This is a genomic window from Tabrizicola sp. (assembly GCF_041913445.1).
Lineage (GTDB): Bacteria > Pseudomonadota > Alphaproteobacteria > Rhodobacterales > Rhodobacteraceae > Tabrizicola.
The window spans coordinates 1-54566 of the sequence record NZ_JAYSFG010000020.1 but is presented as its reverse complement, the minus strand read 5'-3'; the positions used below and the strand labels follow the sequence as shown (position 1 = coordinate 54566).

Sequence of the window (54566 nt, the reverse complement as noted above, 5' to 3'; positions counted from 1 at the left end):
CGGCTGGCCTGCCAGGCGGCCATCAGCCCCGCTGCGGCGATCAGCGCCATGCCGGTAAAGCCCAGCGCGTCAGGAAGTTGCTGGAAGACCAGCCAGCCCAGCAGCGTGGCGAAGGCGATATGGGTGTAGTTCACCGGTGCCAGGGTCGAGGCTGGGGCTTCGCGGTAGGCCGTGGTGAGAAGCAGATGGCCTAATGTGGCACAGGTGCCATAGGCGAGGATCAGCCCGATGTCGGGCAGGGTCGGCATCGGCTCGGCTCCGATGGCGAGAGTTGCGCCGATGGACAGGACCGAGCCTACCAGTGCGGTGTGGAAGAGGAGCGACATCGTCGTCTCGGTCCGCGTCAGCACCCGGGTCAGCAGGTGATAGCCCGTGCCGAGAACGGCGTTCAGGAGGCAGAGCAAAACGCCCCAGCTGTCGAGCCCGCTGCCCGGCCGCGCAATGAGAAGGACCCCGGCGAAGCCGAGGGCGACGCAGACCCAGCCAAGCACGCTGACCTTCTCGCCCAGGACCGGGCCGGACGCGAGCATGAGGAGCACGGGGGTGATGTAGATGATCGCTACCGTTTCGGCCACGGGCATCACCCGGAGCGCGAGGAGCATGGTCACGGTCGCCACGGCGAGAAGAAGGCCACGCAGGATGACGAGGCCGGTCCGCTGCGTCGCCCAGACAGCGCTGCGGTGGCGCGGCCACATGGTGACCAGGACGAGGATAAGGTTGATGAGGTAGCGGGCCGACAGGACCATCGTGGCCGCATAGAGCATCGACAGATGCTTGCCGAGCGTATCGCCCACCGCGAAGAGAAAGGTCGCGGCGACGACCAGCGCCACGCCTTTCAGGGGATTGCCTTGGGGATGCATCGGGACCTCGTCTGGGGCGGACCCTAGAGGGGTGGGCGGGCGAGGGAAAGGGTGGTTGTCGATGGCTTCGCCTCTCCTGGCGGGGAGGCGGTCTTGCGTGGACGGCGGGTGGGCGCGGCAAGCCTGGATGCATCAGCGCGGCCTGGCGTCTGCAGTCCGGCCCGATCTGTGGTCGCGCGCACCGGATCCCGATCGGCCTGGGCTGGGCAACTGATTTGCCCGCAGTCCCGAATGGGTCCCGGGTGGTCCGAGCGCCCGTGGCAGCAGGCGGAGCGAAAGGGTCAGGAACCCCGGGACAGGCAGGGCTGCAGAGCGTGCGGCATGGCGGCGGGCGGGGAGGGTCGAGAGTGGCGGGTCGGATGCGGAGGCACGGGGCTGGCGCCGTCCGGGGACGTGGTCAATCCATGCGTTTCAGGGTCGTTGGGCACGACCTTGCGAGGCGACTCGTCTATGACGCGGGACCGGCGGGCGAAGCGCCGCCAACGTGACCGCGACGCCCCAGACCCGAGCTGCGGCAAAGGAGAACGGCCCGCGGGCGGAGGTCCCGCGGGCCGTCTGGTCTGGTGGCGGGCCGGGAGGAGGAGGGCCCGCCGCCGGTCGTCCGCTTACGAGTGGTAGGCCTGCTCGCCGTGGGTGGTCAGGTCGAGGCCCTGGCGTTCCGTGTCGTTGTCGACGCGGAGGCCGATGGTCATGTCCACCAGCTTGAAGGCGATGAAGGACACGATGCCGGACCAGACGATGGTGATCAGCACGCCCTCGATCTGGATCCAGAGCTGGGACATCATCGCGTAGTCGTCGCCCTTGACCCCGCCGAAGGCCGCCGCGGAGAAGACCCCGGTCAGGACCGCGCCGACGATGCCGGCGACGCCGTGGATGCCGAAGACGTCCAGGCTGTCGTCGTACTTCATCTTCAGCTTCACCACGGTGACGAAGAAGTAGCTGGCGAGCGTGGCGAGGACGCCGAGCGCGATGGAGCCCATCGGACCGACGGTGCCGCAGGCCGGGGTGATGGCGACGAGGCCGGTCACCATGCCCGAGGCTGCGCCCAGCATCGAGGCCTTGCCGCGCTGCAGGCCTTCGATCGCGCACCAGGCCAGCGTTGCGGACGCGGTGCAGATGAAGGTGTTGATCATCGCCAGCGTCGCGCCGCCGTTTGCCTCGAGGTTGGAGCCGACGTTGAAGCCGAACCAGCCGACCCAGAGCATCGAGGCGCCGATCATGGTCATGACCATCGAATGCGGGGCCATGTTGTCCTTGCCGTAGCCGATGCGCGGGCCGATCACGAGGGCTCCGACCAGGGCCGCGATACCGGCGTTGATGTGGACCACGGTGCCGCCGGCGAAGTCGATGGCGCCCTTGCCGAAGAGATAGCCATTCGCGTCCCAGACCATGTGGGCGATCGGGAAGTAGGAGAAGGTGGCCCAGAGGACCGAGAAGACCAGGACGGCCTTAAACTTCACCCGTTCGGCGAAGGCACCGATGATCAGCGCCGGCGTGATGGCCGCGAAGGTCATCTGGAAGGCGATGAACAGGTATTCCGGGATCACGTAGCCGGCCGAGAAGGTCGCCGACATGCTGTCCACGGTGACGCCCGACAGGAAGAGCTTGGCCGTGCCGCCCCACCAGGGCGAGGTCGATCCGCCGAAGGCGAAGGAATAGCCGTAGATCACCCAGACGATCATCATCACGCAGGCGATGACGGTGGTCTGCATCAGGATCGACAGCATGTTCTTCGCGCGGACGAGGCCGCCGTAGAACAGCGCGAGGCCGGGAATGGTCATGAAGAGGACGAGGACCGTCGAGATCATCATCCAGCTCACGTCGCCCTTGTCCATCACGGGGACGACTTCCTCGACCACCTCGGCGGCGGCTTCGGTCGCCTCGGTCGTCGCTTCCTGCGCCCAGGCGGGCAGGCTGGCGAAGAGCGTCGCGGCCAGCGCGCCAAGGCCAAGTTTCGTTTGCATGCTCATGTCAGGTTTTCCCTTTTCCCCCACCGCGTCAGAGCGCGTCGTCATCGGTTTCGCCGGTGCGCACCCGCACGGCGTGTTCTACGTCCAGGACAAAGATCTTCCCGTCGCCGATCTTGTCGGTCTTGGCCGTCTTCTGGATGGTCGCCACGACCTGGTCGGACAGGGCGTCAGAGACGACGATCTCCAGCCGGACCTTCGGCACGAAGTTCACGGCATATTCGGCACCGCGGTAGATCTCGGTGTGACCGGACTGGCTGCCGAACCCCTTGATCTCGGTCACCATCATCCCGCGCACGCCGATGGCGGTCAGCGCCTCGCGGACCTCCTCGAGCTTGAACGGCTTGATTGCTGCAATGATGAGCTTCACGTGCTTCCCCTCTCTTGTGCGGCATCCAGGGCGTGGACCCCTCATGCGGCATGGGGCGGGGAATGCTGCGGCCGCACAAGGAACCGGGCGGCGCTGGGGGTGTTGTCCGGGGGTATAAGTGCACAATTTTTGCACTCGTGAGTGCATGTGCCCAATTCTTGGGCGGCGAAGCGACGCGAATCGTCGTGGGGCCGACTTCGCTTTCCCGCAAATCCGGGATAAGGTCGCGGATTAAAGGGGGCCGGAACGGCCCGGTTCCGAGTGGCAGAGCAGGCATGGCAGCGAAAGATCGGGGGCGTCGCCCCCTTGTTGCAGACAAGCGGTATGCGTCCTCGCGCGCGGCCCCCTCGGGCGGCGGGCCGAAGAAGCCTGCGCCACCGCCACGCCAGCCCCGCAAGCGCGTTCGCGCCGCCCGGCCACGTCGGCAGCACGGCTTTCTGGTCGGCCTCGTCCTTGCCATCTGGCGGGTGCTCTGGGGCATCGCCTGGCGCGGCACGGCGATCGGCGCGCTAATCCTGGGCGGGTTCGTCTGGTATTACTACGCTCAGCTCCCGGAACTGGAGGCCGTGGTCGACGGCCGCGCGCGCGGGTCGGTCACCATGCTCGACCGCGAGGGCGAGGTCTTCGCCTGGCGGGGCGAGACCTTCGGGGGCATGGTGACGGCAGAAAGCGTGTCACCCTACCTGCACGACGCGGTGGTGGCGACCGAAGACCGGCGCTTCTACTGGCACTTCGGAATCAGCCCGCGCGGCATCGCCAGCGCCATCCGGATCAACCTGTCCGAAGGACGGGGGCCGTTCGAGGGGAACGGCGGCTCGACCATCACGCAGCAGACGGCCAAGCTTCTGTGCCTGGGAGTCCAGTGGGACCCGACCCAGTGGAAATCCGAGGCGGATTACGAGAAGGACTGCCGCACCGGGGGCATCTGGCGCAAGCTGAAGGAAGTGCCCTTCGCGATGGCGATGGAGGCGAAGTATTCCAAGGAAGAGATCCTGACGATCTACCTGAACCGCGCCTACCTTGGCGCGGGGGCACGGGGCTTCGAGGCCGCGGCGCAGCGCTATTTCGGGAAGTCGGCCAAGGACGTGAGCGCGGCCGAGGCGGCGATGCTGGCGGGCTTGCTGAAGGCTCCGTCCACTTTCGCGCCGACGTCCAGCCTGGAGCGGGCGCAGAACCGGGCGGCGGTGGTCATCGGGCTGATGGAGGAGCAGGGCTACCTCACGAAGGCCGAGGCGGACGAGGCGCGGGCCAATCCGGCCACCCTTTCGAAGGCCGCCAAGCAGAAGTCGGGCGGCTACTTCGCCGACTGGGTGATGGAGACGACGCCCGACTACCTGGCGCGGGACACGACCGAGGACGTGGTGATCCAGACGACCCTGGACCAGGACATGCAGCGCAAGGCCGAAGAGGCGCTGGCCTACATCTTCGAGAACAAGGTCAAGGAAGGGTCCGAGGCGCAGGCCGCGATCGTGGTGATGAGCTCGGACGGCGCGGTGCGCGCGATGGTGGGCGGGCGGAACACGCCCAACGCGGGCGACTTCAACCGGGCGACCCAGGCGCTGCGGCAGACGGGGTCGACCTTCAAGCCGTTCATCTATGCCGTGGCGATGGACCTTGGCTACAGCCCGATGGACTATGTCGAGGACACGCCGATGTGCATCTACACGGCCGGGTCGGGCGACTGGTGTCCGCAGAACTATGACAAGGAGTTCAAGGGCCAGATCACCCTGACCCAGGCCCTGGCGGAAAGCCGGAACATCCCGGCGGTGCGGGTGTCCGAGGCGGTGGGGCGGGACCTGGTGAAGCAGGTGGCGACCGACTTCGGCCTGGCGCAGAACTTCGCGGACGGTCCGGCGCTGGCTCTGGGGGTGTCGGAATCGACGCTGATCGACATGACGGGGGCCTTCGCGGGCATCCTGAACGGCGGCTCCTCGGTCACGCCCTATGGGTTCGACGCGCTGACGCTGAAGGGGATGGACGAGCCGCTCTTCGGCGCGGGCGGCGGCATCGGCGAGCGGGTGATCAGCGAAAAGGCAGCCCATGCGCTGACCTACATGATGACCGAGGTGCTGAATTCCGGCACCGGCGGCCGCGCCCGGCTGGACGACCGCGAGGCGGCGGGCAAGACCGGCACGACGCAAAGCGCGCGGGATGCCTGGTTCGTGGGCTTCACCGCGGATTACGTGGTGGGCGTCTGGATGGGCTATGACGACAACCGCCCGCTTTCCGGCGTCACCGGCGGGGGCCTGCCGGCCGAGATCTGGCACGAGGTCATGGTGCGGATCAACGAGGGCGTCGAGCCGAAGCCGCTGGTCAAGGACATTCCCGAATCCACCTATGCTCCCATCGATCCCGGCACGACCGAGGGGGCCGTGATGGCCGAAGACGTGCCCTATTTCGACGACCCGAACGCGCCGCAGTTCGACGAGGTCTATGTCGATCCCGAGACGGGCGAGAACATTCCGGTCTATGACGGCGCGCCGCCCGAGGGGGCGGTTCAGGAAGGTCCGGTCGAGGGCACGCGCGGAGATCTGGTGGATCAGTTGCTGGACGGTGTCCTGAGCGGCAACTGAAAATTCCCTAACACAAAATTTACGGAACACTGGAACCAGTTGCGCCCGTCTGGCGTTCAGGTGGCGTCATGCAGCGCGCCACTGCCATTTGAACGAGTAATCGGGGACACTCATGGTGGCGTCTAATGTCGATCTATCCGTCATTCGCGAACTGCCCGCCTCGATCATGGTGCTGGACCGCGACCTGCGGTTCGTGACGGCAAGTGAGATGTATCTGCAGACCACGGGCCGGAAACTGGACGATCTTGTCGGCCGCTATCTTTTTGACGCCTTTCCCGAAAGCGAAGCCCGGCGGAAGCCGCTGGAAGACTCGATGCGGCGCGCGCTGGCGGGGGAAGGCAATGCGATCGAGAAACTCTTCTACAGCATCCCGGACCCGCAGGACCTGTCACGGATGACCGAAGCCTGGTGGCGCTGTCGGCACAACCCTCTGGTCGGACCGGACGGCAGCATCGGCCATGTCGTGCAGATCACCGAGAACATCACCGCGCAAGTGCAGGCGGAACTGCAGAAGGACGCCATCGCGCATGAACTGCAGCATCGGGTCGGCAACCTGCTGGGCCTGGTGCAGGCGATCGCGCGGCGGACCGCCGGATCGACCGAGGACCTGCAAGATTTCCTGCACCGCTTCGACGACCGGATGCAGTCGATGGCGCGCACGCACTCTTATCTCATCGGCACCAACTGGAACCGCATGTCGGTGGACGAGGTCGTCTCGCGCCAGCTTCTGCACGGGCACGGCGACCTTGCGGCGCAGATGACGATCCAGGGCGACGAGGTGGTGCTGAAGGCCAGCGAGGCGCAGATGCTGTCGATGGCAATTCACGAGCTGACCACCAATTCGCTGAAATACGGGGCGCTGAGGGACTCGCGGGGGCGGCTTGCGGTCTCGTGGTCGCCTCTGGGCGGAGAGGGACTTCGTTTCAGCTGGATCGAAAGCGGTGTCGGGCCCGTGGCGCCTTCGGGGCGGAACGGCTTCGGCTCGATGATCCTGGATACGATCCTGCCGTCGCAGTTGGGCGGCAGGGCCAGTCGCACCTTCGGTCCCGACGGCCTGCACTATGCCCTGACGGTCGAGCGTGGAGCCGCGCCCCCGCCCTAGAGCGTCTTGAGATCCGCGATCAGCCGGTCGAGGTCGCCGCCGCGCTGGTCCAGAAGCGCGCCCATCTCGGTGCGTTCCGAGGCGAGCATGTTCACGCCCTCGATGATGATGTTGAAGAAGAGGTCCTTGCCCGACTTGTCGCTGACGTGCCAGCGCACCTCGAACGGGGCTTCGCCCTTCAGGCGGGCGGTCGAGATCACCTCGTAGTAGCTTTTCACGGCCCGCGCCTCGGCCACGTCGATCTGCCCGCCCTGGAATTCGCGGAACCGGCGGCCGTACTTGCGGCTGATGTAGCCCTGGAAGGCCTTGGTATAGGCCGAAAGCTGGCCCTTGGAGGCCGAGCGCGCCGCCGTGCCCAGGACCGAGCGGGCGATGGTCGGCACGTCGGCATAGGTGACGAAAAGCTTTTCGAAGTCTTTCAGCATGGCGGCTTCGGACTTGCCGGAATTGATGATCGAGTTGACCGTCGCCACCGTCTTGTCGACCAGCGCCTTCGCGGCATCGGCGCTAAGAGCCAAGGCGGGCCGGGGCAGAGCCGACAGCGCTGCGGCGGTGGCGAGGCCTACCGCAAAGGCGCGGCGGTTCAGGATCATGTCACTCGGCATAGGGGTCCTCGTAGGGGTCGATGAAGCCGTCGTCCGCAGGGGCGGCGGCAGGAGTGTCCGTGGCCGTGTCGGCGTAGGGATCGATGAAACCGTCGTCACTCGTTCCGGCCGCGGCGCCGCTCGCCTGCCCCAGTTCGAACCGCCGGTTCTGCAGGTAGAGAAGCCGCGCCTGAGCGTAGCTGTCCGCGCTGTCATATAGAAGCGAATCCACCGTGTTCGAGAACCGGTCGCGATCACCAAGGCGTGAGAAGACCTTCAGGACCGTGGCGGCCATGGCTTCTTTCTCGGGCAGCGCCAACCGGACGGGGTTCAGCGCCAGGTCAACCACCGAGCCCACGGTGTCGCGCACGGTCGAGGGGCCGGACAGCGGCACCTCGAGGTAGGGTCCTTCGCCCACGCCCCAGACATGCAGCGTCTCGCCGAAATCGGTGGGGTTCTCCGGGAGGCCCAGTTCCGAGGCGACGTCGATCGTCCCGCCGAGGCCGAAAGTCAGGTTGGTCGCCAGCCGCAAGGTGTTCTCGGCCGCCTTGACCAGCCGAAGCTGCAGAAGGTTGTTGGCGATGTCGCCTGGCAGGTCGAGCGTGTCAGCCACGTTCCCCACGGCGCGCTTCACGGGCTCGGGCACGACGCCATAGCCCTTGGAGGCCGGGCTGAGCAGCGCACTGTCGACGCCCTTGTTGAACGCATGGACCTTGCGGTTCGCAGGCTCGAACGGGTCGTTGATATCCCCCGAGGGCGCGGCACCGCAGCCCGCAAGACCCGCGACCACAAGAACCACCAGCGACCTGCGCAGGTTCTGTCCGGAAATAAAGGAAATGTTCAGATCCATGATCCTACTGTGCGGCCAATACGCCGCTAAGCATAGTCCTGCGCCGGCGTTGGCAAGCCATAAGGCCGTGAAGTGTCCAACACAACGGCGAAGCGTGGCAGGGACAACGCGGCTGGCAGGAACACGCCAAGTTCAAGGGGGACATGGCCCGTGACGACAGTGCCCGATCTTGCGCCCGGACTGGACGAGCTCGCCGCCGCCCGCGCCGTGTCGCGCCGGGCGGTCTGGATCGCCTTCCTCTTCTCGGCGCTGGTCAACCTTCTGATGCTGACGGCGCCGCTCTACATGCTGCAGGTCTATGACCGGGTGCTCGTCTCGCGCTCCGAAGAGACGCTTCTTGCCCTGTCGCTGCTGATGGCCTTCCTGTTCCTGCTGATGGGCCTTCTGGACCATGCGCGGGGCCGGATCATGGCGCGGGTTGGGGCCCGGCTGCAGGCGCAGCTTGACGCGCGCGTCGGCGCGGCGGCGGTCCGCAGGCTGGCGGTTGCCCCCGACGATCCCGCAGCCCGCAACGCCCGGCATGACCTCGACGCGCTGGCGCGGTTCTGGGCCTCGCCGGTGGTGCTGGCGATGTTCGATGCGCCCTGGGCCCCCGTCTTCGCGGCGGCGATCTTCGTCTTCCACCCCTGGCTCGGCTGGCTCGCCCTGGCCGGCGGCCTGGTGATCGTCGGTCTCAGCTGGCTCAACCAACGTGCGACCGAACGGCCGGTGCAGACCTCGGGGCTGGCCGCGCAGTCGGCCGACCGCCAGACCGAGAGGCTTGCTGCCGAGGCCGAGGTCATCCAGGCGCTCGGCATGACCCGGGCCGCGCTTCTGCGGGTGGCAGCGTGGCGCGACTGGGCGCTGGCGGCAGGGCTGCAGGCCTCGGACGCGGCGGGGCGCTACACGGTGCTGATCAGGACCTTCCGGCTTTTCCTGCAGTCCGCCATGCTGGGGCTCGCCGCCTGGCTTGTCCTGCGGCAGGAGCTTTCGGCGGGCGCGATGATCGCGGCTTCGATCCTGATGGGGCGGGCCCTGCAGCCCGTCGAACAGGCGGTCGCCCAGTGGTCGGTCCTGACCCGGGCGCGACAGGCGCGGCCGCGGCTTGCCGCACTTCTCTCTGCCGTGCCGGAAAAGCTTGCCGCCACGCCCCTGCCCCGACCGCCCGCGATGGTCGAGGTGCGCGGTCTGACCCTGCTCCCGCCCGGGGGGGACAGTCCGATCCTCCGCGACATCGGCTTCAGGCTGGGGCCCGGGCAGGCGCTGGGGGTGATCGGGCCTTCGGGGTCCGGCAAGTCCTCGCTGGCGCGCGCGCTGGTCGGGGCCTGGCACCCCTCGGCCGGGCAGGTCCGCCTGGGGGGTGCAACACTTGACCAGTACGACCCCGAGATGCTCGGCGCCCTGGTGGGCTATCTGCCGCAGCGCGTGGCCCTTTTCGACGGCACGGTCGCCGAGAACATCGCCCGGTTGCAGCCTGACGCCGACCCCGCCCGCGTCATTGCGGCGGCCGAGGCGGCGGCGGCGCACGCGATGATCCTGCAGCTTGACCAGGGCTACGATACGATGCTGTCGGCGCAGGGGGGCAGGCTTTCCGGCGGGCAGATCCAGCGCATCGGGCTGGCACGGGCAGTCTACGGCGACCCCGTGCTTCTGATCCTGGACGAGCCGAACGCCCACCTCGACAACGAGGGGGCTGAAGCTCTCGCCCAGGCGATCCGCCAGGCGAAGGCGAAGGGGGCGGCCGTCGTGGTCATGGCGCACCGGCCCGCCGCACTGCAGGACTGCGACCTCCTTCTGGTGCTGAACGGAGGCGCGGCGGCCGCGTTCGGTCCGCGCGACGCGGTCCTGCGGCAACTGGTCAGGAACGCCGGCGACATCGCGCGCGCGCCCGCCGCTGCGGGGGTCGCATGAGGGCGGATCTCTCGATCCGCGGCCCGGTGATCCTGGGGCTCGCCGCCAGCCTTGCGCTGGTCCTGGGCTTCGGGCTCTGGGCCACCACCGCGCGGCTTGCGGGGGCGGTCGTCGCCCAGGGCAGGGTGGAGGTGGAGCGCCACCATCAGGTCGTCCAGCATCCCGACGGCGGCGTGGTGGCCGAGATCCTGGTGGCCGAAGGCGCCAGCGTCCGGGCCGGAGATCCGCTTCTGCGCCTGGACGTGGCGGCGCTGCGGTCGGACCTCGCCATCGTCGAGGGGCGGCTGGCCGGGCTGCAGGGCCAGGCCGCCCGGCTTGAGGCCGAGCGGGATGCGGCCGGGGCGGTCCGCTTTCCGCCCGATCTTCTGGCCAGGGCCGCAGGGCAACCGGCGCTGGCGGCACAGCTGCAGGGACAGACCCGCCTGTTCCAGGCGCGGCGCGCGGCCTTCGAGGAAACGCAGGCGCTGCTACACCAGCGGCTGGACCAGATCGTCGCACAGGCCCAGGGACTTTCGACGCAAGTGGCCGCGTTGCGGGACCAGTTGGAGCTCGTTGAGGCAGAGCTTTTGGTGCAGCGCGACCTCCGCGCCAAGGGCTTGGCGCCGGCCGGACCGCTTCTGGCGCTGGAACGCGAACGGGCGCGGCTTGCCGGGCAGCTGGGGGCGCTTGATACCGATGCCGCCCGCAGCGATGTCCAGATCACCGAGACCGAACTGCAGATCGCCGAGCTTGCGAATGCGCGGCGCGAGGCCGCCCTGGCCGAGCTGCGCGAGATCGAGGCGGCCGAGCTGGAACTGACCGAAAGGCGCAAGGCGCTTCTGGACCGCATCGACCGGCTGGAGATCCGGGCCCCGGTGTCCGGCATCGTCCTCGGCCTTCAGGTGACCACACCCCGCGCCGTGCTGCGTCCGGCCGAACCGGTGCTGCAGCTGGTGCCGCAGGACCGGCCACTGGTGATCACGACCCGCATCGAACCGATCCACATCGATGAAGTGAAGGTGGGCCAGCCCGCGGAGCTGGTCCTGTCCGCCCTGCCCTCCCGCGTGACGCCCCATCTGCGGGGCACGGTGGTCCGGTTGTCGGCCGATGCCCTGCAGGACCCGACGACCGGGGCAGTCCAGTATCTGGCAGAGCTCGAGCTCGACGCGGGCGAGCTGCAGCGGTTGGACGACGGGGTGCTTTTGCCGGGAATGCCAGTCGAGGTCCACCTTCAGACCGGGACACGCACGCCCCTGGCCTACCTGGTCCAGCCCTTCACCGCCTATTTCAACCGCGCCTTCCGCGAAAGTTGAACCCGCGCCACACCGGAAAAGATTGTGCGGCGAAACTGCACGACTTCGGCCATTCGACCTAGACTGACCCTGAAATGGCCACAAAGCTTGGTGTAGATGCGCAGGAACCAGGGCGAGTCGGCTGAGGGCGATTGGAATTGGGCGGAATTGTGGCAAACGGCACCGCATTGATCGAGGGGTTGCGCAGCAAGTTGCGCCTGACCGCGGTCGTTTCGACCGACGGCTGGGCGCGGACCTGGCTCTCGCGGGCCATGGCAGCCGCCGTTCGCGCCTTCCTGGTGATGATCCTCATCGTGGTGCCCTCGGTCATCCTGCCGGGTATCGGGACCGACACCAAGCAGATCGTGGCGCTGGTTGCGCTCTTCGGCGGGGCGCTCGTCTTCTTCGAATACAACGCCGTCTACCCCAGCCTGATCGAGTTCCGCGACGGCGCGCCCTACAACCGCATCCGCTATCTGATGATGCTGACCATCGTGGTCATCCTGTCGGCCATCGTCGCGGATCTTGAACATTCGACCACGGTGTCGCGCTTCTTCCACGCGGTCGGCCTTCTGATCGGCACCTCGCTCGACTTCCCCTATTCGCCGGTCCGGCTGGTCAGCTACATGCTGGACGCCAATGCCACCCCGGCGCAGATCGCCCAGGTCAAGATCGCCGCCGCGACGGCCTATCTGATCTCGCTCTTCTCGCTGGCGCTGTTCGTCATCGTGCTGAAGCTGGTCGGCTGGCCCTCGACGAAGGCCGCGTTCAACGTCTGGGTCAACCTGCCGACGTTCGAGCCGACAGCGGGCGGCGATGTGGTCGACCGGCTGGTGCGCGACTCGCACATGAACCTGGCGGTGGGCTTCCTGCTGCCCTTTGTGATCCCGGCCATCGTCGCGCTCCTCACTGCGGGCATTCCGGCCGAGACGCTGACCTCGCCGCAGACGCTGATCTGGGCGATGGCGCTGTGGGCCTACCTGCCGGCGGCGCTGATCATGCGCGCGGTCGCAATGGCGCGGATCGCCGACATGATCCGGATCAAGCGCGCCGCCAAGCTGGCCGTCCTTGGCGCGATCGAGCCGTCGAGGCTGGACCGCGATGCCGATGACGAGGACGACGATCTCTAGCCGTCTGGGTCTTCTGCTCGCGCTTTTCGCCGCGCCCGCGGCCGGCGAGACGTTGCGGGTGGCCACCTGGAACGTGGGGCTTGACCGGGCCGGTCCCGGGCTTCTGGTCAAGGATCTGGTCGAAGGCGAAGCGCAGGTCGAGGCCGTGGTGCGTGTGCTGGCGGCATTGCAGGCGGACGTGGTGCTGCTCACGTCGGTCGACTACGACCGGGCCGGCGTGGCGCTGGGGCTCCTCGCCGAGCGGTTGGCCGACGCCGGGAGGGACTATCCGTACCGCCTGGCCTTCCGGCCGAACACCGGGATGCAGACCGGGTTCGACCTGGATGGCAACGGTCGGATCGGGGACCCCCGCGACGCCCAGGGCTTTGGCCTGTTTTCGGGCAACGCCGGCATGGCGGTGCTGTCGCGCCTGCCCATCGACGGCGAAGGGGCGCGGGACTTTTCGGATTTCCTCTGGCGCGATCTGCCCGGCGGGCTGTCCGGCGACCCGGCTGACCTGGCCGCCGTGCAGCGGCTGGCAACCACAGGCTTCTGGGACGTGCCGGTGACGACCGCCTCGGGTTCCCTGCACCTTCTGGCATGGCACGCGACGCCGCCAGTTTTCGACGGACCCGAGGACCGCAACGGCCGCCGCAACCATGACGAGGCGGCGTTCTGGCGGCTGTTCCTGGAGGGCGCGTTGCCGATGCCTCCTCCCGATGCGCCGTTCCTGCTGTTGGGGGACGGCAACCTGGACCCCGCCGACGGCGACGGGCGGCGCGAGGGGATCGCGGGGCTTCTGGCCCATCCGGCGCTGCAGGACCCGCAGCCAAGGGGTAGTCATGGCCGGGTCGAGCCTGCGCATGTGGGCGACCCGGCGCTGGATACCACGCTTTACGACGACCTTGGCGGGTTGCGGCTGGATTATGTACTGCCCTCGGCGGATCTGACGGTCAGCGATGCGGGCGTGCTCTGGCCGGCGCCGGACGATCCCTTGTGGCCCGACCTTGAGGCCGCCTCGCATCACTTCCCGGTCTGGGTGGAGATAACCCTGCCCTGAAGGTGGCGGGCGATCACCGTGTCGAGGTCGGTGTCCTGCCAGTCGGGCAACCAGCGCCGTAACGGCTCGGGGTCCAGCCGGTGGGGATGGTCGTAGAGATAGAGCATCTCGCGCAGTTCGCGCGCCAGTTCCCAGAAAGGGCTGGCCAGGGTGAAGATCCAGCGCGGGAAGGATTTGATGCGCATCGGACGGCCCGTCAGGCGGGAAATGCGGGAGGCGAGGTCGGAAATGGTAAAGGCGTGGCCCGCGAAGGGGATGTCGGCGTAGGCCGGAAGGGCATCGCCCATGGCGACCAGGGCCACCGCCGAGCGGGCCATGTCGGGGAGGTAGGCATAGGCGTGAAGCGCCTCGGGGTCGCCCAGTGTCGTGACCTTGCCCTTCGCCACCTCGCCCAGGATCAGGCGGTTCATCACCATCTGCGGCGCCTCGGGCAAAAGGAAGTCGCCACCGCGCAGGAGGATCGTCCGCTGGCCCTGGTCCGCCGCGGCGCGATACTGCGCCTCCATCTCGGCGCGGATGCGGCCCTTGCGGGCGACTGGGCGATGGGGCGTGTCGGCGTTCCAGGGGCCGGGTTCCATGCCGTAGGGGTAGACGTTGCCGGGCACCAGAATCGTCGCGCCAGAGGCCTTTCCGGCGGTAAGGACCTGGGTGGTGATCTGGGGGATGAGTGTGTCCCAGTCGTGGTAGGCAGGCGGGTTCAACCCGTTGACGATGAGGGCTGCGCCTTTCGCTGCGGCAATCATGTCCGTCCCGCGCTGATAGCGGCGGACGGTCCAGCCGGCGCTCTCCAGCGCTTTCGCCACTTGCCCGCCGAAGCCTCCGGATGCGCCAAGGATCAGTGCTGTCTGTATCATCGTGATCTCCTTTTCCACGGATATGCCGGGCAGGTGGCGCAAATGGAATTGCATGAAATCGCCCATCCGGTTTTCATTTTTGAATGGAAATGCCCGACTGGACCCTGATCCGTTCGTTCCTGGCCGTGGCCGAGGCCGGGTCGCTGTCGGCTGCTGCCCGCGCGACGGGGATCAGTCAGCCGACGCTGGGCCGTCATATCCAGGCCATCGAGGCGGCGCTGGACGTCGCCCTCTTCACCCGCACCGCGCAGGGGCAGGCGCTGACCGAGGCGGGGCAGGCGCTGCTTCCTGCCGCCCGTGCAATGCAGGCGGCGGCAGAGCTGACGCTGACGGCCAAGGGCCACGCGGCGGGGATCGAGGGCACGGTGCGGATCACGGCCAGCCGGGTGGTCAGCCATGTGATCCTGCCGAAGGTCCTGGCCCGGATCCGGGCCGAGGAGCCGGGGATCCAGATCGACCTTGTCCCCTCGGACACGACCGAGAACCTCCTCTTCGGCGAGGCCGACATCGCGCTGCGCATGTACCGCCCGACGCAGCCCGACCTGGTGGCCCGGCAGATCGGAGAGCTGCCGCTGGGGCTTTACGCGGCGAAATCCTACCTTGACCGGAAGGGACGACCCGCCAGCGTGGACGATCTTCTGCAGCATGACTTCATCGGACAGGACCGGCTGGACCAGATCATCCGGGTGATGCGGCAGATGGGGATGGACGTCGGGCGAAGCTTCTACCCCGTCCGCTGCGACGACCCGTTGACCTATGTGGAACTCGTGCGCGCGGGCTGCGGGCTGGGGGGCATCCTGCGGGTCATCGGCGATGGGGATCCGGGCCTTGAAAGGATCGACGTGATCCCCGACCTGCCGAGCCTGCCCGTCTGGCTGACCGCTGCTCCGCGCCTACGCCAGTCGCCCCGTTTGCGGAGGGTGTGGGACATCCTTGCCACCGCCTTCCCCGCTTGAAGTTTTCGGGCCGAAGGGCTAGGGCCACGGCGACCCAATTCCAGCGGAGCATGTCATGGCCAACCCGTCCCTCTTGATCCTCGCCGGCGACGGCATCGGCCCCGAAGTCATGGCCGAGGTGAAGAAGATCATCGGCTGGATGGGAGCCAAGCGCGGCGTCCAGTTCGACGTATCGGAAGACCTGGTCGGCGGCTGCGCCTATGACGCGCATGGCACGCCCCTGACCGACGCCACGATGGCCAAGGCGCAGGAAGTGGACGCGGTGTTGCTGGGCGCCGTGGGCGGGCCGAAGTACGACAAGTTGGACTTTTCCGTCAAACCCGAGCGCGGCCTGCTGCGTCTGCGCAAGGAGATGGACCTGTTTTCGAACCTGCGCCCCGCGCAGTGCTTTGACGCCCTGGCGGATTTCTCCTCGCTGAAGAAGGAAGTGGTCGCGGGCCTGGACATCGTCATCGTGCGCGAGCTGACCAGCGGCGTCTACTTCGGCGAGCCGCGGGGGATCTTCAAGGAAGGCAACGAGCGGGTGGGCATCAATACCCAGCGCTACACCGAAAGCGAAATCGCCCGCGTGGCGAAGTCGGCCTTCGAGCTGGCGCGGAAGCGCAACAACAAGGTCTGCTCGATGGAGAAGGCCAACGTGATGGAGTCGGGCATCCTGTGGCGCGAGGTGGTGCAGGAAGTGCACGACCGCGACTACCCGGATGTGGAGCTGTCGCACATGTACGCTGACGCGGGCGCGATGCAGCTTTGCCGCTGGCCCAAGCAGTTCGACGTGATCGTGACCGACAACCTGTTCGGCGACCTTCTGTCCGATGCGGCGGCCATGCTGACGGGATCGCTGGGGATGCTGCCGTCCGCGTCCTTGGGCGCGCCGATGGCCAACGGCCGCCCGAAGGCGCTGTATGAACCCGTCCACGGCTCGGCCCCCGACATCGCGGGTCAGGGCAAGGCCAACCCCATCGCCTGCATCCTGAGCTTCGCGATGGCGCTGCGCTATTCCTTCGACATGGGCGAGGAAGCCACCCGCGTCGAGAAGGCCGTGGAGAAGGTCCTGGCCGACGGCGTCCGCACCGCCGACCTGATGGGGCCCGAGGGCGGCACGCCGGTCTCGACCAGCCAGATGGGCGACGCGATCCTCGCCGCGCTGGACGCGAGCCTTTAAGACGCGACGCCGGGGCGCTGCTGCCCCGGCCTCTCCCGGAGTCCGAGATGTCCTCACCCCTCAAAGGCGCGCTTCTCGGACTTGCGGGGTTTGGGTTGTTCTCGGTGGCGGATGCCACGATCAAGTTCCTGGGCGACAGCTACCACGCCTTCCAGATCGTGGCCTTCGCAAGCCTTTTCACCCTGCCGCTGATCGGGCTTCTCTGGCTGCGCAACCCGGTGAGCCTGCGCCCGGTGCATCCCTGGCTCATGGCCATCCGGACCGTCGCACTGATCGGCAACGCGCTTCTGGTGACCTACACCTTCACCGTGCTGCCGCTGGCGCAGGCCTATGCGATCTTCTTCACCCTGCCGCTGGTCCTGACCCTGCTGGCCTGGCCGCTTCTGGGCGACCGGGTGGACGCGGTGGACGGCGTGGCGGTGGTGCTGGGTCTTATTGGCGTCATCGTTGCGCTGAACCCTGGGCGGGTGGAGTTCGGGTTCGGCCATGTCACGGCGATCCTCGGGATGCTGCTGGCGGCGGTGCACTACCTGATCGTGCGCCGGACGGGCGGCGTGGAATCCTCGGTCGCCATGCTGCTCTACCCGGTCGCGGGGCAGGCCCTTGCCGCGTTCCTGATCCTGCCGGGGCGCTATACCCCCATGCCGCTTGCGGATCTGGCCACGGTGGCCAGCATCTCGGTCACCGGGATGGCGGGGACGATGCTGATGTTCGCGGCCTACCGGGCCGCGCCCCCCGTCATCGTGGCGCCGACGCAGTATTCGCAGATCGCCTGGGCGGCGCTGTTCGGAGCTCTGTTTTTCGCCGAACCGCTGCCGCCGTCGACCGCGATCGGCGTGGCGATCATCGCGGCGGCGGGGATGCTGGTAATCAGCCGGCAGGACCGGCAAAAGTTGCCCACCTGAGCTCTGCGCGGCCTTGCAACCGGCCCGCGAAAGGCGCAACAGTGTTGCCGCTAACGTGGCGTCTGCGACACGCCCAGCCCGGAAATTTTGTCCATGTCCCCTACGCTTCGCGGTGCGCTTCTGTCGCTGGCCGCCTTTGCCGCCTATGCCACCCACGATGTCGTGGTGAAGTACCTTGGCGGGACCTATTCCGCCTTCCAGACGATGTTCTTCGCCGGGCTGATGGGCTTTCCGCTGGTCACCGTCCTGCTTTTGTCGGACCGCAAGGACGGCACGCTGATCCCGCGCCACCCGTGGTGGACGGCAATCCGAACCGTCAGCGCGGTGGTGACGGGGGTGATGGGGTTCTACGCCTTCTCGGTGCTGCCGATGGCGACCTGCTATGCGATCTTCTTCGCCATGCCGCTGCTGATCACGCTGATGGCGATCCCCATGCTGGGAGAGAAGGTCGGCATCCGCCGCGGCATCGCGGTGATCGTGGGGCTTCTTGGTGTCCTCATCGTGCTGCGGCCGGGCAGCGGTGACGGCTTCTCGCTGGGCCACCTCGCGGCGCTGGGGGCTGCGACGACGGGCTCGCTGAGTTCGATCATCGTGCGCAAGATCGGTCGGGATGAACGGTCCGTTGTCCTGATGCTTTACCCGATGGTGCTGACCTTCGTGGCCACCGGCGCGACCATGCCTTTCGTCTACCAGCCCATGCCGGTCGAGGACCTGGCGCTGACCGCCGTGATGGCCTTCCTGGGCATGATAGGGGCCTTGGCCAGCATCGCCGCCTACCGCATCGCGGCCGCGGTGATCGTGGCGCCGATGCAGTATTCCCAGATCATCTGGGCGGCGCTTTACGGCTGGCTTTTCTTCAACGAAACCGTGGACTTCTACACCGCCGTCGGGTCTGCCGTGATCATCGCCTCGGGCATCTACATCGTGTTGCGCGAAAGCACGCCCTCGATCAGCCAGAACCGCCCCGTGCTGGAGAACCGCAGCCGCTGGGAGATCGGCACCCTGCCCCGGATTTCCAGCTGGCTGAAGCGTTTCGATAGAGGCGGGGATCAGGCGTGACTCCTCTTGCCAAAGCCGGCGGGACGGGGTAACCCCCCGCCCACGGTCGGAGCGTAGCGCAGTCTGGTAGCGCACCTGCTTCGGGAGCAGGGGGTCGGAGGTTCGAATCCTCTCGCTCCGACCATCAGCAAAATTCCCGAGATCACACATACCTTCCCGGTGCGCATGTCGCGCCGCAAACTGCCGCCGGGCTATCGGATTGCAGTTTTCCAGGGCGCGCCGAGCGGCCAGCCCGGCTTGTCCGAAGCCTCAGCGGCCTCCCGGCGCTTCAGAGTCGACCAGCGCGACCGCGCAGCTTCCATCCATTCCGCGCCAGGGCGAGATCGCAAATGCGAGGGTTGCCCCTCGGTTAGGCATTGACTCCCGCCATCCGCTTTCATCCAATCGCCCCAGAGTCTGGCGCGTGGCGCCTCCTCAGCTACCGAACACAGGGAGAAACACGATGTACCTGAAGCATGGATTTGGCCGTGCAGCAGTCCTTGCCGCGCTTATGGCCGGCACTGCACCCATGGCGCTCATGGCCGAAACCCCGGCGGACACGCTGGTGGTGGCCGATGCCATCGACGACATCGTGTCGATCGACCCGCATGAAGCCTTCGAATTCTCGGGCGTGGACCTGAACAACAACGTCTACGACACCCTGATCGAGCTCGATCCGACCAAGCCGGGCGAACTGGTTCCGGGTCTGGCCGAAAGCTGGTCGGTGTCCGAAGACGGGATGACCTATACCTTCAAGATCAAGTCGGGCATCACCTTCTCGTCCGGCAACCCGCTGACGGCCGAGGACGCCGCCGGGTCGCTGCGCCGGGTGGTCAAGCTGAACAAGACCCCGGCCTTCATCCTGACCCAGTTCGGCCTGACGCCGGAAAACGTCGACCAGATGATCACCTTCGAGGGCGACACCGTCACCTTGAAGACCGACAAGGCCTACGCGCCGTCTTTCGTCTACAACTGCCTCACCGCCGGGGTGGCGAACATCGTCGACATGAAGACCGTCATGGCCAACGAGGTCGAGGGCGATATGGGCAATGCCTGGCTCAAGGCCAATAGCGCCGGGACCGGGGCCTATGTGCTGCGGTCGTTCAAGCCGAACGAGGGCTACGTGCTCGAGGCGCGCCAGGGCCATTGGCGCGGTGACGCCAAGATCAAGAACGTCTTCATGCAGCATGTCCCGGAAGGCGCAACCCAGCGTCTCCTGCTGGAGAAGGGCGACATCGACATCGGCCGCGAGCTGACACCGACGGACATCGCCGGGCTGGAGGGCAATCCCGACATCAAGATCCAGAACGACGTGGGCGGCCAGGTCTACTATCTGGCGTTGAACCAGAAGAAGGCCGAGCTGGCCAATCCCAAGGTCCAGGAAGCGATGCGCTGGGCGGTCGACTATGTCGGCATGACCGACAGCATCCTGAAGGGCCAGTGGGTCGTCCACCAGGCCTTCCTGCCGCAGGGCTTCCTCGGCGCTCTGACCGAGACGCCCTACAGCCTGGACATCGAGAAGGCCAAGGCGCTGATGGCGGAATCGGGCGTGACCCTGCCCCTGGACGTGAAGTTCACGGTCCGCAACAACCAGGAGCGCCTGGACATCGCCACCTCGCTGCAGAACACCTTCGCGCAGATCGGGATCAATCTCGTCCTGGACGTGGGCGACGGCGCGCAAGGGCTGGAAGTCTATCGCGGACGCCTGCACGAGATCACGCTGCAGACCTGGGGCCCGGACTATCCCGACCCGCACACCAACGCCTCGACCTTCGCGATGAACCCCGACAACAGCGACGAGGCCGGCAACACCGGCTACCTCGCCTGGCGGACCGCCTGGGATCCGGGTGAGCTGCACGCGATGACCGAGGCGGCCGTGGTCGAGAAGGACACCGCAAAGCGCACGGCGATGTACGAGGAAATCCAGCGCAAGCACCGCGACAACTCGGCCTTCGTGATGATGTTCCAGCAGGCGCGGCAGGATGCGATGCGCGCCAACGTGTCGGGCTTCTATGCCGGTGGGGCGACCGACTCGGCGTCCTACTGGACCGTCACCAAGTAAGCGACCGGGCCGCCGCTGGACAGGCGGCGGCCCGAACCCCGCATGACCGCACTTCCCGCACCGACACGGCAAGGCCGTCTGCTTCCCGTCCTGGGACAGATCGCCCTTGGACTTGGCACCCTGGCGATCACGCTGCTGGGACTGCTGCTGATCACCTTCATCATCGCCCGCGTCGTGCCCACGGACCCGGTGCTGTCGATCGTCGGCGAACGCGCCACTCCGGCCCAGATCGCCGCCATCCGCGAGAAGCTGGGGCTGGACCTGCCGATGTGGCAGCAGTTCCTGATCTATGTCCGCGACGCGCTGCAGGGCGACCTCGGCACCTCGATCAAGACGGGTGCACCCGTCGCGTCGGAGATCGCGCGTTATTTCCCCGCCACGCTGGAGCTGGCCACGCTGGGCACCATCTTCGGGACGCTGGTGGGCATTCCCGCAGGGGTGCTGGCCGCGACCCGGCCCGGCAGCATTGCCGACCAGATCGTCCGTGTCGTCGGCCTCATGGGCTATTCGATGCCGGTGTTCTGGCTGGGGCTGATCGGGCTTCTGGTCTTCTACGGCCAGCTCGACTGGGTCGCGGGACCAGGGCGGCTGGACCCGACCTATGACATGATGATGGAATTCACCCTCACCTCCTACACCGGCATGATCCTGGTCGATTCCGCGCTGAACGGCGCCTGGGACGTCTTCGGCAACGCCGTCAGCCACATCATCCTGCCCGCGGGCCTTCTGGGCTATGTCTCGATGGCCTACATCAGCCGGATGACCCGCAGCTTCATGATGAACGAGCTTGGGCAGGAATACATCACCACGGCCCGCGTGAAGGGGATGCCGGAATGGCGGGTGATCTGGGTCCACGCGATGAAGAACGTCGCCGTGCCGCTGATCACGGTCATCGCGCTTTCCTACGCCTACCTGCTGGAGGGGTCGGTCCTGACCGAGACGATCTTCGCCTGGCCCGGCCTTGGCAGCTATATCACCGATGCGCTCTTTTCGGCCGACATGCCGGCGGTCCTGGGCGGGACGGTGGTCGTGGGGGTGGCCTTCGTCACGCTGAACATGGCGTCTGACATCCTCTACCGGCTGGTCGATCCGAGGGCGCGGGAATGACCACGTTGCGCGCCTGGCTTTCAGACCCGAACCCCGCCTCGCGGAGGCAGGCCCGGCTGGGGCAGGCCTGGCTTGCCTGGCAGCGGATCCGCCGCAACCGGCTGGCGATGGCCGGGCTGGTGATCGTCGGGATCCTGCTTCTGGTTGCGATCTTCGCACCCTGGATCGCGCCGCACGATCCCTTGGCCCAGGACCTGTCGCGCCGGCTTCTGCCGCCCGGCACGCCGGGAAACATCCTGGGCACCGATGATTTTGGCCGGGACATCCTGTCGCGCATCATCCACGGCGCGCGGATCACGCTTTACATCATCGCGCTGGTCGCCGTGACGGCCCCGGTCCTTGGCTTGCTGATCGGCACCGTGGCGGGCTATTTCGGCGGCTGGATCGACGCTGTCCTGATGCGGCTCACCGACATCTTCCTGGCCTTCCCGCGCCTGATCCTGGCGCTGGCCCTGGTCGCCGTCCTTGGCCCCGGCATCGAGAACGCCGTCCTTGCCATCGCGCTGACCGCCTGGCCGCCCTATGCCCGTGTGGCGCGGGCCGAGACGCTGACCGTCCGCTCCTCGGACTACATCGCGGCGATCCGGCTGCAGGGCGCCTCTGCCCCAAGGATCATCGCGGGCCACGTGGTGCCGATGTGCCTGCCTTCGGTCATCATCCGGGTCACGCTGGACATGGCCGGCGTGATCCTCATCGCGGCGGGCCTTGGCTTCCTTGGCCTCGGCGTCCTGCCGCCCACGCCCGAATGGGGGCTGATGATCTCTTCCGGCCGCAAGTTCCTGTTCGAGCAATGGTGGGTTGCGACCATGCCCGGCCTTGCGATCTTCATCGTCAGCCTCGGCTTCAACCTTCTGGGCGACGGTCTGCGCGATGTCCTTGACCCGCGGAGTGCGTCGCGATGAGCCTTCTGGAGGTCAGGAACCTGCGCGTCTCCTTCGCGACTGAAACCGGCCGGGTCGAAGCCGTCCGCGGCGTGTCCTTCTCCCTGGGCCATGAGCGGCTGGGGATCGTGGGCGAATCCGGATCAGGCAAGACGATGACGGGCCGGTCGGTCCTGCGGCTGATCCGCCCGCCGGGCCGGATCGAGGCCGACGCGATGACCTTCGACGGAAAGGACATCCTGAACGCGTCCGAACGCGAGATGCGGGCGCTGCGGGGCAAGCGCATCGGCATGGTGATGCAGGATCCGAAATACAGCCTGAACCCCGTGATGACCGTGGGTCGCCAGCTGACCGAGGGCCTGCGCCTGCGCGACGGACTGGGCCGGGCGGATGCCACCGCCAAGGCCATCGCCGCGCTGGAAGCCGTGCAGATCCGCGATCCGGCCCGGGTGATGGAGGCCTATCCACATGAGCTGTCCGGCGGCATGGGCCAGCGGGTGATGATCGCGATGATGCTGATCCCGGAACCCGAGCTTCTGATCGCCGACGAGCCGACCTCTGCTCTGGACGTGACCGTGCAGGCCGAAGTGCTGTCGATCCTCGACCGGCTGGTGCGCGACCGGGGCATGGGCCTGATCTTCATCAGCCACGACCTTCGCCTCGTCGCGCGGTTCTGCGACCGGGTTCTGGTGATGCACAAGGGGCTGGTCGTGGAGGAAATCGAAGCGGCGCATCTGATGGAGGCCCGCCATCCCTACACGCGCGGGCTTCTGAACTGCCTGCCCCGCATCGGAGGGCCGCGCGCGCCCTTGCCGGTGCTGGACCGGACGGGGTTCTGACCGATGGCGCTGATCGAGATCGAGAACCTGACGGTGACCTTCCGCTCGAAAGGACGCGAGGTGCGCGCGGTCGAGGGCGTCAGCCTCGCGGTCGCGGCGCAGGAAAGCTATGGCCTCGTGGGCGAAAGCGGGTCCGGCAAGTCGACGATCCTGCGCGCGATCTGCGGCATGGCTCCGGTCACCGGGGGCTCGATCCGGATCGGCGGCAAGCCCGTGCCCACGCCGCGCGGCCGGGCATTCTCGACCGAAGTGCAGATGGTCTTCCAGGACCCCTACGCAAGCCTTCATCCCCGCCACACCATCGACCGCACCCTGTCCGAACCGCTGGCGATCCACGGCATGCCCGACCGCGACGCCCGCGTGGTGCAGGCGCTGACCGACGTGGGCCTGCCGCCCGCCTTCCGCTTCCGCTATCCGCACCAGCTCTCGGGCGGCCAGCGCCAGCGCGTCGCCATCGCCCGCGCCCTGATGCTGCGGCCGAAGATCCTTTTGCTGGACGAACCGACCAGCGCGCTTGACGCCTCGGTCCAGGCAGAGGTGCTGAACCTTCTGAACCGCCTGCGCGCCGAACAGGGGCTGACCTTCCTGATGGTGTCGCATGACCTGGCCGTGATCGACCACATGTGCGACCGGATCATGGTCCTGCAACATGGCCGCACGGTGGAAGAGATGAGCCGCGACGACCTCGCCGGGGCAAGGATGACGACCGACTATGCCCGCAGCCTCTTCAACGCCAGCGCCGACCGGATGCTGGATGCGACGGGAGAGGCCTCGCCATGATCCCGGTGTTCGATGGCCATAACGACCTGCTGCTGCGGCTGCTTCTGGACCCCGGGCGGCGGGAGGAGATCTTCCTGACCGGCGAAGGCCAGGGCCATCTCGACCTGCCGCGGATGCGGGCCTCGGGCTTCGCGGGCGGGTTCTTCGCGATCTACCTGCCCTCGCCCGTGGCGCATGACGATCCGGACTACCGGGCCCAGATGCAGAACCCACCCTATGCGCTGCCTTTGCCCGACCCGATCCCCTTTGCAGACGCGCTCGCCCCTGCCATCGCCGCCGCCGGGCACCTTATGTGGATGGAGCGCGCATCGGATGGTGCGCTGAAACTCTGCCGCACGGGCGCAGAGGTCCGGGCCTGCCTGGCGCAAGGCAGCATCGCCGCGATCATGCACATGGAAGGCGCCGAGGCGATCGACGACAGCCTCGACGCGCTGCACCTTTTCCACGCGATGGGCCTGCGGTCGCTGGGGCCGGTCTGGTCGCGCCCGACGATCTTCGGCCATGGCGTTCCCTTTGCCTTCCCCTCCAGCCCCGACACCGGGCCGGGGTTGACCGAGGCGGGTAAGCGGCTGGTCACGGAATGCAACCGGCTGAAGATCATGCTGGACCTCAGCCACATGAACGAGGCTGGGTTCAACGACGTCGCCCGTCTGTCCGACGCGCCGCTGGTCGCCACCCATTCGAACGCTCACGCGCTTTGCCCCTCGACCCGCAACCTGACCGACCGGCAGCTGGCGATGATCCGCGACAGCGGCGGGATGGTGGGCCTGAACTTCTCGGTCTCCTTCCTGCGCCCGGACGGCCGCCAGCTGGCCGAGACCGGCTGGGACCCGATCCTGCGGCAGATGGACTACCTGCTTGGCCAGCTTGGCGAAGACCATCTCGGCTTCGGCTCGGACTATGACGGCTGCACGACCCCGGACGTCATCGACGACGTGACGGGACTTCCCAGGCTGATCCAGGCGCTGTCCGACCACGGGTATGACCAGGCGCTTCTGGAAAAGCTGGCCCATGCCAACTGGCTGGCCCTGCTGGACCGCACGCTCTGAAGGACGCCCTGATCGAAGGAGAGCCGGCCTCTCTCGGCCTCAGGCCTCGCGCTTGCGCCAGCAGTCGGCGATGTAGGTCGCCGTCATCAGGTCCAGATGTGCCCCGCCGCCGTTCTTGGCGATGGTGATCTCGTCGTCCGACCGGCGGGCGTAAAGTGCTGCGTCGTCGTAGAAATCCGCGACGATGTCGGCCTCGGTGATCGCGCCCGAAGCGATGGGGTCCATGATCTCGCCGATGTGGTGGATCGTGGTCTGTCGGCTGTCGACGAAGATCCGCGCGCGTTGCATGGCGCGGTCGTCCACCTCGCGCATCCCGGGCTTGTAGGCCCCGATCAGGTCGATGTGCTGGCCCGGCTGCAGCCAGTCGCCCCGGATCAGCGGGCTGGTCGCCATCGTGGCCGAGCAGATCACGTCGGCCTTGCGCACCGCCCCCTCAAGGTCGTCGGCCACGGGAAGGCCCATCGCCGCGGCACTTTCGCGAGTGCGGCTCCAGACGGTGAAGCGGGCGTCGGGGAAGATCGCGGAATAGGCCTCGACCATGCTGCGCGCGACGGCCCCCGCGCCCACAAGCAGGAAGTTCCGCGCATCCTTCCGCGCCAGGCGCGAAGCCGACAGAAGGCTGTCCCCCGCCGTCTTCCACTTGGTCACCAGGTGGAAATCGACCAGCGCGGACAAATCGCCCGTCGCGTCGTCGAAAAGGCTTACGACGCCATAGATCGTCGGCAGACCCTTCGCCGCATTGCCCGGGAAGATCGTCGCCACCTTCACCAGCGCGCCGAGGCCGTCGATCCACGCCCCGCGGTCCAGGATCGTGTCCTGCCCGCGATAAAGGAACATGTCCTTCAGATCGGCCAGGGGCAGTTTGTGCCCCGCCTCGAAAGCGTCCAGCAAACCACGCCAGGACAACAGCGTCTCGGCCTCTCTTGGAACCATCAGGGTCACAGGCCCGCCTCCCTTCGTGTCAGAAGCCCTTCCGCCACCAGCCGCTCGGCCCAGCCCTGCCAGCTTTCGAACTGGTGCGTGCGCCAGCCGCGACGGGCGGCGGCGGTGATGTTGTCGGCCCGGTCATCGGTGAAGATCAGCCGGTCGGGTGGCAGGCCGCAGTCGTCCTCGACCGCCTGGTAGATGCGCGGGTCGGGCTTCGAGATCCGCAGACGGCCCGAGACATATTCGCGGTCGAACTCGCTCAGGAAATCCAGCTTTTCGCGGGCTTCCTCGTAGGAATAGCTGCCGAAGTTGGTCAGGCAGAAGACCGGAACGCCCTTCCTGCGCAGCGCGCGGAGAAGCGCGATGGAGCCTTCGATCGGGGGCGAGGCCAACTCGATCCAGCGGTCATACCACATCCGGATCTCGGGCGCCCAGTCGGGGTGCCGGTCGGCCCAGTCATAGATCGTCTCGCGGAACAGGTCCCCGTCGTCGATCAGCGCGTTCATCCCGTGCAGGTCCACGGCGGCGAACAGGGCGCGCCGCCGGTCCTCGCCCAGGACGCGGTCGTAGAAGGCCTCGGGCTGCCAGCGCGCCAGCACGTTGCCGATGTCGAAGATCACTGCCTCAGGCTGCATCGCCTTCCCGTTTGCGCACCGTTTCCCGCCAGATCACATAAAGGCCGGAGCCGCAGATAAGCGCAATCCCCACCCAGGAGACCGCGTCGGGGAAGGTGCCGAAGACCACAAGTCCCCAAAGGATCGCAAGCGGCATCCCCACGTATTCGAAGGGCGCGATCAGTCCGGCCTCGGTGGTGCGGTAGGCCTGCGTCACCATCATCCCGCCGATGCCCACCGACAGGCCCGTGGCCAGGAAGACCGGCCAATCATGCAGGGGCGGCCAGATCCAGGGGCGGAAGAGGAAGGCCCAAAGCCCCTCGTCCGACGCCAGGTGCCCGTCCCCGACCCAGAGGCCCATGCCAAGGCTGACGACGATGAACCCCGCCTGCACGTAGAAGGACAGCGTCATCGCGCTTTCGGTGCCCCCCATGTGCCGGACGAGGAGGTTCCCGCTGGCATACATCACCGCCGAGATCAGCACGAGCAGGGCCGCTGGCTGGATCACCCCCGCCCCCGGCCGCAGCATGACCACGACGCCGACCATTCCGATGATGACGGCGGCCCAGCGGCGAGGGCCGACCTTTTCGCCCAGGAAGACGATGGACAGAAGGGTGATGATGATCGGACTGACATATGCCACCGCCACGGCATCGGCCAAGGGCATTGTGGCCAGGCCCACGAAGTAGGTGACGTTCGAGATCATCACGATCATCACCCGCAACAGGTGCATCCGGGGCCTGGCGGTGACCAGCTGGGCGAACCCGCGCTCGGTCCGGCTGATGACGAACAGGATGAAGGCCATCGCGACGAAGGCGCGGATCAGGATCACCTGGTGCAGCGCATAGCCGTCCGACAGGAACTTGATCGACACGTCGTTGACCGAAAAGATCAGCGTGCCGCCGATGGCGAAAAGGATGCCGGTCAGGGCTTGCGAACGTGCCATGTCGGCAGATGACCGGGGCTTCCCGGTTGCGTCTGTCCTGCCCGCGACATGGGGTGGCGCGGGCAGGCGAGGCTCAGGGGTTGGTGGCCGGGGCCGCCGCCGCCGTCGCTGCATCGACCTGCGCCTGCAGCGCGGCCTTCTCGGCCTCAAGCGCCGCAACCTTGTCGGTCAGCGCCGCCAGCTCTGCCCTTGCGGCTTCGGCGGCCTGGGCGGCCTCGGCTTCCAGCGCCGCGACCCTGGCTGCAAGGTCCGCCTTCTCGGTCTCGAGCCCGCTCAGCTTTTCCAGCATCGCCTGCCCCTCGGCCTCGATTGCCGCCGTCGCATCGGCTGCGGCCTTCACCGCGGCCTCGCCCTCGGCCTTCAGGGCGGCAAGCTCCTCGGCAAGCTTGGTCTTCTCGGCCTCCAGCGCAATGGTCGCCTCGGTCTTCGCGGCAAGGTCCGACTGCAAGGCATTGCTCTTCTGGCTGGCCTGATAGGCATAGAACCCCAGGATCGCCGCCACCACCACCAGGACGGCCGTGAACAGGTTGCGCATCGTCATCCTCCCCGCGTTTGGTGCAAGGCTAGCCGGAACGGGCCGGATCGTTCAACAGCGATGAAGAACGGGGGTGCGCTGGGGAAAGTGGTTACGCAAAGCTGAATGCCCGCGGCCAAGTCCTTGATCTTGTTCACTCGCCCGAACTGTCCACGCTGGACAGCTTTCAGCCGGGGGCGGCGAAGACCTGCACCCAATAATAGCGCAGCGGGGCCGAGTTCCCCCGGATCGGCCTGTCGTCCGCCTGGTAGACCACCGCGATCCCGGTCTCTCTCATCCGGCAGTCCAGCATGTTCCGCCGGTGGCCCGCGCTTTTCAGCCAGCCCGAGACCACCTGCCCCGCCGACCGATACCCCGCCGCGATGTTTTCCGCCGCCGTCCGGTAGCTGTAGCCCTGTCGCTTGATCCGCGAGGACATGCGCGAGCCGTCCTTCCCCGCGTGGCCGAAAAAGTTCTGCTCGGCCATCGCCTTCGCATGGGCCTTTGCCGCCGCCGTCAGCTTGGCATTCATCCGCAGGGGCTGGCACCCCGCCTTAGCCCGCGCCGCGTTGACGGCGGACAGCACCGTCTCGGCCGGGCTGGCCGCCGCGACGGGTGAGGCCGCGAGTGCCAGCGACAGCAGAAGCGCCCTAGCCCAGGAAAGCCTGGGCATGGAAGGACACATGGTCCTCCATGAAGGTCGAGACGAAGAAATAGCTGTGGTCATAGCCCTTCTGCATCCGGAACGTGCCGCCCTGCCGCGCCTGGGCCATCGCTTCGGCCAGCGCCTCGGGACGGAGCTTATCGAGGAACTGGTCGGCCGTGCCCTGGTCGATCAGCATCGGCCCGTCGAATCCCCGGCGCCGCATCAGGAGTGTCGCATCATGCGCGGCCCAGGTGGACTCATCGGGTCCGAGATAGGCAGAAAATTGCGGGCGGCCCCAGTCACTGGCCGTCGGGTTGCAGACCGGCGCGAAGGCCGAGACCGACTTGAAGCGGCCCGGAAAGCTCATCGCGATGGTCAGCGCGCCGTGGCCGCCCATCGAATGTCCGGTGATCCCCTGCGCCTCTTCGGCCAGCGGGAAGGCGTTGAACAGGACACGGGGGAGTTCCTCGGTCACGTAGTCCCACATCCGGAAATGCGGGGACCAAGGGGATTTGGTGGCGTTCACGTAGAACCCCGCGCCCTGGCCCAGCGCGAAGTCGGGGTCGTTGGCCACGCCCTCGCCGCGGGGAGAGGTGTCGGGGAAGCAGAGCGCGATCCCCGCCTCAGCCGCCCAGCGCTGCGCACCGGCCTTGATCATCGCGTTCTCGTGCGTGCAGGTCAGGCCCGAGAGGAACCACAGCAGCGGCACCGGCCCGTCCTCGGCCTGTTCGGGCAGGAAGAGGCCGAAGGTCATGTCGCAGCCGGTGGACTGCGACGCGTGGGTGTAGACGCCCTGGACGCCCCCGAAGGCCCGGTTTTCCGAGACGGTTTTCATATGTAGCCCCCCTGGCTGAGAAGTGCGATCACCGCAGTCACGGTCAGGACCGATGCGGCGGTCGAGACGAGGATGGCGCTCGACACGCGTTTTGGCGCAACGCCGTAGTGCTGCGCAAGGATGAAGACGTTGCCCGCGACAGGCAGCGCCGCGGCGGCGATCATGACCCCGGCCTGGTAGCCCGACACGCCAAAGAGCCAGCAACTTACGGCCACGGCCGCCGGGTGCAGGACGACCTTGGAGAAGGACAGCCAGGCGGCGACCTCGATCCTTTCGGCCGATCGCCCCGACAGGGAGGCCCCGATGGCGAACAGCGCGCAGGGCGTTGCGGCGGCACCGAGAAGCGTCAGGAACTCGTTCACCGGGACCGGAAGCTCAAGCCCGGTCGCCCCCCAGAGGATGCCCAGCCCGACCGAGACGATCATCGGATTCTTGATCAGGCCCATCCCAAGGATCCCGAAGGTCTGCGCGCTGACCCGCCCGGCACGTAGCCCGGTGATCACCATGGTCAGGATCGAGGAAAAGACGATCAGGTCGACCGCCAGCACCAGCAGGACCGGCCCCACCGCCTGAGGCCCCAGCAGCAGGGCCAGCATCGGAATCCCCAGGAACCCTACGTTGCCGATGACGCCGGTGTGCGCCTCGAACACGGCCTCTTCCCGGCTGACGCCGCGCCCCAGGGCGACGACGGCCACGATTACCCAAACCACCGTTGTGGCCAGGAGATAGGCGAAAACGAAGGGCCAGCTGAAGATCGCCGCGACATCAAGGTTCGCCGCGAAGCCGAACAGCATGGCGGAGAGCGCGAAGTAGAAGACGAAGCGCGTGAGGTAGGCGGTCGCATCTTCCGAGAAGAACCGCATCCGTCCGGCAAGGTAGCCCACCCCGATCAGGGCGAAGAACGGCAGGGTTTTCAGAAAGATTGCCAGCATGGGGCCGTGTCTCACGGGCGCGCGCAAAGGGCAAGGTCGGGCTGAGAATCGGCCGCTTCCGAGGCGGGAAGTCTCAGGCAATCGAAACATCGCATGCCGCGATGTGGCAAAAGCAGGGCAGCGAGAGGATCGTTTCCCACGCTTGGGCGGCGCGATTGTTTCCACATCTTGCGGAAATAAGGGTCCATTGCCGCATATTTTCCAGCATTTGACAGATTGCCTGCATCAGTCCGGGAGGGGGCGCAGGGCCGATTGTGGCCAAAAACGACCGGAAACGCTTCACGTTTTGGCCCAACTCATTGGTTACACGAACAGAACCGCAGGTCCTTCAAGGGGGCAAGAAGGACGCGGGTATGGGTGTGAGTGATGACCGCTGCCGCGCGAAAGTTTGATTCCGTCGACCTGGGGACCACAGCCGATGAGCTGCCGCCGGGCACAAAGCTGTTGTTCGGGCAGTTCACCATCGAATCCTTCGTCAACAGCGGCGGGTTCGGGATCGTCTACATCGCGCGCGACTCGCTGGATCGGCAGGTGGTCATCAAGGAGTGCTTCCCCTCGACCTTCTGCCGCCGGATCGGCACCACGGTGGGCGCACGGTCGCGGGCGCAGCAGGATGAATTCCGCGCTGCGGTGAAAAGCTTCATGCAGGAAGCGGTGACGCTGTCCCAGCTGAACCACCCGAACATCATCAAGGTCCATCATGTCTTCGAGGACAATGAAACCGCCTACATGGCGATGGACTACATCGACGGGCCCGATCTGCTGCAGACGGTCGAGGGCACGGCGCGGCCTCTGACTCCGAAAGAAATCACGTCCTTCCTGCATACGATGCTGGATGCGCTTGGCCATGTGCACGAGCGCGGGCTCCTGCACCGCGACATCTCGCCCGACAACATCCTGCTGCAGAAGGCGACCGGCCAGCCGATCCTGATCGACTTCGGCGCCTCGCGGAAGGAGGTGACGCGGAAAAGCCGCGCTGTCTCGGGTCTGCGGGTGGTCAAGGACGGCTACTCGCCGCAAGAGTTCTACGTCAGCGGCAGCAAGCAGGCCCCGTACAGTGACCTTTATGCGCTTGCTGCAAGCTTCTATCACTTGATCACCGGTGAAACCCCGAGGACCTCGCAGGAGCGTCTTTCGGCCATCGCGGGCCGCGAGGGCGATCCGCTGCGGCCTTTGGCGGGGCGGTTCAAGACCTATCCCCGCGCATTCCTGGAGGCGATCGACCGGGCCATGGCGATCTTCCCGCGGGACCGGCTGCAATCGGTCGATGAATGGCGGGCGATGCTGACGGGCGATGCCGCGCGTGTGGTGTCGGAACCGGTTGCCCCTGCGCCGGCGGCCCGCTTGGTAACGGCCCCGCCACCTGCGACCCCGGCACCCGCCCCGCAGCCGACGGCCGCACAGCCGGCCCCGGCCCCGGCCCCGGCGCGTGCGCCCAGCGTCCCCTCGGCATCGACCGCCGCGACCGCGCCGGCCCCGGTGGTGGTGATCCAGGCCCCGCGCGGACCGCGCGATGTGCTGATGTCGTCTGCGGCGGCGGTCCTGCTGCTTGTCGGCCTGCTGTCCTTGCCCAACATGCTGAACCGCGGAACCGGGGGCGTCGCCCCTGCGACGGCGGCAGCATCCGCGCCCGCAGAGACGCCGGCCACCCCCGCCCCTGCCGCCACCGCCGCTACGGCCGAAGAGGTCCTGCCGGTCACGAACGTCCTGCGCCTGCCGGGCGGCTACACCTTCGACGTGGTCGAGACGGCCACCGGCGCCCAGACCGTTGTTTCCGAGCTGCCAGCCGATCTGCAAGGCACCATCGAGGTCGGGGACATCCTCCTCGTCTACATCCCGACGGGTGAAACCCTCGGCACCGCAACCGCGCTTCGGGAAATACTTCAGCGCGAGTTCGCGAACGGAATTACAACTTACAGTTTTGTTATTCGTCGTGGTGACAGTACACTGGAAGCGGAGTTCCGGCTTCGGGCAGCAAACTGACTGCCAGTGCCGAAACATCAGGACGGGGAGAGAAAACCTTGAAGTTCCTTCGTACGATCTTTCGCGAAAATGACGAGGCCGGCCCGTCGGCCGGCCTGCCGGAAACCGGTCCGGACCCCGTGATGGCGGCCCTTGCCGAGCTTGAGGTCAAGCGACTGCGGGAAGCACTTGCGGCGGCCTCGCCGGCCCCGGCTCCGGAACCTGCGGTCGAGCCCGAAGTGCCGGCGGTCGTGGCCCGGCCCAGCCGGGTGGTCAAGGCCAAGGCCCCACTGCCCGAAGGCGTGACCCTGCCCAGCCGGGGGATCTGGGACCTTGAGGACGAGGTGCCGCAACCGGCCGCCGCCGCCCCCGCGCCCGAGCCGGAGGCAGCCCCGCGCCGCGCCACCCGCACCAAGACGCGCGTTTTGGGCTTCGAGGCCCAGCCGGCCGCTGTCGTCCCGCTGTTCGACGGCATCGAGTCCCCCGCCATCGTCCCCGCTGCTCCGGCCCCGGGCAAGGGCTACGTCATGTTCCCGACCGGTTGGCTGATCGTGAAGGAGGGCCCCGGGAAGGGCGCGTCCTTCGCGCTGTCGGCGGGGATCTCGCAGATCGGGCGCGGATCGGACCAGACGATCTCGCTGGATTACGGCGACATGGCGATCTCGCGGCAGAACCACGCCGCCATCGCCTATGATCCCACCACCCACGCCTTCCACGTGGGCCACGGCGGCAAGTCGAACCTTGTCCGCCTGAACGGCCGTCCGCTTCTGGCCACCGAAGCCGCGTCCGACGGGGACGAGATCCAGATCGGTGAGACGACCCTTGTGCTGAAAGTCCTTTGTTCGCCCGAGTTCAACTGGTCCTCGTTCGCGGCCGAAGGAGACGGGCATGATATGGCGATCGCGTGAACCGCGCTACGACGTCGCCTCGGGCATCAACCAGGGCGCACGCGACTATCAGGAAGACGCGATCACGGCGGATTTTCCCGTCGGTGCCGAAGCGGGCTTCGTGGTGCTGGCCGACGGGATGGGTGGACATGCCGCCGGCGATGTCGCCTCGAAGATTGTCCTGACCGAGGTCTATTCCGAGCTTAAGTTCCATTTCGCCAATGTCGCCAACTTCGAGGCCCGCGCGCCCGAGATCCTGCGCAGCGTGGCGGAACTGGCCAACGAGACCCTGCGCAACCACACGCGCACGCACCCCGAGACCGACGGGATGGGCGCAACTCTTGTGGTCCCCGCCCTGGTCGAAAACCGGCTCTGGTGGATCTCGATCGGGGATTCGCCGCTGTTCCTGTTCCGCAACGGGAAGCTCACCCAGCTGAACGAAGATCATTCGATGGCGCCGCAACTGGACCTCATGGTGCAGGCGGGACTGCTGGATGCCGAAAGCGCGGCCAACCACCCGGACCGCAACTGCCTGGTTTCGGTGCTCATGGGCTCCAAGGTCGCCCGGATCGATTGCCCGTCGAAACCGCAGGAGCTGAAGGCCGGCGACATCGTGGTCTGTTCCTCGGACGGGTTGCAGTACCTGAGCAACGCGCAGATCGAGAAGGTTCTGTCGCGCTATCGCAAGGCCCGGTCGACGGAAATCGCCGAGCGGCTGCTGGACGAGCTGGTGCGCCTGAACGATCCGGACCAGGACAACATCAGCTTCACCGTGATCAAGGTAAACGACGCCACGGTCCGGCCGCAGCAGCATCGGGCAGAGCGCGAAGCGCTTGCCGTCACCACCCGGCCGCGCCGGCCGACAACCGTGGTGACCGATCCCGTCCTGGTGCCGCTACCCTTGGCCGAGTCCATGCGGGTCCCGGCCGAAGCTGAGGCGCCTGGCGACCCCTCGGAATCGGACGGCACTACCGCCGCCGAGGATCCTGCAGCGCCGCGGCCCCTGGTCGTTCCGCGCCGCATCGCGGCACTGGGCTGACGTCTAGCGGAAGACGGTCATGATCTGGTCCAGAGGCTTCTTCCGCTTGGCCACCGCCGGGACCGTGGCGGTTTCGGCCGGATAGCCCACCGGCAGGATCATGACTGGCTTCTCATGCTCGGGCCGACCGCATAGCGGCCCGAGGAACTTCATCGGGTTCGGCGTATGCTCCAGGCAGACGAGCCCGGCATGATGGATCGCTGCGATCAGCATGCCCGTGGCAATGCCAACGCTTTCCGGCACGTAGTAGTTCTTGTAGCGCACCCCATCCTCGGTCACCCCGTAGCGTTGCGCGAAGACCACGATCAGCCAGGGCGCATCGGTCAGGTGCGGCTTTGACACGCCGGTCCCGATCGGCTCCAGCGCGGCCAGCCATTCGTCTCCCGCGCCGCCCTGGTAGAAAGCCCGCTCTTCCTCTTCGGCTCCTTCGCGGATCCGGGCCTTCATCGCGGGATCACTGATCGCGACGAAGTGCCAAGGCTGGTGATTGGCCCCAGAGGGCGCGGTTCCGGCCGCGGCGATGCAGGCGGCGATCACCCCCTCGGGCACCGGACGGGCCGAATAGTCCCGCACCGAATGGCGCTGCTTCATGTAGGCGAGAAAGGTTTCGGCGGCGGCCTGCGCGGCCTCTGGCTCCAGCTGCACCCTGTCCGGAAGCGGCAGGGGCTGATAGCTCACCTCACCCTTGCGATACATCACCCGCCCCCGATCAATGCCCCGGCGGCAAAGACCAAAGCACCCCCGACCACGACCTGCAAGGCCGCGCGGAGGAAGGGCGTCTCCATGTAGCGGTTCTGGATCCAGGCGATGGCCCAAAGCTCGACGAAGACCACGATCATCGCGATGGTGGTCGCGGTCCAGAAATCTGGGATCAGGTACGGGAGCGCGTGGCCAAGCCCGCCAATGGTGGTCATGACGCCGGACGCGAGCCCGCGTTTCCAGGGCGAGCCGCGGCCCGAGAGCACACCGTCGTCATGCGCGGCCTCGGTGAAGCCCATCGAGATTCCGGCGCCGACCGACGCGGCCGAGCCGACAAGGAAGGTTGTCCAGGTGTCCTGCGTGGCGAAGGCCGTGGCGAAGATCGGCGCCAGGGTGGAGACCGAACCGTCCATCAGCCCCGCAAGGCCCGGCTGCACCCAGGTCAGGATGAACTGACGCTTGGCCGTCTGGTCTTCTTCACCGCGCGCGTCATCCGAGAGATGCTTTTCCTCCAACCGTTGCGCGTGGCGTTCATGGCCCGCCTCGGCGGCGGCAAGGTCGCCCAGAAGCTTCCGGGTCGAGGCATCCTGCGTCCGTGCCGCGGCGCGGAGGTAGAAATCATGCGCCACCTTCTCCATCGCCGCCGCCTCGCCGCGCATCGTTTCCAGCGACAGGGACTGCGACAGCCAGACCGGCCGGCGGGCATAGAAGCCCGCAACATGTTCGCGCCGGATCAGCGGGATCACCTCGCCAAAGCGCGCGCGGTGGAGGTCGATCAGCCGCTGGCGGTGGCCGTCCTCCTCGACCGCCATGCCGTCGAAGACTGCAGCTGACGCCGGGAACTCGGCCCGCAGGCGCTCGGCGAAACTGCGGTAGATGCGGGCGTCGTCCTCCTCGGACGAGATGGCAAGGGCCAGCACCTCCTGGTCGGACAGGTCGGTGAAGCGGCGGCGGAATGTCAGGGCGGAAAGCACGTCGGATACCTTAGTTTGGAATGGTTCTAATCTATCGCCGTCATCGGCAGGGGCAATGGGGATATCTGAACTTTGCAGTTCACTTTTCCCTTGCCGAAATGAACTTGTCGGTTTAGAAACGATTTTGAACCGTAGAGTTCAGAATGGAGATCATGAGATGACCCGTTTCGCCCTTGCCCTTGCCACCAGCCTTGCACTTGCCGCGCCCGTCGCCGCCGACTCGCTGTCCATGCTGCTGCCGGCCCTGACCTTCCCCACGGACGAGGTCATCACCTCGACCAAGGGCTGCGAGGCCCCTGCGACAGCGACGACCTGCCAGCTGGAGGAGTGACCCTCCGGGTTGCCGCGCCGGATCGCGATCGTCTATGGTCCCACACAGGGGGGCCGATGAACGTCAGTCACGATCACGGGGTCCGGCGCGGCCGGAAGTTCGATCAGGTGCTTGAAGGCGCCCGGACGATCTTCATGCGCGACGGGTTCGAGCGCGCCTCGGTGGATGACATCGCGCGCGAGGCCGGCGTGTCGAAGGCGACGATCTACGCCTATTTCCCCGACAAGCAGCTTCTGTTCCTGGAAGTCGCGCGCTGCGAATGCCACCGCCAGACCGAAGAGGCCGAGGCGATGGTCGAGGGCGACGTGCCGGTGCGGGTGGCGCTGACCATTGCCGCGGAACGGATCGTCGCGTTCCAGCTGTCGGATTTCGGCCAACGCATGTTCCGCATCGTGGTGGGCGAGGGCGAACGTTTCCCCGGCCTTGGCCGCCAGTTCTATGACTTCGGGCCGGGGCTGATCCACCAGCGGCTGGTCTATCACCTGGGCTGCTACGTGCAGTCCGGGGCGCTGCAGATCGAGGATCTGGACCTTGCGGCCGACCAGTTCGCGCAACTCTGCAAGGCCACGATCCACGAAAAGCTGATGTTCGGGATGGCCGAGGCGATCACGCCGGACATGGCGCACCGGACGGTGCATGGCGCCGTGGACATGTTCCTGGCGCGGTACGGTGCGCCCGGGACCCAAAATTCTTGAGTAAGAATTTTGACAAATTCCTTCCTTAAGGAATTTGGTTACCCGTTCTCGCGCAGCACCGTCCCGGCCAGGTAGAGAGACCCGCAGATCAGTACCCGAGCATCCGGCGAGGTCGCGGCAATCCCCGCCAGCGCCTCTGCCACCGACCCTGCGGTCACCGCTTCCATCCCCGCCGCCCGTGCCGCGTCGCGCGTGGCCTCGGCGGGGAGCGTGTTTTTCTCACCGGGGATCGAGACCGCATGGAGCCGCGTCACCTGCGGGGCGAGCGGTCGCATGTAGCCCGTCACGTCCTTGGTGTTCAGCATCCCGCAGATCAGATGCGTCTCGCGCTTCGGCATCCGCGCCAGCGTCGCCGCCACCGCCTCGCCGCCCGCCGGGTTGTGCCCGCCGTCGAGCCATAGTTCCACCTGCGGCGCAATCTCGACCAGAGGCCCCTGCCGCAGCCGCTGCATCCGGGCGGGCCAGTAGGCGTTGGTCACCGCCGCCTCGCAGGCCGACTCGCCCTTGCCCAGAAGCCGCAGCGCCGCGATGGCCGCGCCTGCGTTCTGGACCTGGTGCGGGCCGGGCAGGTTCGGCAGTGGTAGGTCGAGAAGCCCGTTCTCGTCCTGATAGATCAGCCGCCCGCGCTCTTCCCAGACGTTCCAATGCTGGCCGAAGACCCAGAGCGGCGCACCAAGCGATGCGGCCTTAGCCTCGATCACCTCAAGCCCGTCCGGGTGCTGCGGGCCAACGATGCAGGGAACGCCCCGCTTGATGATCCCGGCCTTTTCACCCGCGATCTTTTCGATGGTGTCGCCCAGGAAGGCCTCATGGTCCATGCTCACCGGGGTGATGATCGTCAGCCGGGGCTTGTCCACCAGGTTGGTTGCGTCCAGCCTGCCGCCCAGTCCGACCTCGAGCAAGGTCCAGTCCGCGGGCGTGCGCGCAAAGGCCAGGAAGGCCGCGCAGGTGGTGATCTCGAAGAAGGTGATCTCGTCCGGCCCGTTCACCCGCACACATTCGTCGAGAAGCGAGGTCAGCGCGGGTTCGCTGATCAGCTCACCCGCCAGACGGATGCGTTCGTGGAACCGCGCGAGGTGGGGGGAGGTATAGGCGTGGACCTTGTCTCCCCCGGCCTCCAGCCCCGCCCGGATCATCGCCTGGGTCGAGCCCTTGCCGTTCGTCCCCGCGATGTGGATGACCGGCGGGATCGACCGTTCGGGGTGGCCCAATGCGGCCAGAAGGCGTTCGACGCGTGACAGGGTCAGGTCGATGACCTTGGGATGCAGCGTCATCATCCGTTCCAGGATGACGTCGGAACCTTGGCTCATGGATCAGACGCCTGCTTCCGCCTTGGCCTCGACCGGCGAGGGCAGATCGCCCTTGATCGCCGGAGGCTGGCCGGTCAGCATCCGGACCAACGTGACAAGCTCGTCCTTCATCGCCTTGCGGTGGACGACCCGGTCCAGCATCCCGTGGTCAAGAAGATACTCGGCGCGCTGGAAGCCCTCGGGCAGCTTCTCGCGGATGGTCTGTTCGATGACGCGCGCGCCCGCGAAGCCGATCTGGGCGTTGGGTTCGGCGATCTGCACGTCGCCCAGCATGGCATAGCTGGCCGTCACGCCGCCCGTCGTCGGGTGGGTCAGGACGACGATATAGGGCAGCCCCGCCTCCTTCAGCAGCTGCACCGCGACGGTCGTGCGCGGCATCTGCATGAGGCTGAGCATCCCCTCCTGCATCCGCGCCCCGCCCGAGGCGGAGAACAGCACCAGCGGGCGCTTCAGCTTCACCGCGCGCTCGGCGGCGGCGATGATCGCGTTGCCGACATACATGCCCATCGACCCGGCCATGAAGCTGAAATCCTGCGCGGCGGCAACGATCGGGGTGCGGGCGATCTCGCCCTCGGCCACCAGCATCGCATCCTTCTCGCCGCTCGCCTTCTGTGCGGCCTTGATCCGGTCGGTGTATTTCTTCTGGTCCCGGAAATGCAGCGGATCGACCACCGGATCGGGCACCTTCACCTCGGTGAAGATCCCGCCGTCGAACAGCGCCGCGAACCGTTCGCGCGGGCTGATCGCCATGTGGTGTTCGCAACTGCTGCAGACGTTCAGGTTAGATGCCAGTTCGCGGTGGAACAGCATGGTTCCGCATTCCGGGCACTTCGTCCAAAGATTCTCGGGCACCTCGCGACGCGAGAAGAGCGAGTTGATCTTCGGACGGACGTAGTTGGTGATCCAGTTCATGCGGGCGCCTGTCTGCCTCTTGGTCAGCCCCCGAAATAAGCCGGGGGGGCACGAAATGCAATCAGCCGATCTGTCGGGACCGAAAGCTGGGCGGACCACGGACGAGGCGGGCCGCGTCCCGACACTAACCCCAGGTCGGGTGGAACTTGCCGGCAGGGGAGAGGGTGAAGATCTCGCAGCCCGTGGCGGTAACGCCCACCGAATGCTCGAACTGCGCGGACAGCGACTTGTCGCGGGTCACGGCAGTCCAGTCGTCGGCAAGCACCTTCGTCTCGGGCCGGCCAAGGTTCACCATCGGCTCGATGGTGAAGAACATGCCTTCCTCCAGCACAGGACCCGAGCCCGCGCGGCCGTAATGGAGCACGTTCGGCGGCGCGTGGAACACCCGGCCAAGCCCGTGGCCGCAGAAGTCGCGGACGACGGACATCCGCTGCGCCTCGACGTAAGCCTGGATCGCATGGCCGATGTCGCCGAAGGTGTTCCCGGGCTTCACCGCCGCGATGCCGCGCATCAGGCCTTCATGCGTGACCTCGATCAGACGCTCGGCCTTTCGGGCCAGTTGCCCGGCCACGTACATCCGGCTGGTGTCGCCGTACCAGCCATCAACGATGACCGTGACGTCCACGTTCAGGATGTCACCGTCCATCAGCACTTTCGGCCCCGGAATGCCGTGGCAGACCACGTGGTTCACGCTGATGCAGGACGCGTGCTTGTAGCCCTTGTAGCCGATGGTGGCCGAGGTGACGCCGCGACGCTTGATCTCTTCGGTGATGAAGTCGTCGATCGCCGCCGTCGTGGCCCCGGGCACCACGAGGGGCGCCACGGCGTCCAGGATTTCCGCGGCGACACGTCCCGCCGCGCGCATTCCGGCGAAGTCCGCATCTTCGTAGATGCGAATGCCGTCCTTGGTGATGCGGGCGCGAACGTCGTCCATCTGGTCTCCTTGGCCACTACATAATTATCTTGCGTGGAAATGGCCAGAGGCCGGGGCTATACCCAAGGCAGCGAAGCAGGACGGAGATCCCGATGACCAACCCGACAGCTGCGATCCTGGTAATCGGCGACGAAATCCTCTCGGGCCGCACGCGCGATTCGAACATGCATTTCCTGGCCGGAGAGCTGACCCGCATCGGAATCACGCTGCGCGAAGCCCGCGTGGTGGCCGACATCCATGCCGAGATCGTCGAGGCCGTCCGCGCCTTGTCGTCGAAGTATACCCATGTCTTCACCAGCGGGGGCATCGGCCCCACCCATGACGACATCACGGCCGACGCCGTTGCCGAGGCGATGGGGGCGAAGATCGGCCACCGGGCCGACGCGATGGCTTTGCTTCAGGCGCATTACGACCGCTCGGGCCTTCCCTTCAACGAGGCGCGCCAGCGCATGGCGCGGATCCCGGATGGCGCGACGCTGATCGACAACCCGGTCTCGACCGCCCCCGGTTTCACCATCGGCAACGTGCATGTCATGGCGGGCGTGCCGAAGATCTTCGAGGCGATGGTCGCCAGCGTTCTTCCGAAACTCACCGGCGGGCCGCCGCTTCTGTCCCAGACCCTGCGGGTCGAGCGCGGCGAGGGCGAAATCGCCGCCCAGTTCGGCGCGCTGGCGGCCGAATTCCCCGAGCTGTCGATGGGCTCCTACCCCTTCATCCAGAACGGGGCGCATGGCACCAACCTGGTCGTGCGCGGAACCGATCCGGCCAAGTTGGACGCCGCGATGGTCAAGCTGACGCGGATGTTCGGATGACCCCCGCCCTCCTGGCCGAGGTGATGGAGGCGACCTGGCCCCCCGCCAGCCGCCGAGCGCTTGGTCCCTTCACCCTGCGCGACGGGGCGAGTGGCGGGAAGCGGGTGTCGGCGGCAAGCCTGGATGGCCCTTTCACCGAGACCGACTTGGACGCGCTGGAAGCCGCAATGGCGGCCCCCCTGATGCTGGTGCGGCCGGGCGAAGACGCACTTGATGCCGCCCTTGACGCGCGCGGCTGGCGAATCGTGGACCCGGTCGTCGCCTATGCCGCCCCCGTGGCCAGCCTGACCGCTGAACTTCCCCGACTGACCGCCTTCCCGCACTGGCCACCCCTGGAAATCGCCCGGTCGATCTGGTCCGAGGGCGGCATCGGCCCCGCGCGCATCGCGGTGATGGACCGTGTCACCGGGCCGAAGGCGGCGCTGCTGGGCCGGATCGACGACCGTTCGGCCGGCGTCGCCTTCGTCGCCTGCCACGGCGCCGAGGCCATGGTCCACGCGCTGGAGGTGCGGGACAGCCACCGCCGGCAGGGATTGGGCGGCAAGCTCCTTCATGCCGCGGCGAACTGGGCAGAGGCACAAGGCGCGACCCGGCTTTCGCTGGTCGTCACCCGGCAGAACGCTGCTGCCCGCGCGCTCTATGCTCGCCTTGGCATGGAAGTTGTGGGAGAGTACCACTACCGAATGAAATGATCGCGGAAAGCGACCCGGGCAGTGCCAAAGGCTTACCTCCCTTACGTTTTTGCCGCGGCCGCGCTGGCCGACCCGGTCGCCGCCCTCACGCTTGACTTGCCGGCCCGTGTGATCGGCGAAGAGACCCGGAATGAGGTACCCGGCAGCTATGCGCTCCCGATCGGCCCCTATGACGGCACGACGGTTCCAGCGCAGCAGGTGGAAGGGGCGCTTGAGCAGCGCGCCTACCGGCTGGAGGCACCGGGAGTGACCACGCTGGCGCTGCTCGACCCGTTGCGGGAGCAGGTGCGAGCTGCGGGCTACGAGATCCTTTTCGAATGCGAGGCCCGCGCCTGCGGTGGATTCGACTTCCGGTTCAATACCGAGATCCTGCCTGAGCCGGACATGCACGTCGATCTGGGTGACTTCCGCTTCCTGTCGGCCCGGAAAGGGGACGAGGCGGTGTCCATCCTGGTCAGCCGCAGTGCAGGGGCGGGCCATGTGCAGATCACCCGGGTCACTCCCGCACCGCTGGTCGCCAAGCCAGTGGAAACCGAGGTGGACCTGAACGAGCCGGTCGTCCCTCCGGTCAGCGAGGCACCGTCCGCGCCTTCAGCCATCGGTCTGGCGCTGGACAAGGTCGGGGCCGCGGTGCTGGACGACCTCGTCTTCGCCAGCGGTGCCGCAACCCTGTCGAATGGCGACTACCCGTCGCTGGCCGCGGTCGCCGCCTGGCTGGAGGCGAACCCGGACGGCACCATCGCGCTGGTCGGACATACCGACGCCTCGGGCACGCTTGCGGCCAACGTTGCGCTCTCGGAACGCCGGGCCGAGGCCGTGGCCGAAGTTCTGGTGCAGACCTATGGCATCGATCCCGCCCGGGTTGCGGCGGAAGGCGTGGGCTTCCTTGCCCCCCGCGCTACCAACCAGACCGAAGAGGGCCGGCAGAAAAACAGACGGGTCGAAGTGATCGTCACTTCGACCCGCTAGCGGACGCCCCGAGAGGGGGAAAGGACGTCACCAGTTGTCAGGACCCTTGTCAGCATAGCGCCGTGCGAGGAAATCGATGAAGGCTCGCACCTTGGGCTGGGTGAACCGCCCCGGCGGATAGACCGCGTAGATCCCCAGAACCTCGACCGGGAGGCCGGGAATGGCCTCTTCCACCAGCCCCTGCCGCATCGCGTCGGCGTAAAGGAACGAGGGCAGGTAGGCGATTCCAAGGCCCGAGATCGCAGCGTTCAAGAGGCTCTGCCCGTCGTTCACCGTCAGCCAGCCCACGGAACGGACCTGCCGCTTCTCTCCGCTCGGCGCGGTGATCTTCCAGACGTTGCCGTTGGCCTGGTTGGAATAGTGCAGCAGCTTGTGGTCGTTCAGGTCGTCGATCTTCTGCGGACGGCCGAACTTCTGGAAATAGGACGGCGCGCCGATCATGCGCTTCGTCGTCTCGGTCAGCTTGCGGGCGCGCAGCGTGCTGTCCTCCAGCTCGCCCACGCGAATCGCCATGTCGAAGCCTTCGCTGATCAGTTCCACGTAGCGGTTGTTCAGGACCATGTTCACGGTGATGTCGGGGTATTCCAGCAGGAAGTCCCCCAGGATCGGCGACAAGAGGTTCACCCCGAAGTCCGTCGCCACCGACACACGCAGCAGGCCCGAGGGCGCCGACTGCATCGAGGTCACCAGGGCATCCGCCTCGCCCGCGTCGTTCAGCACGCGGCGGGCGCGGTCGTAGTAGGCAAGGCCGATCTCGGTCGGCGAGACGCGGCGGGTCGTGCGGTTCAGAAGGCGCGCGCCCAGCCGGGCTTCCAGGGCAGACACATGTTTCGAGACGGCGGATTTCGAAATCCCCATCTTCTTGGCTGCATCGGTGAAGCCGCCCTGGTCCACAACCGTGGCGAAGGCCTCCATCTCTGTCAGTCGATCCATATTGTCCTCTTCGGGAGCAGACACGCCGGTTTTGTTACAAACACGTTTCGCCGGGAAATCGGGCAGGAAGGCGGCAATCAGGCGTCCGATCCGGGGTATTGTGGGGGATCGTTGATGGCAGAGAAACTTTGCGCCTGGGGACTAGCTCGGCAAACGCTTGCCTGAAGCGCCCCCATGCATGGGCGACCCAAGGCCGATGTTCCCGGCTTCGGCGGGAAATCGTTCTTTAATCGATGCCATAATGGCAGCAATGCGCCGCGGTTTCCGCGAACCGTCCCTTCCGTATGGAAAGTCTTCCTTCTGCACTTTAGCTGGGTGCCGGGGCGCCGATGGGTGACCCTGCAATCGTGGATAGAAAAAGGAGACTTCCATGAAACGCTTCGCACTTGCACTTGCACCGCTTGCCCTGGCCTCGGCCGCTTTCGCGCAGACCCTGCCCGACGTGCCCGACACCGACGAAAGCGGCAGCTGGTCGCTGGTCGAGCTTCAGGCGGTCTGGACCGACCTGACCGAAGAAACCTTCAAGTCCATCGACACCAGCGCCGACGGTGCGGTCGACGCAACCGAGCTTCAGGCCGCGGTCGATGGGGGCGTGATCGCGCTTCCCGAAGCCTCCTCGGGCGGCTGAGGCTAAAGCCGCGCGGCCAGGCGCGCCGCCTGATCGATGGCGCGTTTGGCATCCAGTTCGGCGGCCACATCCGCCCCGCCAATCCGATGGTGGGGGATGCCACGCCGGTCCAGCTCTGCGCTGAGCCCCCGCTCTGGCTCTTGCCCTGCGCACAGCACCACGGCATCGACCGCGAGCAGTTCCGGCTGTTCGCGGTTCGGGCCGTGGCTGATCCAGATTCCCTCGGGCGTGATCCGTTCGTAGTTCACCCCGCCCTGCATCCGGACCCGCTTCATCGCAAGGCTTGCCCGGTGGATCCAGCCCGTGGTCTTGCCGAGGTGCCGTCCCGGTTTTTCCGCCTTCCGCTGCAGAAGATGCACCTCCCGCGCCGGCGGATGCGGCTTCGGACCTGCGGGGTCAAGGCCGCCGCGATCCTCCCAAGGTGCCGACACGCCCCATTCCTCGCGCCAGAGGTCCGCATCCAGCGTCGGGCTGACGCCCTCCTGCACCAGCGTCTCGGCCACGTCGAAGCCGATCCCGCCCGCACCCACGACGGCCACCCGGCGACCGACCGGCGCGCCCTGCAACACGTCGATATAGGACAGGACCTTTGCGCCCGGCTCGACCGGAATCCCCGGATCGCGGGGCGTCACGCCCGTCGCGATGACGATCTCGTCAAAACCCTGTAGGTCCTCGGCCGTGGCTGCCTGCCCCAGCCGCAGGTCGATCCCCGGGGCGCGCAGCATCGTGGCGAACCAGTCCACCAGACCGTGGAATTCTTCCTTGCCCGGCACCTGTTTCGCCAGGTTCAGTTGACCTCCGACGCGCTCGGCCTTGTCGAAGAGCGTGACCTTGTGGCCGCGCCCTGCCGCCACGATCGCCGTCATCATCCCCGCCGGTCCCGCGCCCACCACGGCCACGCGCTTCGTCGTCGGAGCGGGCGTATATACAAGCTCTGTCTCATGGCAGGCCCTTGGGTTCACAAGGCAGGACGTCAGCTTGCCCGAGAACGTGTGGTCCAGGCAGGCCTGGTTGCAGGCGATGCAGGGCGCGATCTCTTTCGCACGGCCGCTGGCCGCCTTCGCGATGAAATCCGCATCGGCCAGCCAGACCCGCGCCATCGACACCATGTCCGCCGCCCCCTCAGCCAGCAGCTTCTCGGCCACTTCGGGTGCGTTGATCCGGTTCGAGGTGATCACCGGTATATACACCTCGGGCCGCAGCCGAGCCGTCAGATGGGCAAACCCCGCGCGCGGGACCGAGGTCGCAATAGTAGGCACCCGCGCCTCGTGCCAGCCGATACCGGTGTTGAGGACGCTCGCCCCTGCCGCTTCCACCGCCCTGGCCAGCTGAACGACCTCTTCCCAGGTCGATCCATCGGGCACTAGGTCGATCAAGGAGATGCGGTAGACCAGCACGGCGTCCGGTCCCATTGCCGCCCGGACCCGCCGCACCACTTCGACAGGCAGGCGCATCCGGTTCTCGTAAGCCCCGCCCCAGCGGTCTTTGCGGCGGTTGGTGTGGGTCACGAGGAACTGGTTCAGGAAGTAGCCTTCCGACCCCATCACCTCGACGCCGTCATATCCTGCTTCCACCGCCCGCGCCGCTGCCGTCGCGATGTCGGCGATCTGCTTCTCGATCCCCTCCTCGTCCAGCTCGTGCGGCGGGAACGGAGAGATCGGCGACTTCACCGCCGACGGCCCGACGCAGTCCTTCGAATAGGCGTAGCGGCCCGCATGCAGGATCTGCATGGCGATATGCCCGCCCTCGGCATGGACGGCTTCGGTCACCCGCCGATGGTTGGCGATGTCCTTGTCCGAGAAGAGCCCCGCCGCCCCGGGAAACACCCCGCCCTCGCGGTTCGGAGCCATGCCACCCGTGACGATCAACCCCGCGCCCCCGCGTGCCCGCGCCGCGTAGAAGGCAGCGACCCGGCCCCAGTCCCCCGTCTCCTCCAGCCCCGTGTGCATGGACCCCATCAGGCTGCGGTTCCTCAAGGTCACGCCGGCAAGAGTGATCGGCGACAGCAAGTTCGGATAGTCGGTCATGTGGGCCTCCCTGGCCGCGGCAGAATGGCCAAGCTTGACGCGAAGGTCACCTGGAACGCGGCGTCACAGCACGACGACCTGCGCCGGGTCCAGAAGCCAGGGCGCGATGATCCCGCACGTATCGGCAAGCGGCAGCAGCGTCTCGGGCACCTGCATTCCGATCACCTGCCGCATGAACTCTGCCCGCAAGGCACAGCGCCGCGCCACGTTGGGATGCTTCCGCGCCAGTTCCTCGCGCAGCGCCTCGTCCGCGATCACATAACCGTCCTCCATCCGGGTCGAGGCCCAGCGGGGATGTGCCGGGATCACGTCCATCTGCATCGCCATGCCCGAGGCAAGCGCGATCCCGGACTCGGGCATGACGGGAGAGGACATCCATTCGTCCAGCCCGATCAGGTGGCCGGGGTTCAGCGTGATCCCGAACTCGGGCGGCAGCCGGTCGTGGATCATCGCCCAGACCGCCCCGCCCGCAACCCCGGGCCGCATCATCCCGCACCAGTCGGACATGGCTTCGGTATAGGGGAAGACGAAGTCCTGCAGATAGCCTGCTGCGCTGGCCGGAAGGTCCTCGTCGCCGCGCGCCATCCAGCCCGCCCGGCAGATGTTCGACCCCCAGTGCGCGATGTTGAAACTCGCCGGCACCCCGCGCCGGATCCGGTCGCCGATGGGGCCAGAGAGGCCCGGAGTGTCGCCCATCGCGAATGTCGAATGGCAGCCAAGCGGCAGCCCCCCGACCCGCGCCGCTTCAAGCGCGGCGAAATCCGTCATCCCCTCGCGGAAGGAGAAGACCATCCGCTTCAGTGCCGCCGCGGCCATGTGGTTCGAAAACTCTAGCCGCGCGATGTCGTCGGCCCCGACCCGGGCCCGCAAGCCGTGGCCGGGATGCATGAAAAGTGCAGTCGCATTCTCAACACGGCCCGCCCGTTGGCGCAGCGGGTCGGCGAGGAAGGCCGGGATGTCGAGGGCCAGCGCCGGATCTGACCCGGGCGGCAACTCGTCGGATCCGTACCACTTCCACCCCACGGCCCCGATTCGCGCGCCCGCCGGGACCACGTCCTGCAGCCATTCCCACAGCCGCCGGGTCCCCCGGGGCTGGCTGGGCAACGACAGCGAGGCACAAAGACCCGTCCGGACCTGCCCCTCCGCCACAAGGGGCGAGACCACGGTGTAGGCCAGGCACTCGTTCCCCGCGATCAGAAGGGCGTCATCCTCGGTCACCACCAGAACCGCCTCTTCGAAGCGCGGATCGAAGCCGGTGAGCCAGTGCAGGTTGGCTGCATGTTCCCGGTCGCCATAGATCACCAGGGCCGCGTAATCCGCGGCGGCCATGGCCGCGCGCACCGCCGCCAGCCGGCCCTCGGCCTCGGCAAGTGTGAAGAGCGGAGGCAGGTCCGGCGACCCGTTGTCGGGCCAGTCCAGGCGTTGCAGTCTGGTCATCGCGTCCTCCCCCGATGCGCCTCGCCGGGCGCCGCTCCAAGGAGGCCACGAAGAGGCCGACGAGGCAAGCGGAGAGCTTCCTTGCGAATCCCGCGGCCCCCGCCTATATGACCCTTCGAGAGGTTGGCGCGGGCAGGCGCCTCGCCAACCCGGTCAGGTCCGGAAGGAAGCAGCCGTAACGAGCCCCGCTTGGGTCGTTGTCCAGCCTCTCACCCTTTTCCCGATCATCCGCGGACGGAACGGAAACGTCGGTCAGACGGGCTTCATTCTCCCCGCGCGGCTGCCCTGCGCTGCGGGACGACCGGCCAGCGCCCCGAAGCGCTGTGGTTGGGAAGATCGGACCGGGACCCCAGCTCAGCCCACAGCTTTGTCGGAAGGTCCGACGTCCTGCGGATGCTTCTGCCCTGCCTCGTCCCGGTCACGCTTCAAGGCTGCGGCTCCAAGCACCATCAGGGTGACGGGGGTGGTGATCATGACGAAAAGCCCGATCACGATCTCATGCAGGATCACCCTGTCCTGCAGCCAGCCCCAGCTGAGCAGCGACGACAGCAGGATGGCGGCCGTGCCCCAGCTGGTGCCCAGCGTCGGCGCGTGGATGCGCTCGTAGAAGGTCTTCAGCCGCAGAAGGCCCAAGGCTCCCAGGAAGGTCAGCGTCGACCCGGTGACCAGAAGAACCGCGATCGGCAGCGCGAGCCAAAGCGGCATGACTTCAAGCGCGGTCATTCGATCACCTCGCCACGCAGCAGGAACTTGCCCAAGGCCACGGTGCCGACGAAGCCGCAGATGCCGATGACCAGCGCCGCCTCGAAGAAGAACGGGGTGCCAAGCTTCATGCCGGTCACGATGAAAAGCAGCATGGCGATGATGTAGAAGGCATCTACCGCCAGTACGCGGTCCTGAGCCCGTGGGCCGATCATGATGCGCAGAAGGGCAAGGCAACCTGCCAGGGCCAGCGCGCCCTGGGCATAGCTCGCGGCCCAGAACAGAAGCGTGACGGTGGTCATCCAAAGGCCTCCAGCAGCAATGATTCATAGCGGTTGGCGATCAGGTCCTGCCATTCGGCCGGGTCCTTCAGGTCGAAGACGTGCAACAGCAGGGTTCCGGTGCGCTCGTCGTACTCAAGCCAGGCGGTGCCCGGCGTCGTGGTGATGATCACCGCAAGCATCCCCAGTGCCAGCCGGTTCTTCAGCCGCAGCTGCACCTTGACGAAGCCCGATACCCGTGGGGCTCGGCTGCCAGCCAAGAGCCGCGCGACGGCGATGTTGGACCGCAGGATGTCAAGCGCGACGATGCCCACGAGCCGGACCAGCGGCAGGACGGCCCGCGGGCGCGGGGCCTCGGGCTCGATCCGGGCGAAGGCCCAGCCAGCGACGACCGCGACGGCGGAACCAAGCACCAGGTGCCCCGGCGACAGGCGTGTCAGCAGAAGCCAGATGCCAAGCAGGCCCAGCGACAGGACCGGATGGGGAAGCAGCCGTCTCATTCGCTGCCCTCTTCGGCCCGCGGGGCACCCAATACGCCTTCGGCATAGATCGTGGGCTGCATCAGCGCGTCGGTGGTGTCGACCATGTAGCCGAGCGTGACCTCGGCCTTGACCGAAAGCGTGGCAAGCAGCGCGACCAGAAGCAGGATCGGTGCGAATTCCAGCGCCAGGATGCGGGGCGGTTCGGCCGCTTCGCTGCCCCAGAAGGTGCGGATGCCGATCCGAAGAGTCGCGACCAGCGTCGCAAAGCCCGACAGGAACAGCACCAGGATGAAACCCCAGGCCCGGAGGTCGCTACCGGCAAGGTCCAGCAGGCCCTGCACCATTCCCAGCTTGCCGATGAAGCCCGACAGCGGCGGCAGGCCGGCCGAGGCCATCATCACGACGGTGAAGGCAAGGCCAAGGATCGTGATGGTTCCGGGGATGGCCAGCACCACCTCGGGTCGGGGATCGTCGTCGGGGTCGTCATAGTCGTCCGTGGCCGCGTCGGTGATCAGCTCGGCCTCGCCGCCAAGCCGCCGCATCGGCTCGATCAGGAGGAAGGCCGCGCTGACGGCCAGGGTGGAGCCGATCATGTAGTAAAGGGCGGCCGACAGCACACCCAGCGGCCCGCCGCCCGCGACGACGCCGGTCGCGGCGACCACCGTGCCGGACGAGATCATGACCAGATAGGCGGCGATCCGGTCCATCTCGCGCGAGGCGAGGGTGCCGAAAAGGCCGAAGACCATCGTCAGAAGACCGCCCGCGACCAGGAGATCAGCGCCGAATCCGGCCGAAGCCCCGGCCCCGGCGCCAAAGATCAGGAAGCTGAGGCGCATCAGGACGTAGACACCGACCTTGGTCATCATCGCGAAGAGCGCCGCCACCGGCGCGGCCCCGGCGGCATAGGCGGCCGGCAGCCAGAACGCGAGCGGCCAGACCCCCGCCTTCACCAGGAAGGCCACCGCCATGATCGCGGCACCGGCATGGAACAGCGGGCGCTGGTCCTCGGTCAGGGCGGGCACAAGCTGCACAAGTTGTGCCATGTTCAGCGTGCCGGTGACGCCGTAGACCAGGCTGACGCCCACCAGGAACATGAGCGAAGCGGCAAGGTTGATCGCGATGTAATGCAGCCCCGCGCGCACCTTCGCCTCGCCCCCGCCATGCAGGAGAAGCCCGTAGGACGCGGCGAGCAGCACCTCGAAGAAGACGAAGAGGTTGAAGAGGTCCCCGGTCAGGAACGCTCCGTTCAGGCCCATGAGCAGGAACTGGAACATGGCGTGGAAATGCTGGCCCTGCCGGTGGGTCCCGGCGGCCGAGAAAATCAGCGCGGGCAGTGCCAGAAGCCCGGTCAGCACCAGCATCATCGCCGACAGCCGGTCGACGACCAGCACGATGCCATAAGGCGCGGCCCAGTCGCCCAAAAGGTAGAAGCCGATGTCGTTGCCGCCGGTCAGCTCGCTGCCCTTGGAGCGGACCAGAAGCTCGATGGCGGCCAGAAGCGTCGCCACGCAAGAGACAAGTCCCACCGCCAGCTTCGCACGGCGCTGGCGTTCCTCGTAGATCAGTGTCAGCGCCCCGGCGAGGAAGGGGATGACGATGGGCGCGATGATCAGGTGTTCCGGCCCCAGGTTCATCGGTCTGCCCCGTCGACATGGTCGGTCCCGGTCAGCCCGCGCGAGGCAATCATCACCACGAGGAACAGGGCCGTCGTGGCAAAGCTGATGACGATGGCGGTCAGGACCAGCGCCTGCGGCAAGGGGTCGGCATAGGCCGTGGGGTCGACGAAGCCGCCGCGCGGCATGATCGGAGGCACGCCAAGCATCACGCGGCCCATCGAGAAGATGAAGAGGTTGACCGCATAGGAGAGCAGGCACAGGCCGATGATGACCTGGAAGGTCCGCGGACGCAGGATCAGCCAGATGCCCGAGGCGGCCAAAATGCCGATGGCGGCAGAAAGGATCAGTTCCATCAGGCGGTCTCCTCGGCTTCTGCGGCCTCGCGGCTTTCCTTCAGCCGCGCGGTCCGCAGCGCCTGGTGGGCGATAGAGACCAGCATCAGGACCGTGGCGCCCAGCACCAGCGCGAAGACGCCGGTGTCGAAGATGATCACGGTCGCCGCCGGGACATCGCCGATCAGCGGGATATCGACGTAGCGGGCATGGGCGGACAGGAAGGGATAGCCGAAGAGGAAGGCCCCGAGTCCGGTCACCCCCGCGATCAGCAGGCCGAAGCCCATCCAGCGTACCGGCAGGACCACCAGCCGCGCCTCGACCCAGCGGGTGTCGTGGCCGAGGTATTGCAAAAGGATAGCGATGGACAGAGTGACCCCTGCGGCGAAGCCTCCGCCCGGCAGATCATGGCCGCGGAAGAAGAAGTAGGCCGCCAGAAGGACCAGCACCGGGAACATCCAGCGCATGATGATGCCGGGGACCAGCATGATCTCGGCCAGGGTGCGGGGGTCGGCATCCTCGTCCCGTCTGGCGGGCGACTCGCTTTCCGGCGCGGGGCGGAAACGGCGGAGAAGCGCGTAGACCGTGACCGCCACCACGGCGAGGACCGTGATCTCGCCGAAGGTGTCGAAAGCGCGGAAGTCGACCAAGAGGATGTTCACGACATTGGTCCCGCCGCCCTCCTGATAGGCGTTGCGCAGGTACCAGTCGCCAACGTTCGGGACCAGCGGCGCAGTCATCGCGACGTAGGCGATCGCCGCCAGTCCGCCGCCGACCACGACGGCCAGCACCATGTCCCGCGCGCGGCGCAGCCGAGCCGAGACCAGGCGGTCGCCCGGGATCTCCTCGCTGCGCTTCGGGAGCCAGCGCAGGCCAAGAAGGAGAAGCACGGTGGTAACGATCTCGACCAGAAGCTGGGTCACGGCCAGGTCGGGGGCCGAGAGCCAGGCAAAGGTCACGCAGGTGACGGCGCCGGTGCCGCCCAGCAGGACCAGGGCCGCAAAGCGGTGATACTTCGCCAGATAGGCCGCCCCGATGGCGCAACTGGCCCCGATCAGCCACATCAGAGCGAAGGCCGGGTCGAAGGGCGTCGACAGCGGTTCATCCGCCCGCGGCAACCCGCCCCAGAGCACTGCCAGCGTGACAGCCACCGCGACAAGGACCATCAGCCGCAGCTGCGGCTGCAGCCGCTCGGTCCCGGCGACCGTCAGCGCGAGGTCCGGCAGGCGCCGGGTGACAAGCGTCATGCCCGACTCGAACAACCGGACCGCCCGGATCCGGTGGATCAAGGGCGGCCCCTCCGGTCCCGCCGCGATGCGCCGCCCGAAGACCGCAAAGATCGCTGCCCCGCCCAGAAGGGCAACGAGGCTCATGATCAGCGGCGTATTGAAGCCATGCCAGATCGCGATGTCCTTGAAGGGGAGGTCCGCCCCCAGCACCGCCTGCGCGGCGAGGTTCATTGTCGTTCCCAGCGTCAGTCCAGGCAGGATGCCGACCAGAAGGCAGATCAGGACCAGCGCCTCGACGGGGCGCCGCATCCAGGCCGGCGGCTCATGCGGAGTGCGCGGCAGGTCCACCGGCGGCGGACCGAAGAACACCGTCACGATGAAGCGCAGCGAATAGGCCACCGCGAAGATCCCGGCCACCGTCGCGATCCAGGGCAGCGAATTGTCCAGCCAGGTGCCGTTGTGCCAGTCGGCAGCCTCGGCGAAGAACATCTCCTTCGACAGGAACCCGTTCAGAAGCGGCACGCCGGCCATCGAGGCCGAGGCGACGATCGCCAGCACTCCGGTGAACGGCATGAAACGCATCAGCCCGCTCAGCCGGCGCATGTCGCGGGTCCCGGCCTCGTGGTCGACGATCCCGGCCGCCATGAAGAGCGAGGCCTTGAAAACCGCGTGGTTGGCGATGTGGAAGATCGCGGCCAGGATCGCGCCAGGACTGCCGATCCCGGCCAGCGCGGTGATCAGGCCCAGGTGGCTGACCGTGGAATAGGCCAGAAGCCCCTTCAGGTCGTGCCGGAAAAGGGCGAAGATCGACGCGAAAAGCAGCGTCGCCATGCCGGTCCCGGTAACCAGGAAGAACCACAACTGCGTTTCACCCAGGACCGGGAAGAACCGGATCAGCAGGAACACCCCGGCTTTCACCAGGGTCGCCGAATGCAGGAAGGCGGACACCGGGGTGGGGGCCGCCATGGCACCGGGCAGCCAGAAATGGAAGGGCATCTGCGCCGACTTGGTGAAGCAGCCCAGAAGGAACAGGACCAGGATCACCGGATAGGCCGGGTCGGCCCGGACGAGGTCGCCCGAGAGCAGCACGACATCCAGATCATAGCTTCCGGCGGCGCGCCCGATCATCACCATCGCCATCAGCAGACACAGCCCGCCGAGGCCGGTCACGATGAGCGAGGTCCGCGCCCCGTCACGCGCATTCTGGCTTTGGTGCCAGTAGCCGACCAGAAGGAAGGACAGGATCGAGGTCAGTTCCCAGAAGACGACCAGCATCAGGATGTTGCCGGACATCAGGATCCCGACCATGGCCCCCGCGAAGGCCATGAGAAAGGCATAGAAGCGCGGCACCGGATCGGATTTCGTCAAGTAGTAGCGGGCGTAGATCAGCACCAGAAGACCGATACCATAGACCAGCGCGACCATGAGCCAGACAAGGGCGTCCATGCGCAATGTCACCGAAAGACCCAGCGACGGGACCCAGGTCCAGCCCGCCCGCAACACATTGCCGGCAGCGACCTCGCCATGGAGCACCGCAAGGCTCGCGATGCCCGCGATCAGGAAGGCTCCGCAGACCCAGGCCGCGGCCGCATGGGCACGCGTGGACAGCGTCGCCATCGCCAGGGCGGCGACGAACGGCAGCGCAGCCAAGAGGATCAGCAGGTTCTCTTCCATCGTGCGACTGCCCGCACCCCCGGATCTGGCTCTGTTGTCGGAAAACTTCTGACCCTGGGGCGCAGAAGCAGTGATAGCGAAGCAGCCCGTGCGGATGTGCAGAGGCAGCGCCCTCTGCAATCAAATCTCCAGGACGCCGGATTTCAAGCAAACAGGACCCACTTTTTGCCCGGCAATCCAGCTTTTCTGGGGTAAGATCGGATCGCGATCTGGCCGAAGGGACAGGTTGCGCCACGCCCGCCCAAGCCAGGGGCAATCCCGTCCGGTTCTCCGTCAACCGGACAGAAGAGCACCCAGACTAGTCGTTGTCGGTGCTGGATGCACCG

General features: G+C 67.0%; 52 protein-coding genes, 1 tRNA gene and 1 other RNA gene (1 of these 54 running past the window's edge). 27 read left to right on the top strand and 27 right to left on the bottom strand.

All coding sequences use genetic code 11. The features are described from left to right. The 3 genes from ACE3Q6_RS18170 to ACE3Q6_RS18160 form a co-directional block, all read right to left on the bottom strand. A protein-coding gene (locus tag ACE3Q6_RS18170; RefSeq protein ID WP_374435540.1) for a DMT family transporter crosses the window boundary here: on the bottom strand, positions 1-860 show its 5' portion. Its footprint begins 4 nt before the window's first position; the window shows 860 of its 864 coding nt (coding positions 1-860); its start codon is at positions 858-860; its stop codon lies beyond the left edge, outside the window. Between the two features lie 605 nt (positions 861-1465). After that, positions 1466-2830, bottom strand: a complete 1365-nt coding sequence (locus tag ACE3Q6_RS18165; protein ID WP_374435537.1) for an ammonium transporter — start codon at positions 2828-2830, stop codon at positions 1466-1468. Positions 2831-2858: 28 nt separating this feature from the next. Next, positions 2859-3197 (bottom strand): P-II family nitrogen regulator, encoded by a 339-nt coding sequence (locus ACE3Q6_RS18160; RefSeq protein WP_137111689.1) that lies wholly within the window; start codon positions 3195-3197, stop codon positions 2859-2861. A 275-nt stretch (positions 3198-3472) separates the two neighbouring features. On the opposite strand from ACE3Q6_RS18160, the gene ACE3Q6_RS18155 reads away from it, so the two are divergent. Further along, complete coding sequence (locus ACE3Q6_RS18155) at positions 3473-5770, top strand: transglycosylase domain-containing protein (protein WP_374435535.1); 2298 nt, start codon at positions 3473-3475, stop codon at positions 5768-5770. A 112-nt stretch (positions 5771-5882) separates the two neighbouring features. Continuing rightward, entirely contained in the window at positions 5883-6872 is a 990-nt protein-coding gene (locus ACE3Q6_RS18150) for a sensor histidine kinase (protein WP_374435532.1), read from the top strand. On the opposite strand, the gene ACE3Q6_RS18145 is transcribed toward ACE3Q6_RS18150, so the two are convergent. Next, entirely contained in the window at positions 6869-7477 is a 609-nt protein-coding gene (locus tag ACE3Q6_RS18145) for a phospholipid-binding protein MlaC (protein WP_374435530.1), read from the bottom strand. The genes ACE3Q6_RS18150 and ACE3Q6_RS18145 overlap by 4 nt on opposite strands. Continuing rightward, positions 7467-8306 (bottom strand): VacJ family lipoprotein, encoded by an 840-nt coding sequence (locus ACE3Q6_RS18140; RefSeq protein ID WP_374435528.1) that lies wholly within the window; start codon positions 8304-8306, stop codon positions 7467-7469. The genes ACE3Q6_RS18145 and ACE3Q6_RS18140 overlap by 11 nt, the downstream gene beginning before the upstream one ends. A 150-nt stretch (positions 8307-8456) precedes the next feature. On the opposite strand from ACE3Q6_RS18140, the gene ACE3Q6_RS18135 reads away from it, so the two are divergent. The 4 genes from ACE3Q6_RS18135 (at position 8457) to ACE3Q6_RS18120 (ending at position 13636) form a co-directional block, all read left to right on the top strand. Next, on the top strand, positions 8457-10196 hold the full coding sequence (locus tag ACE3Q6_RS18135; protein ID WP_374435524.1) for a type I secretion system permease/ATPase: 1740 nt from the start codon (positions 8457-8459) through the stop codon (positions 10194-10196). Then, on the top strand, positions 10193-11488 hold the full coding sequence (locus ACE3Q6_RS18130; RefSeq protein WP_374435521.1) for an HlyD family type I secretion periplasmic adaptor subunit: 1296 nt from the start codon (positions 10193-10195) through the stop codon (positions 11486-11488). The genes ACE3Q6_RS18135 and ACE3Q6_RS18130 overlap by 4 nt, the downstream gene beginning before the upstream one ends. A 149-nt stretch (positions 11489-11637) precedes the next feature. Continuing rightward, positions 11638-12597 carry a hypothetical protein gene (locus tag ACE3Q6_RS18125; protein WP_374435519.1) on the top strand — a complete coding sequence of 320 codons (960 nt, stop codon included), beginning with the start codon at positions 11638-11640 and terminating at the stop codon, positions 12595-12597. Further along, the gene (locus tag ACE3Q6_RS18120) at positions 12569-13636 is read left to right on the top strand and encodes an endonuclease/exonuclease/phosphatase family protein (RefSeq protein WP_374435516.1); all 1068 of its coding nucleotides are present in this window, start codon (positions 12569-12571) and stop codon (positions 13634-13636) included. The genes ACE3Q6_RS18125 and ACE3Q6_RS18120 overlap by 29 nt, the downstream gene beginning before the upstream one ends. Here the strand turns inward: ACE3Q6_RS18120 and ACE3Q6_RS18115 are convergent. Beyond that, complete coding sequence (locus tag ACE3Q6_RS18115) at positions 13600-14490, bottom strand: epimerase (RefSeq protein ID WP_374435514.1); 891 nt, start codon at positions 14488-14490, stop codon at positions 13600-13602. The two genes, ACE3Q6_RS18120 and ACE3Q6_RS18115, sit on opposite strands and share 37 nt — an antisense overlap. Before the next feature lie 89 nt (positions 14491-14579). Here ACE3Q6_RS18115 and ACE3Q6_RS18110 point away from each other — a divergent pair, with 89 nt between their 5' ends. From ACE3Q6_RS18110 to ACE3Q6_RS18060, 11 genes are all read left to right on the top strand, one after another. After that, positions 14580-15446 (top strand): LysR family transcriptional regulator, encoded by an 867-nt coding sequence (locus ACE3Q6_RS18110; RefSeq protein ID WP_374435512.1) that lies wholly within the window; start codon positions 14580-14582, stop codon positions 15444-15446. Between the two features lie 55 nt (positions 15447-15501). Further along, positions 15502-16608, top strand: a complete 1107-nt coding sequence (leuB, locus tag ACE3Q6_RS18105; protein WP_374435510.1) for a 3-isopropylmalate dehydrogenase — start codon at positions 15502-15504, stop codon at positions 16606-16608. 47 nt (positions 16609-16655) lie between these two features. Further along, on the top strand, positions 16656-17513 hold the full coding sequence (locus ACE3Q6_RS18100) for a DMT family transporter (RefSeq protein ID WP_374435508.1): 858 nt from the start codon (positions 16656-16658) through the stop codon (positions 17511-17513). Positions 17514-17606: 93 nt separating this feature from the next. After that, positions 17607-18572: a DMT family transporter gene (locus ACE3Q6_RS18095; RefSeq protein WP_374435506.1), complete on the top strand. Its 966-nt coding sequence runs from the start codon at positions 17607-17609 to the stop codon at positions 18570-18572. 47 nt (positions 18573-18619) lie between these two features. Further along, positions 18620-18696 (top strand) — tRNA-Pro (locus ACE3Q6_RS18090). A gap of 318 nt (positions 18697-19014) precedes the next feature. Next, positions 19015-20613 (top strand): ABC transporter substrate-binding protein, encoded by a 1599-nt coding sequence (locus tag ACE3Q6_RS18085; protein ID WP_374435504.1) that lies wholly within the window; start codon positions 19015-19017, stop codon positions 20611-20613. Positions 20614-20655: 42 nt separating this feature from the next. Beyond that, positions 20656-21720 (top strand): ABC transporter permease, encoded by a 1065-nt coding sequence (locus tag ACE3Q6_RS18080; protein ID WP_374435502.1) that lies wholly within the window; start codon positions 20656-20658, stop codon positions 21718-21720. Then, the gene (locus ACE3Q6_RS18075; protein ID WP_374435500.1) at positions 21717-22622 is read left to right on the top strand and encodes an ABC transporter permease; all 906 of its coding nucleotides are present in this window, start codon (positions 21717-21719) and stop codon (positions 22620-22622) included. Before ACE3Q6_RS18080 ends, ACE3Q6_RS18075 begins: the two co-directional genes overlap by 4 nt. Next, positions 22619-23440, top strand: coding sequence for an ABC transporter ATP-binding protein (locus tag ACE3Q6_RS18070; RefSeq protein ID WP_374435498.1), 822 nt, complete (start codon positions 22619-22621; stop codon positions 23438-23440). Before ACE3Q6_RS18075 ends, ACE3Q6_RS18070 begins: the two co-directional genes overlap by 4 nt. Before the next feature lie 3 nt (positions 23441-23443). Then, a complete protein-coding gene (locus ACE3Q6_RS18065) occupies positions 23444-24220 on the top strand; it encodes an ABC transporter ATP-binding protein (RefSeq protein ID WP_374435495.1) in 777 nt (258 codons plus the stop codon). Continuing rightward, complete coding sequence (locus ACE3Q6_RS18060) at positions 24217-25269, top strand: dipeptidase (RefSeq protein WP_374435492.1); 1053 nt, start codon at positions 24217-24219, stop codon at positions 25267-25269. The genes ACE3Q6_RS18065 and ACE3Q6_RS18060 overlap by 4 nt, the downstream gene beginning before the upstream one ends. A 39-nt stretch (positions 25270-25308) precedes the next feature. Here the strand turns inward: ACE3Q6_RS18060 and ACE3Q6_RS18055 are convergent, their stop codons facing one another. From ACE3Q6_RS18055 to ACE3Q6_RS18025, 7 genes are all read right to left on the bottom strand, one after another. Next, entirely contained in the window at positions 25309-26202 is an 894-nt protein-coding gene (locus tag ACE3Q6_RS18055; RefSeq protein WP_374435569.1) for an ornithine cyclodeaminase family protein, read from the bottom strand. Positions 26203-26207: 5 nt separating this feature from the next. Beyond that, a complete protein-coding gene (locus ACE3Q6_RS18050) occupies positions 26208-26831 on the bottom strand; it encodes an HAD family hydrolase (RefSeq protein WP_374435490.1) in 624 nt (207 codons plus the stop codon). Continuing rightward, on the bottom strand, positions 26821-27756 hold the full coding sequence (locus ACE3Q6_RS18045) for a DMT family transporter (protein ID WP_374435488.1): 936 nt from the start codon (positions 27754-27756) through the stop codon (positions 26821-26823). The genes ACE3Q6_RS18050 and ACE3Q6_RS18045 overlap by 11 nt, the downstream gene beginning before the upstream one ends. A gap of 73 nt (positions 27757-27829) precedes the next feature. After that, positions 27830-28291: a hypothetical protein gene (locus tag ACE3Q6_RS18040; protein ID WP_374435486.1), complete on the bottom strand. Its 462-nt coding sequence runs from the start codon at positions 28289-28291 to the stop codon at positions 27830-27832. 166 nt (positions 28292-28457) lie between these two features. Beyond that, positions 28458-28943: a CAP domain-containing protein gene (locus ACE3Q6_RS18035; protein WP_374435483.1), complete on the bottom strand. Its 486-nt coding sequence runs from the start codon at positions 28941-28943 to the stop codon at positions 28458-28460. After that, positions 28921-29751 carry an S-formylglutathione hydrolase gene (gene fghA, locus ACE3Q6_RS18030; RefSeq protein WP_374435481.1) on the bottom strand — a complete coding sequence of 277 codons (831 nt, stop codon included), beginning with the start codon at positions 29749-29751 and terminating at the stop codon, positions 28921-28923. Before fghA ends, ACE3Q6_RS18035 begins: the two co-directional genes overlap by 23 nt. Next, entirely contained in the window at positions 29748-30683 is a 936-nt protein-coding gene (locus ACE3Q6_RS18025; protein ID WP_374435479.1) for an AEC family transporter, read from the bottom strand. The genes fghA and ACE3Q6_RS18025 overlap by 4 nt, the downstream gene beginning before the upstream one ends. Positions 30684-31049: 366 nt before the next feature. Here ACE3Q6_RS18025 and ACE3Q6_RS18020 point away from each other — a divergent pair, with 366 nt between their 5' ends. The 3 genes from ACE3Q6_RS18020 to ACE3Q6_RS18010 are packed head-to-tail and all read left to right on the top strand — an operon-like array spanning position 31050 to position 34571. Next, positions 31050-32666 carry a serine/threonine protein kinase gene (locus ACE3Q6_RS18020; RefSeq protein WP_374435477.1) on the top strand — a complete coding sequence of 539 codons (1617 nt, stop codon included), beginning with the start codon at positions 31050-31052 and terminating at the stop codon, positions 32664-32666. 38 nt (positions 32667-32704) lie between these two features. Beyond that, positions 32705-33553: an FHA domain-containing protein gene (locus ACE3Q6_RS18015; RefSeq protein ID WP_374435475.1), complete on the top strand. Its 849-nt coding sequence runs from the start codon at positions 32705-32707 to the stop codon at positions 33551-33553. Beyond that, positions 33534-34571, top strand: coding sequence for a PP2C family serine/threonine-protein phosphatase (locus tag ACE3Q6_RS18010; protein ID WP_374435473.1), 1038 nt, complete (start codon positions 33534-33536; stop codon positions 34569-34571). Before ACE3Q6_RS18015 ends, ACE3Q6_RS18010 begins: the two co-directional genes overlap by 20 nt. A 3-nt stretch (positions 34572-34574) precedes the next feature. Here the strand turns inward: ACE3Q6_RS18010 and ACE3Q6_RS18005 are convergent, their stop codons facing one another. After that, positions 34575-35267, bottom strand: coding sequence for a nitroreductase family protein (locus ACE3Q6_RS18005; RefSeq protein ID WP_374435470.1), 693 nt, complete (start codon positions 35265-35267; stop codon positions 34575-34577). Next, the gene (gene mbfA, locus ACE3Q6_RS18000; protein ID WP_374435467.1) at positions 35267-36244 is read right to left on the bottom strand and encodes an iron exporter MbfA; all 978 of its coding nucleotides are present in this window, start codon (positions 36242-36244) and stop codon (positions 35267-35269) included. Before mbfA ends, ACE3Q6_RS18005 begins: the two co-directional genes overlap by 1 nt. A gap of 157 nt (positions 36245-36401) precedes the next feature. Here mbfA and ACE3Q6_RS17995 point away from each other — a divergent pair, with 157 nt between their 5' ends. Both ACE3Q6_RS17995 and ACE3Q6_RS17990 read left to right on the top strand, forming a co-directional pair. Further along, positions 36402-36575: a hypothetical protein gene (locus ACE3Q6_RS17995; RefSeq protein ID WP_374435464.1), complete on the top strand. Its 174-nt coding sequence runs from the start codon at positions 36402-36404 to the stop codon at positions 36573-36575. Between the two features lie 56 nt (positions 36576-36631). After that, complete coding sequence (locus tag ACE3Q6_RS17990; protein ID WP_374435462.1) at positions 36632-37270, top strand: TetR/AcrR family transcriptional regulator; 639 nt, start codon at positions 36632-36634, stop codon at positions 37268-37270. 38 nt (positions 37271-37308) lie between these two features. Here ACE3Q6_RS17990 and ACE3Q6_RS17985 read toward each other — a convergent pair whose 3' ends face one another. From ACE3Q6_RS17985 to map, 3 genes are all read right to left on the bottom strand, one after another. After that, positions 37309-38580 (bottom strand): folylpolyglutamate synthase/dihydrofolate synthase family protein, encoded by a 1272-nt coding sequence (locus ACE3Q6_RS17985; RefSeq protein WP_374435460.1) that lies wholly within the window; start codon positions 38578-38580, stop codon positions 37309-37311. A 3-nt stretch (positions 38581-38583) separates the two neighbouring features. Further along, on the bottom strand, positions 38584-39492 hold the full coding sequence (accD, locus tag ACE3Q6_RS17980; RefSeq protein WP_374435458.1) for an acetyl-CoA carboxylase, carboxyltransferase subunit beta: 909 nt from the start codon (positions 39490-39492) through the stop codon (positions 38584-38586). A gap of 124 nt (positions 39493-39616) precedes the next feature. Further along, positions 39617-40426: a type I methionyl aminopeptidase gene (gene map / locus ACE3Q6_RS17975; RefSeq protein ID WP_374435456.1), complete on the bottom strand. Its 810-nt coding sequence runs from the start codon at positions 40424-40426 to the stop codon at positions 39617-39619. A gap of 92 nt (positions 40427-40518) precedes the next feature. Here map and ACE3Q6_RS17970 point away from each other — a divergent pair, with 92 nt between their 5' ends. The 3 genes from ACE3Q6_RS17970 to ACE3Q6_RS17960 all read left to right on the top strand — a co-directional run bounded on the left by ACE3Q6_RS17970 (position 40519) and on the right by ACE3Q6_RS17960 (position 42899). Further along, entirely contained in the window at positions 40519-41238 is a 720-nt protein-coding gene (locus ACE3Q6_RS17970) for a competence/damage-inducible protein A (protein ID WP_374435454.1), read from the top strand. Then, positions 41235-41930, top strand: a complete 696-nt coding sequence (locus ACE3Q6_RS17965; RefSeq protein ID WP_374435452.1) for a GNAT family N-acetyltransferase — start codon at positions 41235-41237, stop codon at positions 41928-41930. Before ACE3Q6_RS17970 ends, ACE3Q6_RS17965 begins: the two co-directional genes overlap by 4 nt. Before the next feature lie 96 nt (positions 41931-42026). Further along, the gene (locus tag ACE3Q6_RS17960) at positions 42027-42899 is read left to right on the top strand and encodes an OmpA family protein (RefSeq protein WP_374435450.1); all 873 of its coding nucleotides are present in this window, start codon (positions 42027-42029) and stop codon (positions 42897-42899) included. 27 nt (positions 42900-42926) lie between these two features. Here the strand turns inward: ACE3Q6_RS17960 and ACE3Q6_RS17955 are convergent, their stop codons facing one another. Beyond that, a complete protein-coding gene (locus tag ACE3Q6_RS17955) occupies positions 42927-43832 on the bottom strand; it encodes a LysR family transcriptional regulator (protein WP_374435447.1) in 906 nt (301 codons plus the stop codon). Between the two features lie 370 nt (positions 43833-44202). On the opposite strand from ACE3Q6_RS17955, the gene ACE3Q6_RS17950 reads away from it, so the two are divergent. Then, the gene (locus ACE3Q6_RS17950; RefSeq protein ID WP_374435445.1) at positions 44203-44460 is read left to right on the top strand and encodes a hypothetical protein; all 258 of its coding nucleotides are present in this window, start codon (positions 44203-44205) and stop codon (positions 44458-44460) included. Positions 44461-44462: 2 nt separating this feature from the next. Here ACE3Q6_RS17950 and ACE3Q6_RS17945 read toward each other — a convergent pair whose 3' ends face one another. After that, on the bottom strand, positions 44463-46487 hold the full coding sequence (locus tag ACE3Q6_RS17945) for an FAD-dependent oxidoreductase (RefSeq protein WP_374435442.1): 2025 nt from the start codon (positions 46485-46487) through the stop codon (positions 44463-44465). 63 nt (positions 46488-46550) lie between these two features. Next, a complete protein-coding gene (locus ACE3Q6_RS17940) occupies positions 46551-47924 on the bottom strand; it encodes an aminopeptidase P family N-terminal domain-containing protein (protein ID WP_374435439.1) in 1374 nt (457 codons plus the stop codon). 116 nt (positions 47925-48040) lie between these two features. Here ACE3Q6_RS17940 and ffs point away from each other — a divergent pair. Beyond that, positions 48041-48139, top strand: an RNA gene (gene ffs, locus ACE3Q6_RS17935) — signal recognition particle sRNA small type. A 139-nt stretch (positions 48140-48278) separates the two neighbouring features. Here the strand turns inward: ffs and mnhG are convergent. Genes mnhG through ACE3Q6_RS17905 form a run of 6 tightly spaced genes read right to left on the bottom strand, consistent with a single transcriptional unit; the run spans position 48279 to position 54240 of the window. Then, on the bottom strand, positions 48279-48647 hold the full coding sequence (gene mnhG / locus ACE3Q6_RS17930) for a monovalent cation/H(+) antiporter subunit G (protein WP_374435437.1): 369 nt from the start codon (positions 48645-48647) through the stop codon (positions 48279-48281). Then, positions 48644-48928, bottom strand: a complete 285-nt coding sequence (locus ACE3Q6_RS17925; protein WP_374435434.1) for a K+/H+ antiporter subunit F — start codon at positions 48926-48928, stop codon at positions 48644-48646. The genes mnhG and ACE3Q6_RS17925 overlap by 4 nt, the downstream gene beginning before the upstream one ends. Next, positions 48925-49407, bottom strand: coding sequence for a Na+/H+ antiporter subunit E (locus ACE3Q6_RS17920; protein ID WP_374435432.1), 483 nt, complete (start codon positions 49405-49407; stop codon positions 48925-48927). The genes ACE3Q6_RS17925 and ACE3Q6_RS17920 overlap by 4 nt, the downstream gene beginning before the upstream one ends. Next, positions 49404-51023, bottom strand: a complete 1620-nt coding sequence (locus ACE3Q6_RS17915) for a monovalent cation/H+ antiporter subunit D (protein ID WP_374435429.1) — start codon at positions 51021-51023, stop codon at positions 49404-49406. Before ACE3Q6_RS17915 ends, ACE3Q6_RS17920 begins: the two co-directional genes overlap by 4 nt. Further along, the gene (locus ACE3Q6_RS17910; protein ID WP_374435427.1) at positions 51020-51358 is read right to left on the bottom strand and encodes a Na+/H+ antiporter subunit C; all 339 of its coding nucleotides are present in this window, start codon (positions 51356-51358) and stop codon (positions 51020-51022) included. Before ACE3Q6_RS17910 ends, ACE3Q6_RS17915 begins: the two co-directional genes overlap by 4 nt. Then, positions 51358-54240, bottom strand: a complete 2883-nt coding sequence (locus tag ACE3Q6_RS17905) for a monovalent cation/H+ antiporter subunit A (protein WP_374435425.1) — start codon at positions 54238-54240, stop codon at positions 51358-51360. Before ACE3Q6_RS17905 ends, ACE3Q6_RS17910 begins: the two co-directional genes overlap by 1 nt. Positions 54241-54566: the final 326 nt, after the last annotated feature.

What these genes read in the sequence shown, in the direction of transcription:
- ACE3Q6_RS17915 (WP_374435429.1), bottom strand. Translation starts at nt 51,023, where the DNA reads ATGAACCTGGGGCCGGAACACCTGATCATCGCGCCCATCGTCATCCCC.
- ACE3Q6_RS17920 (WP_374435432.1), bottom strand. Translation starts at nt 49,407, where the DNA reads ATGAGACGGCTGCTTCCCCATCCGGTCCTGTCGCTGGGCCTGCTTGGC.
- ACE3Q6_RS18020 (WP_374435477.1), top strand. Translation starts at nt 31,050, where the DNA reads ATGACCGCTGCCGCGCGAAAGTTTGATTCCGTCGACCTGGGGACCACA.
- ACE3Q6_RS18035 (WP_374435483.1), bottom strand. Translation starts at nt 28,943, where the DNA reads ATGCCCAGGCTTTCCTGGGCTAGGGCGCTTCTGCTGTCGCTGGCACTC.
- ACE3Q6_RS18005 (WP_374435470.1), bottom strand. Translation starts at nt 35,267, where the DNA reads ATGTATCGCAAGGGTGAGGTGAGCTATCAGCCCCTGCCGCTTCCGGAC.
- ACE3Q6_RS18165 (WP_374435537.1), bottom strand. Translation starts at nt 2,830, where the DNA reads ATGAGCATGCAAACGAAACTTGGCCTTGGCGCGCTGGCCGCGACGCTC.
- ACE3Q6_RS18065 (WP_374435495.1), top strand. Translation starts at nt 23,444, where the DNA reads ATGGCGCTGATCGAGATCGAGAACCTGACGGTGACCTTCCGCTCGAAA.
- ACE3Q6_RS18085 (WP_374435504.1), top strand. Translation starts at nt 19,015, where the DNA reads ATGTACCTGAAGCATGGATTTGGCCGTGCAGCAGTCCTTGCCGCGCTT.
- mnhG (WP_374435437.1), bottom strand. Translation starts at nt 48,647, where the DNA reads ATGACCGCGCTTGAAGTCATGCCGCTTTGGCTCGCGCTGCCGATCGCG.
- ACE3Q6_RS17910 (WP_374435427.1), bottom strand. Translation starts at nt 51,358, where the DNA reads ATGGAACTGATCCTTTCTGCCGCCATCGGCATTTTGGCCGCCTCGGGC.
- ACE3Q6_RS17940 (WP_374435439.1), bottom strand. Translation starts at nt 47,924, where the DNA reads ATGACCAGACTGCAACGCCTGGACTGGCCCGACAACGGGTCGCCGGAC.
- ACE3Q6_RS17905 (WP_374435425.1), bottom strand. Translation starts at nt 54,240, where the DNA reads ATGGAAGAGAACCTGCTGATCCTCTTGGCTGCGCTGCCGTTCGTCGCC.
- ACE3Q6_RS18025 (WP_374435479.1), bottom strand. Translation starts at nt 30,683, where the DNA reads ATGCTGGCAATCTTTCTGAAAACCCTGCCGTTCTTCGCCCTGATCGGG.
- ACE3Q6_RS18075 (WP_374435500.1), top strand. Translation starts at nt 21,717, where the DNA reads ATGACCACGTTGCGCGCCTGGCTTTCAGACCCGAACCCCGCCTCGCGG.
- map (WP_374435456.1), bottom strand. Translation starts at nt 40,426, where the DNA reads ATGGACGACGTTCGCGCCCGCATCACCAAGGACGGCATTCGCATCTAC.
- ACE3Q6_RS18045 (WP_374435488.1), bottom strand. Translation starts at nt 27,756, where the DNA reads ATGGCACGTTCGCAAGCCCTGACCGGCATCCTTTTCGCCATCGGCGGC.
- ACE3Q6_RS17925 (WP_374435434.1), bottom strand. Translation starts at nt 48,928, where the DNA reads ATGACCACCGTCACGCTTCTGTTCTGGGCCGCGAGCTATGCCCAGGGC.
- ACE3Q6_RS18010 (WP_374435473.1), top strand. Translation starts at nt 33,534, where the DNA reads ATGATATGGCGATCGCGTGAACCGCGCTACGACGTCGCCTCGGGCATC.
- ACE3Q6_RS18055 (WP_374435569.1), bottom strand. Translation starts at nt 26,202, where the DNA reads ATGGTTCCAAGAGAGGCCGAGACGCTGTTGTCCTGGCGTGGTTTGCTG.
- ACE3Q6_RS17990 (WP_374435462.1), top strand. Translation starts at nt 36,632, where the DNA reads ATGAACGTCAGTCACGATCACGGGGTCCGGCGCGGCCGGAAGTTCGAT.
- ACE3Q6_RS18145 (WP_374435530.1), bottom strand. Translation starts at nt 7,477, where the DNA reads ATGCCGAGTGACATGATCCTGAACCGCCGCGCCTTTGCGGTAGGCCTC.
- ACE3Q6_RS18120 (WP_374435516.1), top strand. Translation starts at nt 12,569, where the DNA reads ATGCCGATGACGAGGACGACGATCTCTAGCCGTCTGGGTCTTCTGCTC.
- ACE3Q6_RS17965 (WP_374435452.1), top strand. Translation starts at nt 41,235, where the DNA reads ATGACCCCCGCCCTCCTGGCCGAGGTGATGGAGGCGACCTGGCCCCCC.
- ACE3Q6_RS18040 (WP_374435486.1), bottom strand. Translation starts at nt 28,291, where the DNA reads ATGCGCAACCTGTTCACGGCCGTCCTGGTGGTGGTGGCGGCGATCCTG.
- ACE3Q6_RS17995 (WP_374435464.1), top strand. Translation starts at nt 36,402, where the DNA reads ATGACCCGTTTCGCCCTTGCCCTTGCCACCAGCCTTGCACTTGCCGCG.
- ACE3Q6_RS17970 (WP_374435454.1), top strand. Translation starts at nt 40,519, where the DNA reads ATGACCAACCCGACAGCTGCGATCCTGGTAATCGGCGACGAAATCCTC.
- ACE3Q6_RS17945 (WP_374435442.1), bottom strand. Translation starts at nt 46,487, where the DNA reads ATGACCGACTATCCGAACTTGCTGTCGCCGATCACTCTTGCCGGCGTG.
- ACE3Q6_RS18110 (WP_374435512.1), top strand. Translation starts at nt 14,580, where the DNA reads ATGCCCGACTGGACCCTGATCCGTTCGTTCCTGGCCGTGGCCGAGGCC.
- ACE3Q6_RS18060 (WP_374435492.1), top strand. Translation starts at nt 24,217, where the DNA reads ATGATCCCGGTGTTCGATGGCCATAACGACCTGCTGCTGCGGCTGCTT.
- ACE3Q6_RS18095 (WP_374435506.1), top strand. Translation starts at nt 17,607, where the DNA reads ATGTCCCCTACGCTTCGCGGTGCGCTTCTGTCGCTGGCCGCCTTTGCC.
- ACE3Q6_RS18070 (WP_374435498.1), top strand. Translation starts at nt 22,619, where the DNA reads ATGAGCCTTCTGGAGGTCAGGAACCTGCGCGTCTCCTTCGCGACTGAA.
- leuB (WP_374435510.1), top strand. Translation starts at nt 15,502, where the DNA reads ATGGCCAACCCGTCCCTCTTGATCCTCGCCGGCGACGGCATCGGCCCC.
- ACE3Q6_RS17955 (WP_374435447.1), bottom strand. Translation starts at nt 43,832, where the DNA reads ATGGATCGACTGACAGAGATGGAGGCCTTCGCCACGGTTGTGGACCAG.
- ACE3Q6_RS18155 (WP_374435535.1), top strand. Translation starts at nt 3,473, where the DNA reads ATGGCAGCGAAAGATCGGGGGCGTCGCCCCCTTGTTGCAGACAAGCGG.
- ACE3Q6_RS18050 (WP_374435490.1), bottom strand. Translation starts at nt 26,831, where the DNA reads ATGCAGCCTGAGGCAGTGATCTTCGACATCGGCAACGTGCTGGCGCGC.
- ACE3Q6_RS18100 (WP_374435508.1), top strand. Translation starts at nt 16,656, where the DNA reads ATGTCCTCACCCCTCAAAGGCGCGCTTCTCGGACTTGCGGGGTTTGGG.
- ACE3Q6_RS17950 (WP_374435445.1), top strand. Translation starts at nt 44,203, where the DNA reads ATGAAACGCTTCGCACTTGCACTTGCACCGCTTGCCCTGGCCTCGGCC.
- fghA (WP_374435481.1), bottom strand. Translation starts at nt 29,751, where the DNA reads ATGAAAACCGTCTCGGAAAACCGGGCCTTCGGGGGCGTCCAGGGCGTC.
- ACE3Q6_RS18080 (WP_374435502.1), top strand. Translation starts at nt 20,656, where the DNA reads ATGACCGCACTTCCCGCACCGACACGGCAAGGCCGTCTGCTTCCCGTC.
- accD (WP_374435458.1), bottom strand. Translation starts at nt 39,492, where the DNA reads ATGAACTGGATCACCAACTACGTCCGTCCGAAGATCAACTCGCTCTTC.
- ACE3Q6_RS18115 (WP_374435514.1), bottom strand. Translation starts at nt 14,490, where the DNA reads ATGATACAGACAGCACTGATCCTTGGCGCATCCGGAGGCTTCGGCGGG.
- ACE3Q6_RS18140 (WP_374435528.1), bottom strand. Translation starts at nt 8,306, where the DNA reads ATGGATCTGAACATTTCCTTTATTTCCGGACAGAACCTGCGCAGGTCG.
- ACE3Q6_RS18150 (WP_374435532.1), top strand. Translation starts at nt 5,883, where the DNA reads ATGGTGGCGTCTAATGTCGATCTATCCGTCATTCGCGAACTGCCCGCC.
- ACE3Q6_RS18130 (WP_374435521.1), top strand. Translation starts at nt 10,193, where the DNA reads ATGAGGGCGGATCTCTCGATCCGCGGCCCGGTGATCCTGGGGCTCGCC.
- ACE3Q6_RS17985 (WP_374435460.1), bottom strand. Translation starts at nt 38,580, where the DNA reads ATGAGCCAAGGTTCCGACGTCATCCTGGAACGGATGATGACGCTGCAT.